This is a genomic window from Pseudomonas sp. TE3786, from assembly GCF_054057335.1.
Map to the genome: position 1 here is coordinate 1 of NZ_JBSRZF010000023.1, position 57295 is coordinate 57295.

Here is a 57295-nt window from a genome sequence, read left to right on the forward strand (position 1 = left end):
TGGGTCCCAGCCTGCGCTGGGACGACGGAGTTTTTTCGGCATCCCCGTCATTCCGGCGTAGGCCGGAATCCAGAATGGTTCAGGGGCGCGGTGATTGTTACGGAATTCTGGGTCCCAGCCTGCGCTGGGACGACGGAGGTTTTGCAGCATCCCCCGTCATTCCGGCGTAGGCCGGAATGCAGAATGGTTCAGGGGCGCGGTGATCGTTCCGGAATTCTGGGTCCCAGCCTGCGCTGGGACGACGGAGTTTTTTCGGCATCCCCGTCATTCCGGCGTAGGCCGGAATCCAGAATGGTTCAGGGGCGCGGTGATCGTTCCGGAGTTCTGGGTTCCAGCCTGCGCTGGGACGACGGAGTTTTTTCGGCATCCCCCGTCATTCCGGCGTAGGCCGGAATCCAGAATGGTTCAGGGGCGCAGTGATCGTTCCGGAATTCTGGGTCCCAGCCTGCGCTGGGACGACGGAGTTTTTGCAGCATCCCCCGTCATTCCGGCGTAGACCGGAATGCAGAATGGTTCATGGGCGCGGTGATCGCTCCGGAATTCTGGGTTCCAGCCTGCGCTGGGACGACGGGGTTAACGTTGAATCATTCGGCCCATAAAAAAACGCCGCAACGTGAAGGTTGGCGGCGTTTTTTTATTCAGCGACTCAAGCGGTCTGCGCTAAAGGCGCATCAAACTCATCCCGCGTGCTGTGCAGCAAATCAATATTGTTGTGCTGCCAGGGATGAAAACCGTCCTTGAAAAAGTCCAGGTAGGTTTTGATCAGCGGGCGAAACACGCCGTTCTTGCCCCACATCCAGGTGACACCGTCGCGCCACACCCGCCAGTTCCACAGCAGGCCGTCCTGCTTGAGCATATGGGTCATGCCGCGGAAGGTGTCGAGGACGAAAAAGAAGGTGCCCATCAGCATCGCCCGGCGCAGCAGTTTGCGGCTGCCGCACACCTGGTTGTAAACATCGAACGCCACCGCTTTATGTTCGGTTTCTTCCAGCGCATGCCAGCGCCACAGGCGGATCAGTTCGGGGTGCGCGCCTTGAAGATGGCGCGGCTCACGCAGCAGGCCGTCGGCCATGATCGCGGTGATATGTTCCAAAGCGGCAGTGGCCGCCAGTTGCCGCTGTGGCGAAAACTTCTTCTGCGTGTAGCGGATGCGCGCCTGGGCGCGTTTTTCGATGCGGGTGATGTTGTAGCCCAGCTCGCGCAAGCGGTTGCTGTATTCCAGATGCTCGCGGCTGTGGTGTCCTTCCTGGCCGATAAAACCGCGGATCTGCTCCTTCAGCGCCGGGTCGCTGATCTGGTCACGGAAATAGCGCACCGAGTCGATAAAAAAGCGCTCGCCATCGGGAAACAACACCGACATGGCATCGAACAGATGGGTCTTGAACGCATCGCCGCTGTGCCAGTGCCGTGGTAGTGGATTGGGTAAGTCGAAATCCAGATGGCGCGGGCGAATCTGCAGTCCTTCGGGTGTGGTGCTGACCATGCTGACTCCCTGAGTCGTTGCTTAACCATGGTTGCCACTATGGGCGGGGTGGGCAAGGGCGCACAGGTTGATAGCTGCCAATGTGCGAGTCATATCTGGCCAACGGTGTCGCCGGTAACGCGTGTGCGCGGCTAAATCCCGTTCTACAGGGTGAATTTCCAAACCTTTAGGCGGGGTGCTGAGCATTGGAACGCCAGACTATCCATGGGCCGTGCCGTCATTTATGGCCACCGATAACAACAACGATGAAGTTTAGTCACGATGAAGCAGTCCATGAATTTCGCTGCCGAGCTGGTACCCATCGCCTATGCCGGCGCCTTGATCGAGCTGGCAACCGAGCTGGGCGTACCCCGCGATGAGCTGCTGCAAGCTGCCCGGGTAAAACCCCAGGTATTGGAAAGCCCGAACGGCAGGCTGTCGTTTATCGACTTCAACCTGCTGGCCAGCGCGGCCCTGACCCGTTGCAATGAGCCGGCCCTGGGCCTGGTGCTGGGACAGCGGCTGAATGTGTCGACCCACGGCATCCTCGGCTACGCGGTGCTCTCCAGCGCTACCCTCGACAAAGCCATCCAGTTCGCCCTCAAGTACTACCGCGTGCTGGGGCTGGCTTATGAACTGGAGCGCCGCGAAGATGGCGAGCGGGTCGAGCTGCGCGCCAGCGAGGCAATGCCCCTGGGTGCGCTGAACCGGTTTGCCGCAGAAGGGCTGTTGTGCAGCCTGCACAGCATTGCGCAATTTCTGCTCGGGGAAAAAATGCACGGCATCGAAGTCGGCTTCGCCTACCCGGCACCACTGTATGCCGAGCGCTACCACGAAGTGTTCGGTCCCCGTGTGCAGTTCGACCAGCCGTACCACCGCATCAGCATCCCCCAACACTACCTGCAACGCCCCATGGCCCTGGCCAACCCGGCCACCGTGCAGATGTGCGAACAACAATGCGAAGCCCTGCTGGCCAGCCTGGATGTGCAAGACGCTTTGCTCACCCGGGTGCGCCGCCTGCTGCTGGCGCGTCCCGGCGACTTCCCCGACTTAGGCAGCGCCGCCAAAGCGTTGCACACCAGTGGGCGCAGCCTGCGTCGGCACCTGTCGGCGATGGGCACTACTTATCAACAGGTGCTGGATGACGTACGCAAACGTTTGGCCCTGCAATACCTCAACACCACGCAGCTGCCCTTGTATGAGATCGCCTACTTGCTCGGCTTTAGCGACGCCTCGAATTTTCGTCGGGCGTTCAAGAAGTGGACGGGGAAATTGCCGAGTGATTACCGGGGGGAGGGGTAAGTGATTTCCAGCTGTCCTCGGTCCATGGACAGTGGACAAGCGGGGTGATCAATTTCTTGCGGGCGATGCGCTGATTTCGCTGAGTAACTCGGGATGGCGATCCAGCAGTTGCAGGAGCTTTATCAGCGCCAATGGTGGTTTGGTTTTGCCGGTTTCATAGCGGGAGAATGCGTTGACGCCACCGCCGAAAATCTCGGCTGCTTCCCGTTGGTCGAGGGCCAGCTTCTTACGCACATTGGCGATAAAGGTTGGATCGACCAACGACGCGTTCACCTGTTGGGAAAAGGCGCGCATGGCGGTCATCACCCGGTGCGACTCTCCGAGTTTAGTGAGTGATTCACCGCACGCAGGACAGTAGTCGGCTGTCACGGCGGGGATGATGGTGGTTTCGCCTTTGTAGGTGTAGGTCTGGTCCCGGGTGTCATGCACCAGTTCAGCGGCACCGCATACAGGGCATTTCATGCTTATAGCTCCCTTGAAGGCCACGATCAACAAGTCATCAATGACCGTCAGCTTCAGATACACCGCTCCCTTGCAGGTGCTGGGGCGGTAGACGTCTTGCCACACTGTGTGGTCGGCATAGGTGGTCATGCTTTTGTGAAAGTCCGTCGGCGTAAGGGCCAATACCACGGCGACAATGTCGAATGTGTCGAGCCCTAATTCGGTCGCTCCAATCTTTGCACTGTTGGTAATTCGAACTTCGCCCCCGCCTGAGTAGTGCCTTCACCTGGGTGAGCGAGGTATGGGGTGTTCTCTTTTCCATGAGAAAGTAACCTTCTTGGTTAAATTTGGCAAGTAGGTTAATTTTGGTGTTACCTACTGCTAAGCGGCATCATGTGCCTTGATGGGCAAGGCATAGTTAACCCTTGAAGCCCCTGAGTCCGGAACCGAGAATGGGCCCGATTATTTGAAGGAGTTTTCATGAAGCCCGCCCTGATCCGCGAAACCTTCCCCGTCGGCCCGTTGCAGTGCAACTGCACCATCATCGGCGATCCGGTTACCAAGAAAGCCATAGTGGTTGATCCGGGTGGCAATCCGGATCTGATCATGGCGCGCCTGGAGGCCCATGGCCTGAAGGTGGTGAGCATCATCCACACCCATGCGCATCTGGATCATTTCCTCGCTTCCGGGCAAATGAAGGAAAAGACGGGTGCAACCCTTCATCTGCACGAGGAAGATGCCTTTCTCTGGGACAACCTGGAGATGCAGTGCCAGATGTTCGGTGTGCCCTATACGCCCGTGCCGGCACCGGATCAGTGGCTGCGTGATGACGAAGAGCTGGCCTGTGGCTGCGGGGTGGCGTTGCACACGCCGGGGCATACCCCGGGCTCGATGAGTTTCTGGTTTCCTGAGGCCAAGTTGTTGATCGCTGGCGATACCCTGTTTCGCCGCGGCATCGGTCGCACGGATTTGTGGGGTGGTGATTTCCCCACCATCGAGCGCTCGATCAAGCAGCGCCTGTATAGCCTGGATGAAGATGCCACGGTGGTCACCGGCCACGGTCCCGATACCCGCCTGGGCGATGAAATGCGCGAAAACCCGTATATCCGCGCTTAAAACTTTCTTTCCAATTTACCTTCGCTGAAAACCCGCGCCTTCGAGTGCGGGTTTTGCCGTTGGTCCTTAGCGATGAAAACGCTGCTTGCAGCAGTCTTGTAACAAGTTATATGTTGTCTGTAATTTAAAGCCTGATACCAGGATTACAGCCATGAACAGCCTGACCACCGCCGAACTGCCCAGCGCCGCGCTGCTGCCGAGCAAACCCAGGCACCGCCTGGGCAAGCGCCTGCTGTTGCCGGTTATTGCGATTGGTGCCGTACTGGCGTTGGGTTTTTATGGCAATCACTGGTGGACTGCCGGGCGGTTTATCGAGGAAACCGACGATGCATATGTAGGCGGCGATGTAACGGTGATCGGCCCCAGGGTCGGCGGTTATATCGCCGAGCTGCTGGTGACCGACAACCAGTGGGTGCATGCCGGTGACCTGTTGGCGCGCATCGATGATCGCGACTATCGGGTAAACCTGTTGAAGACCGAAGGTGCCGTGGCCGCCGAGCAAGCCTTGCTAGCCAATTTGGACGCCACCGCGCAGCTGCAACAGGCGCTGATCGCCCAGGCACGCGCCAGCATCGATGCCACCCAGGCGGAGATGACCCGTGCCCAGGCCGAGCATCTGCGTTACCAGCGTCTGGTGCAAACCTCGGCCGTGTCGGTGGAAAGTGCGCAGCGTGCTGAAGCTGGTTTCAAGACGGCCCAGGCCGAACACGCCCGCGCCCAGGCCACGTTGCTGGCCACCCAGCGTCAACTCGATGTAATCGCTACCCAGAAACAACAGGCCCGTGCCGCGCTCACCCAGGCCCAGGCCGACCATCAAAGTGCCCAGCTCAACCTCAGCTATACCGAACTGCGAGCGCCGGTGGACGGGGTAATCGGCAACCGCAAGGCGCGTGTCGGTGCCTATGCCGCGGCGGGTGCGCAGTTACTGGTGGTGGTGCCGGCTCGTGGCCTGTGGGTGGACGCCAATTTCAAGGAGGACCAACTGGCCGATATGCTGCCCGGGCAGGCCGTGAGTATCCGCGCCGATGTCCTGCCGGGGCGTGAGTTCCATGGCCACCTGGGCAGCCTGGCACCGGCTACCGGCGCGCAATTCAGTGTGTTGCCGGCGGAAAATGCCACTGGCAATTTCACCAAGATTGTCCAGCGGGTGCCGGTGCGTATTCACCTGGATGACGCCGATGGCGTGCTCGGTCAATTGCGTCCCGGGCTATCGGTGCTCGTTGAAGTGGATACCCATAGTCAGCTGGCCGATCCCGTCGCCCAGGCGCGTGCCCGGTGAGTAGCGCCGCGGTGCCCTTCAATCCGGCATCAATGAGCACGGTGCAAAAGACCCTGGCCTTCGCCAGCATGTGCGTCGGCATGTTTATCGCCTTGCTGGATATCCAGATCGTGTCGGCGTCCCTGCGCGACATCGGCGGTGGTTTGTCCGCCGGAGCGGATGAAACCGCCTGGGTACAAACCAGTTACCTGATCGCCGAGATCATCGTGATTCCGCTATCGGGTTGGCTGTCGCGGGTGATGTCCACGCGCTGGTTGTTCTGTGCGTCCGCAGTGGGTTTTACCCTGGCCAGTCTGCTGTGCGGCGCGGCCTGGAATATCCAGAGCATGATCGCCTTTCGCGCCCTGCAAGGTTTTCTCGGCGGCTCGATGATCCCGCTGGTATTCACCAGCGTATTTCTGTTTTTCGATGGCAAGCAGCGGGTGCTGGCGGCTTCCACCATCGGTGCGCTGGCCTCGCTGGCACCGACCCTGGGGCCGACCATCGGCGGCTGGATCACCGACAACTATTCCTGGCATTGGCTGTTTTTTATCAACCTGGTGCCGGGCATTTTTGTTGCCGTGGCGGTGCCCTTGCTGGTACGGATCGACGAGCACGATTTTTCTCTGCTGCGCGGCGCGGACTACCTGGGCATTGCCCTGATGACGCTGTTTCTCGGGTGCTTGCAGTACACCCTGGAAGAGGGGCCGCGCTGGAACTGGTTCAGCGATACGACCATTCTTACCACCGCCTGGATTTGCGGCTTGAGCGGTATCGCCTTTCTCTGGCGCAGCCTGACCTTTGCCAACCCGGTGGTGGATCTGCGCGCCCTGAAGGAGCGCAACTTTGCCCTCGGCTGCTTCTTTTCGTTTGTCACGGGCATTGGCCTGTTCGCCACTATTTATCTGACCCCGCTATTTCTCGGTCATGTGCGTGGCTACAGCGCCTTGCAGATTGGCCTGGCGGTGTTTTCCACCGGGGTGTTCCAGATTCTGGCGATTCCGCTTTACGCCATTCTCGCGGCGCGTCTGGATATGCGCTGGATCATGATGATCGGCCTGTCGCTGTTCGCCATCTCCATGTGGGACTTCAGTGCGATCACCCATGACTGGGGTGCCGGCGAATTGCTCCTGCCCCAGGCATTGCGCGGTATGGCTCAGCAACTGACGGTGCCGCCCACGGTGACCCTGGCCCTGGGCAGCCTGGCACCCGCGCGGCTCAAGCATGCTTCCGGGCTGTTCAACCTGATGCGCAACCTCGGTGGTGCCATGGGTATTGCCGCCTGTGCGACCATTCTCAACGACCGCACCAACCTGCATTACCAGCGGCTGGCCGAGCACCTGAATGCCGGCAACGAAGCGCTCAATCACTGGTTGGCGCAAGTCGGCGGCAATCTCCAGGCCCTGGGTATGGGCGCGGAGGAGGCGCAAACCGGCAGCCTGCAGCAGTTGGCGCGTCTGACCTTGCGCGAGGCGCAAACCCAGACCTATGCCGATGCCTTTCTGAGCATCATGGTCTGCTTTGTGATTGCCACCGCGCTGGTGCCGCTGATGCGCAAAATGGCGCTGCCGGCGGCACCATCGGCGGATGCACACTGAAGCCCGAGGGCAGGGAATTTTCAGCTAACTTTAAGCTCCAAGAGCTGTCCGCCCAGCGGGGCGGACCACGCTTTAGGAGTACGCCTTCCATGTTGACCTTCAGTCGCCTGATCATTGCCGCTACCGCCGTTGCGCTGTTGGCTGGCTGTGCCTCGCAGAACCCTTATGACAACCAGCCGCCCAGCTCGAACAAAACCGCCAAATACGGTGGTATCGGTGCACTGGCCGGTGCCGCCGCTGGTGCGCTGATCAACCATGACAACCGCGGCAAGGGCGCGCTGATCGGTGCCGCTGTCGCCGGTGCCGCTGGTGCCGGTTACGGCTATTACGCCGACAAGCAGGAAGCCGAACTGCGCCGCAGCATGCAAGGCACCGGGGTGCAGGTGCAGCGCGATGGCGACCAGATCAAATTGATCATGCCGGGCAATATCACCTTCGCCACCGATTCCTCGGACATCGCCAGCAACTTCTATACCCCGCTGAACAACCTGGCGACCTCGTTCAAGCAGTACAACCAGAACAGCATTGAAATCGTTGGTTACACCGACAGCACCGGCAGCCGCCAGCACAACATGGACCTGTCCCAGCGCCGGGCTGCGAGCGTGGCCAGCTACCTGACTTCACAGGGCGTGGATGGCTCGCGGTTATCGACCCGCGGCAATGGCCCGGATCAACCTATTGCCACCAACGATACCGCCGATGGCCGTGCGCAGAACCGGCGGGTAGAGGTGAATCTCAAGCCGTTGCCACAGGCGCAGCAGGCACCCCAGCAATAGCAGCAATGACTTAGTGTGATTCGAAATGAGGCCTCCCTTGCGGAGGCCTTTTTTATTTAAGAGCGATCGCGGCTGATGCCGCTCCTACGGGTTTTGCGGCCATGCAGTCGCGATGCTTTTGCAATATTTGAGAACCGGAGACCTAACCAATTGCTCAACTTCGGGTGGCAAAGCGCCCAGCGGCAAATTCCTGTCTAGACTTCAGCGCAATGGCCCCAGCGGGCCATTGCTGGCCGGGTTCCATGCTTTCAAGGCGCAGAGCCGAGGGGTAGGGGCGCTGGCGGAGGATCAGGAGCTTACATGGACGAAAACCCCGGGTTTCATTCCCCCCGGCCCTGGCTGCCTTTTCTGGTGGCACTCGGTTTGATGGCGGGGCTGGGCGCGCTGGTGGTATGGCAGTGGCAGGAGCTCGAAGCCAACAGCCGGCGGGAACAGGAGCAGCGCTTCAGCATCGGCGTGGATGATGTGCAGCAAAGCATCACCGAGCGTATGCGTGCCTATGAAATGGTGCTGCGCGGTATGGCCGGATTGCTGGCGGGTAGCGATCAGGTCAGCGCCGAGGAATGGATGCGCGCCACCGATCAATTGCAGCTTCAGGATCGTTATCCGGGCATCCAGGCGGTGTCCTGGGTGCGTTATCTGCGCGGCCCGGAGCTGGCGGCGTTTGTTGACGGCGAGCACCGTGAGGGGCGCAAGGATTTCCGCATATACCCGTCCGGGCAGCGTGAGGAATACCTGATCGTCGCCTACACCAGCCCGCTGGACTGGCGTAACCGTCGCGGCCTGGGCTTCGATGTGCTGTCCGAAGCACTGCGGCGCAAGGCGGTGTACCAGGCGCGCAATGGCGGTGAGGCGGTGTTGTCGGCACCGCTGAAACTCAAATCGGAAACCGATCAGGACGCCCAGGTCGGTGCCGTGCTGTATATGCCGGTGTTTACCAACGCGGCCCCGGTCACCAGCGAACAGGAGCGTCAACAGGGCTTTCTCGGCGCGGTGTCCGGCTCCTTTCGCATGCAGGATCTGCTTAACGGCATCCTCGGCGGTCGCGCCGAGTTGTACCAGGTCGAGCTGGTGGATAACTCGGATGACGGTGGCTCGCTGCTCAGCGGTGGTTATCGCGGCAACTCGGCGTTTCAGTTGACCCGCACGCTCAACGTGTTTGGCCGTGAATGGCAGCTGACGGTGAGCAGCACCCAGGAATACGAGCGGCGTCTGGAAAACCCGCGGCTGCAGTTCAACCTGTGGGTGGGGCTGCTGGCCTCGGTGCTGTTGGGCTTGATGGTGGGCGGCTACTTGCTGTTGCGGGAACGCACGCTGGCCAATAGCGAACTGCTGAGTGCCGGCCTGCGCGAGCGGGAAGAGCGCTTCCGCCTGGTGGTGGAGGCCTCGCCCAATGCCATTGTGCTGGTGGACAGCAGCGGCCATATCGCCATGGTCAACCGGCAGGCCGAGCTGATGTTCGGCTACCCCCGCGACGAGCTGGTCGGGGCCGCCGTGGAAAAACTCTTGCCCGAATCTCTGCGTCACGCCCACGTCGGCATGCGCAAGGAATTTCAGAAAGCCCCTGAGCCCCGGCAAATGGGTGGTAACCGGGAACTGTTCGGCCAGCACAAGGACGGCCATTCGATTCCGGTTGAAGTCGGCTTATCGCCGCTGCGCAGTGGTGCCGATGTGCTGGTGCAGGCGGTGATCATCGATATCAGCGCGCGCAAGGCCGCCGAAGAACGTTTCCGCCTGGTGGTGGAAGCTTCGCCGAACGCCATTGTGCTGGTCGACAGCAAGGGCCATATCGCCATGGCCAACCGACAGACCGAGCAACTGTTCGGCTACCCGCGCAGCGAGCTGCTGGGGCAGGCCGTGGAAAAACTCTTGCCCGAGTCGCTGCGCGAGCTGCATGTGGGGATGCGCCGCAGCTTCCTGCGCTCCCCGGAGCCCCGGCAGATGGGCAACAACCGCGAGCTGTTCGGGCGTCATCAGGATGGCCGGCTGATTCCGCTGGAGGTCGGTCTGTCGCCGCTGCGCAGTGGCGAAGATGTGCTGGTGCAGGCAGTGATCATCGATATCAGTGAGCGCAAGGCAGCGGAAACCAGGCTGCGCGAGCAGGCCGAACAGCTGGCCCTGGCCAACCGCTACAAGTCGGAATTCCTCGCCAATATGTCCCATGAGCTGCGTACGCCGCTCAACAGCATCCTGATCCTCAGTGAGCAGCTGAAGCAGAACAGCGCCGGCAACCTCAACGACAAGCAGGTGAAACACTCCGACATCATTCACCGCGCCGGCCGCGACCTGCTGCAACTGATCAACGACGTGCTCGATCTGGCGCGTATCGAGGCTGGCCGGGTGCAACTGAAAATGGAGCAGATGAACGTCCACGACCTGATCCAGGAGCTGGACGCCAGCCTGCGGCCGATGGCCGAGCTCAAGGGCCTGCGCCTGATCAGTACCCTGGAGCCGCAAGTGCCACGGGTGATCTACAGCGACCGTGGGCGCTTGCAGCAGATTCTGCGCAATCTGCTTTCCAACGCGCTGAAATTCACCGAGCGCGGCGAGGTGGAGCTGGCCGTCAGCTGCGCGCCGACGCCGCTGGAAGGTGGCCGCGAGATGCTCAAGATTGTGGTCCGCGACACCGGTATCGGCATTGCCGCCGAGCAGCATCAACGGGTGTTCCAGGCCTTCCAGCAGATCGATGGCTCGACCAGCCGCGCCTTTGGCGGCACCGGTTTGGGCCTGGCCATTACCCGCCAACTGGTTGAGGTACTGGAAGGCACCGTGCGCCTGCACAGTGCGCCGGGGCAGGGCTCGAGCTTTACCGTGCAACTGCCGGTACTGGTGGTGCAGAGCACGCAGGAGGCCGCACCGTCCAGCACGCCGGCACCCACCCGCACAGGCCAGGGACCGGTGTTGCTGGTGGTCGAGGACGACCCGAACTTTGCCGGTCTGATTGCCGAAGAAGCCCAGGCCCATGGCTTTGCCTGCGTGCATTGTCGCAGTGGCAACCAGGCCATCGAGTTGCTGCAGCGCGAGCAATTTGCCGCGGTGATCCTCGATATCCTGCTGCCGGATGTCAGCGGCTGGCAGATCTACCGCACCCTGCGGGGCCAGCCGCAGCATCGGGGTATGCCGGTGCATATCATTTCCTGCGTGCCGCAACCGGATGACTGGCACGACAGCGGCACCCGTTACCTGGTCAAGCCGATTGCCCGTGCCGACCTCGAACAGGTGTTCACCGACCTGGCGCGCCACGAGCACGACCAGCATCGTCTGCTGCTGGTGGAGGATATCGATCCCGAGCGCGAGTTCTACCGCGAGCACCTGAGCCAGCTGGGCTTTAACGTGACCGCCGTGGCCACCGCCGAACAGGCCCGCACCGCCTACCAGAACGACGAGTTCGCGGCCCTGGTGGTGGACCTCGATTTGCCGGATCAGGACGGCTTCGATTTGATTGAACTCATGGCGCGCCAGCGTCCTCTGAGCAATACGCGGGTGGTCGTGAATACCGGTGTGGATGTCACCCAACAGAGCCTGCAGCGTCTGCGCCGCTACTCGGCGGTGGTGGTGCAGAAAAACGGTCAGGACCTGCAAGCGCTGAGCCTGGCCGTGCAGGGTTTTCTTTCCAGCGTGCGTGAGCCGCAAGCGCAACCACAACCGCAGCCAGCGGTGCTCGAAAGCAACCCGTTGCAGGGGCGCCGGGTGCTGTTGGTGGACGATGACGTGCGCAATATCTATGCGATGAGCGCGGTGCTCGACGAGCTCGGGCTGGAAGTCAGTACCGCCAGAGACGGCTTCGAAGCCCTGGCGGCGTATGCCGAACAGACGTTTGACGTAATCCTGATGGACATGGCGATGCCCAACATGGATGGCTACACGGCCACTCGTCTGCTCAAGCAGGAGAAAGGCTGCACGGTGCCGATCATTGCCTTGACGGCCCATGCGATGAAGGGCGACCGCGAAAAATGTTTGGCCGCGGGCACGGATGATTATCTGGCCAAACCGGTAGCGCGCCAGGACCTGTTGGTTCTGCTGCAACGCTGGTTGGCGAAATCGGAGGGACGAAATGGCTCAAGCGCAGATTAAACCGCAGTCCAGCGAACAGATTCTGCTGGTGGTCGATGATCGCGAAGAAAACCTCGTGGCCATGGAAGCCCTGCTCGGCGATAGCCCCTGGGAAGTCCGCACGGTCAACTCGGGCGAAGCCGCCCTGCAGTGCCTGCTCGACAATAATGTCGGGCTGGTACTGCTGGATGTGCAGATGCCGCATATGGATGGCTTCGAGGTGGCGCGTCTGATGCGCGGCAACCCCGCCACCCGTTACACCCCCATCATCTTTCTGTCCGCCATCGCTCATACCGAGGACTCGGTGTTGCGCGGCTACGCCACTGGCGCGGTGGACTTTATTCTCAAACCCTTCGACCCGCAGGTGCTGCGGCACAAGATCAATGTGCTGCTGGAGCACGAGCGCAACCGCCATGAACTGCAGCTGCTTTCCAAGCAGCTGGACAGCGCGCGGGCGTTCAACGCCTCGGTGTTGGAGAACGCCGCCGAAGGCATAGTGGTGGTGAGCGAGGAGGGCAAAATCAATTTCGTCAACCCGGCCATGGCGCGCATGCTCAACGGCACGGTGACGGGCATCGAAGGCACGCCCATTCTCGATTACCTGGAAACCTCCGGCATTCCCACGGCATGGAAGGATTCCGAATTTTATAAACATTGGCTGCGCGGTGAGGCCTATCGTCTGCACGACGCTGGTCTGCGGGCAGTGAGTGGTCAGGTGCTGCCAGTGGCGCTGTCCAGTTCGCCGCTGCCGCGCTTGCAGCGCTCGATGGTGATTCTGGCCCTGGATATGTCGGTGGTGCGCAACCTGTACGCCCAGCTCGAATCCCAGGCGGCCACCGATGCCCTCACGGGGCTGCTCAACCGCCGAGGGTTTCATCAGGCGCTGGAAACGAATCTGGCGCGCCTGGACCGCAGTGGCAAACGCATGGCGATTCTGTATCTCGACCTCGATGGTTTTAAACGCATCAACGATTCCCTGGGCCATGCGGCGGGCGATCAGGTGCTGCGCCAGGTGGGCGAGCTGCTGCGCTCCAGCCTGCGCCCCTACGATGTGTTGGCGCGAATGGGGGGCGATGAATTCACCGCCTTGCTCGACGGCCTGGAACACCCGGAAGATGCGGCACGGATTGCGGAAAAACTGATCGAGCTGGTGTCGGTGCGTCATCGCGTCGACGGCATGGACGTGACCCTGGGTGCCAGTATCGGCATTGCCAGCTACCCCGAATGCGGGCGTAGTGTCGATGGCCTGATGCGTGCCGCCGATATGGCCATGTACGAAGCCAAACGCGCCGGGCGTCAACAATACCGCTTCTTCTCGCCGGAAATGAACGGCCGTGCGCGCTCGCGGCTGATGCTGGAAGAAAGCCTGCGCAATGCCATCGAGCAGGACGATTTCGTGCTCGTCTACCAACCGCAGGTGTATCTGGAAACCGGCAAGCTGCGTGGCTTCGAAGCGCTGCTGCGCTGGGAACATCCGGTGTCCGGCACCATCGCGCCCAATGTGTTTATTCCGCTACTGGAAGAAACCCGTCTGATCAATCGCCTGGGCGACTGGATCTTCCACCGTGGCGTGCAGCAGTGCTGCGATTGGCGCCCAGCGTTCGGTGATCAGGTGGTGGTCAGCCTTAACGTCAGCCCGGTGCAGTTCGGTATGCCGCAGTTGGTCGAAGACCTGCGCCGGGTGTTGCTGGAATTGGGCTTGCAGCCCCGGCAACTGGAAGTGGAGGTGACCGAAAGCGCGCTGATGCAAGACCTCGACACCACCCGCGAACAGCTCAGCCAGTTGCGCGCACTGGGGGTGAAGATCGCCATCGACGACTTTGGCACCGGCTATTCATCCCTGGCTTACCTGCGTCATTTCGAACTGGACACCCTGAAGATCGACCGGCTGTTTATCTCCAATATGCTCAGCTCACCCAAGGACGCGGCGGTGGTCAGTACCATCATCGACCTGGGCCGCAATCTGGGCCTGGAGGTGATTGCCGAAGGGGTGGAAACCATCGAGCAGCGCGACTGGCTGCTGGAACACCGCTGCCACATCATGCAGGGCTTTCTGGTCGCCAAGGGTTTGCCAGTGGCGGAGACCCTGCACTTCCCGGCGCAGATTGATTGGGATGTGTACCGCAAACCCTAGGATGGGTGGGGGCGCCTGCGGTCATTCCGGCGCAGGCCGGAATCCAGAGTTGTTCAGAAGAGTGGTGATGGCTCCGCAATTCTGGGTCCCAGCCTGCGCTGGGACGACGATGGTTTTTTGAAGGGGCGTCGTTACTTCGAAGGCGGAAACTCTTGGTGCAGCCGCTCCAACTCCGCATCTTTCTCTTCCCACAGCTTATTCACCCACTGCTGGAATCCCAGGCGGTAGGTTTCGTCGCTGTTGTAATCCTTGCCGAGAAACTCGCGCGGGATTTCCAGGGTGTGGTAACGCACCACCACCTTGGGCACTTCACCGCAGAGAAAGGCCCAGAAACTCGGATTACCTTCGGGGTAGTGGATGGTGATGTTGACCATCGATTTCAGTCGCGCGCCCATCGCGTCCAGCACAAAGGCGATGCCGCCGGCTTTGGGTTTGAGCAGGTAGCGGAACGGTGAGTTCTGCTGATCATGCTTGGCCTGGGTAAAGCGCGTGCCTTCCAGAAAGTTGAAAATGGCCACTGGTACATCGCTGAATTTTTCGCAGGCGCGGCGGGTGGCGGCGGTGTCCTGGCCTTTCTTTTCCGGGTGTTTTTCCAGATAGGCCTTGGTGTAGCGCTTCATAAAGGGGAAGTCCAACGCCCACCAGCACAGGCCAATCACCGGCACCCAGATCAGCTCCTGTTTGAGGAAGAACTTGAAGAAGGGCAGGCGCCGGTTGAGGGTGTGTTGCAGCACCAGAATGTCCACCCAACTCTGGTGGTTGCTGGTCACCAGGTACCAGCCGTCGTACTTGAATTGCTCGCGGCCCTTGAGATCCCAGTCGGTTTTTTGCACCAGCCACATCCACCCGCTGTTGCAGGCGATCCAGGCTTCGGCAGCCCAGTTCAACACCAGGTTGCACAGGGTGCGCACCGGCTTGAATGGCAGCAGCAATTTCACCAGCGCAGCAATAAACAGAAACCAGCACCAGATCAGGGTGTTAGCGAACAGCAGAATGGTGGCGAGCACACCGCGTAGCGGCGCAGGCAGGAAAGACAGCATAGGGGCAGATGCCTCATGAAATTATTGTGCCCGCCTTTTCGAGGAAGTTGGCGGTTGTTAGGCGCAGAGATTAACGATTGCCAAAGGAACTGCAAGTGGCGGCGCTTTTGTAGGAGCGGCTTCAGCCGCGATGCTTTTGATCGCCAAGAGCATCGCGGCTGAAGTTGCTCCTACGACTCGCATTACGGCAGGTTGGCGGCTTGAATCGCCGTCAGTGCAATCGTGTAAATGATGTCGTCCACCATGGCCCCGCGGGACAGGTCGTTCACTGGCTTGCGCAGGCCTTGCAGCATCGGCCCGACGCTGACGCAGTTGGCGCTGCGCTGTACGGCTTTGTAGGTGGTGTTGCCGGTGTTCAGGTCGGGGAATACAAATACCGTGGCATGCCCGGCCACCGCACTGCCTGGCGCTTTCTGCAGGGCCACGCTGGTGATGGCGGCGGCGTCGTATTGCAGCGGACCATCGAGGAGCAGGTCGGGCCGCGCCAGTTTCGCCAGGCGCGTGGCCTCGCGCACTTTATCCACATCCACGCCAGTGCCGGATTCGCCGGTGGAGTAACTGATCATCGCCACCCGTGGTTCGATGCCAAAGGCGGTCGCTGACTCGGCGCTCTGCACGGCAATTTCCGCCAGCTCGCTGGCCGTTGGGTCGGGGTTCACCGCGCAGTCGCCATACACCACCACCTGGTCCGGCAGCAGCATAAAAAACACCGAGGACACCAGCTTGTAGCCGGGGGCGGTCTTGATCAGTTGCAGGGCCGGGCGAATGGTATTGGCGGTGGTGTGGATGGCACCGGAAACCAGGCCGTCCACTTCATCCAGGGCCAGCATCATGGTGCCGAGCATCACCGGGTCTTCCAGTTGCTGGGTGGCCATCGGGGCGTTCAGGCCTTTGCCTTTGCGCAGCTCGACCATAGGGCCGACGTAGCGGCTGCGAATCAGATCCGGGTCGAGAATCTCCAGGCCTGGCGGCAACTCGATGCCATGGGCCTGCGCAACAAGCTGCACCTCTTCGGGCTTGGCCAGCAGCACGCACTGGGCGATGCCCCGCGCCTGGCAGATGGCGGCGGCTTGCACGGTGCGCGGCTCGCTGCCTTCCGGCAGGACGATACGTTTATTGGCCGCTTGGGCGCGCTGCACCAGCTGGAAGCGGAATGCCGGTGGCGACATGCGCTGCTCATGGGGTTCGCCGCAGCGTTGGCTGAGAAACTTATGGTCGATATGGCTGGCGACGAAGTCGGTGACCCGCTCGGCGCGCTCGCGGTCGTCGATGGGGATTTCCTTGTTCAGGCGATTGAGGTTGTTCGCCGTGTCATAGGAACTGGTGGTCACCGACAGCACCGGCAGGCCGCTTTGCAAGGCACCGCGACACAGCTCCATGATCCGCGGGTCCGGGGGGAAATCGCTGCACAGCAGCAGGCCGGCCAGGGGCATGCCATTGGTGGCGGCCAGGCAGGCGGCCAGGATGATGTCGTCACGGTCCCCCGGGGTCACCACCAGCACGCCCGGCTTGAGCAGTTGCACAGTGTTGGCCACGGCGCGGGCACACAGCACGATGCGCTGCATGCGCCGCTGTTCGTAGTCACCGGCATTGATCACGCGGGCGCCGAGCAGGTCGGCGATATCGCGGGTGCGCGGGGCGTTCAACTGGTCAAGCCAGGGGATGGTGCCGAGCAGACGAAAGTCGTTGCGGCGAAACAGCGGCGAGTGATCGTGCAGGGTGGCGGCAATCTGCTCATCGCGGACCTTGTTGAGGATCACCCCGAGCACCGAGCTGTCCTGCGGGCCGCCGAACATCTGAGTCTGGATTTCCAGGCGGTCGGACAGCTCGCTGATGCTTTCCTCTTCCGGCGCGGTAACCAGAATCACCTCGGCATCCAGGCTCTTGGCCAGGTGCAGGTTGATACGTGCCGCGTAGCTGGTGTGGGCGGTGGGCACCATGCCCTCGACTATCACCACATCCTTGTCGCGGGCCGCGTCCTGGAACAGGCCGATGAATTCTTCCAGCAGGTCATTGAGCTGGCCTTCGCCGAGCATCCGTTCGACATGGCCGAGGCTGACCGGGGTAGGGGAGTGCAGGCCGTGGGTGCGGGCGATCAGTTCGCTGGAGCGTTCCGGGCCTAGGTCGCCGGGCTGTGGTTGCGCCACCGGTTTGAAAAAACCGACGCGCAGACCTACGCGCTCAAGCGCGCCGACCATGCCGAGACTGATGGAGGTAAGGCCAACGCCAAAACCGCTGGGGGCAAGAAAATAGGTTTGCATGCACATTCCTGAACGGCGCGTGGTTCGCGCTTTTTATTAGAGACCCGCCGGGTGGGCGGGCCTCACAGTTATTTAGCTTTCCTGGGATTAGCCGTGATGCTCTGAAGGTTCAAAGAGCATCGCGGCTGAAGCCGCTCCTACCGGGAGCCCGAGCGCTGCTAGTGCAGTAGCTGCAAGGTATCGAGGGCGATCTGCCGCTCTTCGTTGGTCGGTATCACCAGCACCCGTGGGTGGCCGTAGGCGTGGATCGTACCGGAAAGCCCACGGATATAGCGCTGGTTGGCTTCGTCATCCAACTGCAAATTGAGCAGGCGCAGATGGGCGACGGTTTTGCTGCGGATCAGCGGCGAGTTTTCGCCGATGCCGCCGGTGAAAATCAGCCCGTCCAAACGCGGCAGGGCACAGCTCATGGCCGCCAGCGATTTGGCCAGGCGGTAGCAGAACACCTCGATGGCCAACGTCGCGCCTTCATGGCCGTCATGCTGGGCCTGCTCCAGGCTGCGCATATCGTTGGACAGCCCGGACAAACCGAGCAGGCCGGCGTCGTGGTTGAGCATGTAGTCGATTTTTTCGATATCCCAGCCCAGGGCCAAGGCCAGGTGGCTGTGCAGGTTCGGGTCGACATCGCCGCTGCGGGTGCCCATCACCACGCCTTCCAGTGGGGTCAGGCCCATGCTGGTGTCGCGGCTCTGGCCATTCACCACCGCGCAGGTGGAGCAACCGTTGCCCAAGTGTGCGGAGAGCCAGCAGCTGTCGTCCACCGACAGGTTGCTCATCTCGGCCGCGCGGGCGCTGACGTAACGGTGGCTGGTGCCATGAAAGCCATAACGGCGAATGCCATGCTCGCGGTAGAGAAACTCTGGCACGGCGTAGCGAAAGGCGTACTCGGGCAGGCTGTGGTGGAAGGCGGTGTCGAACACGGCCACCTGGGGCAAATTGGGATACAGCTTGAGGGTGGCTTCGATGCCCATCAGGTTGGCCGGGTTGTGCAGTGGTGCCAGATGGGCGGTGGCGCTGATTTCGGCGAGCACCTGGGGGTCGATGCGCCGCGCTGCGCTGAAGCGTTCGCCGCCATGCACCACGCGGTGACCGATGCCGTGCAACTTGCCGCCGCAGGCGCTTTGCACGATCGGTAGCAGCTGTGACAGGGCGGCGCGGTGGTCGGCGTTGGGAATCATCAGGCTGTCGTGTTCGGGGCCACGCCGCCAATGCAGCTCGGCATCGTAGGTGCCGAGGTTTTGCGCTTCACCACTGAGAAACGTCTGCGAATGGGCCTCGTGGATCAGGGCGAATTTGATCGATGAACTGCCGCAATTGATCACCAGAATATGCCGTGCTTGCATCACTGCTCCTCGTCTTGCTGATCATCTTCAACCGGGGGCTCCTGCCCCTGGGCGCACCAACCGCAGCTAAAGGGTTGGCCGATTTTTTCTTGCCGTTGCACGGGGTCTTGCACCCAGTCGCGGTTCTGCCAGGGCGGTTGGTGGCGCAGGTGTTGAGTATGGCCGCAAGACAGCACCGCCACCCAATGGCCTTCTTCATCCTGGCGAAAGCCCAGAATCTGTACGTGGGGCGGCGTCCGTCCGTCTGCGCTCGGGTCGCTTTCGGCCGAACCCTTGGTTAAACTTGCCCGTTCTCCACTCTTTCGCAAAGGTTCCGCCCCATGCTGATCGCTGCCAATACGGCTGTCTCCATCGACTATACCCTGACCAACGATGCTGGTGAGGTGATCGACAGCTCTGCCGGCGGCGCCCCGCTGGTTTACCTGCAAGGTGCAGGCAACATTATCGTCGGTCTGGAAAAAGCCCTGGTTGGCAAGCAGGCTGGCGATGAACTGACCGTGGCCGTTGAGCCTGAAGAAGCTTACGGCGAATACAGCGCCGAACTGGTCAGCACCCTGAGCCGCAGCATGTTCGAAGGCGTTGATGAACTGGAAGTGGGTATGCAGTTTCACGCTTCCGCGCCGGACGGCAGCATGCAGATCGTCACCATCCGCGATCTGGACGGCGACGACGTCACCGTCGACGGCAACCACCCGCTGGCTGGCCAGCGTCTGAACTTCCAGATCAAGGTCGTTGCCGTACGTGCGGCCAGCGAAGAAGAAATCGCCCATGGTCATATCCATGGCGAAGGTGGTCACCACCATTGATTCAGCTAAGCTGCTGTAGCGGCTAACTGGATTACCAAAAAGGCGCTCAACAGGGCGCCTTTTTTGTCCGTAAGGGCTTCGTTTGTAATGACTGATCGGGAGTTCGTCATGAGTGCTTTTCACGACATCAATTTACGTGCCTTGGATGGCCAGGAATTGTCGCTCGCGCCCCTCAAGGGCAAGGTTGTGCTGGTGGTCAATGTCGCCTCGAAATGCGGCCTGACGCCCCAATACGCGGGTTTGGAAAGTCTGTACCAGCAGTACAAGGACCAGGGTTTCAGCGTGCTGGGCCTGCCTTGCAACCAATTCGCCGGCCAGGAACCTGGCAGCGAAGATGAGATCAAGGAATTCTGCAGCCTCAACTATGGCGTCAGCTTTCCGCTGAGCAGCAAGCTCGAAGTGAATGGCCCGGGCCGTCACTCACTGTACCGTCTGCTGGCGGGCGAGGGTGCGGAGTTTCCGGGGGATATCACCTGGAATTTCGAGAAGTTTCTGGTGGGGCAGGATGGCCGGGTGTTGGCGCGCTTTTCACCGCGTACCACACCGGATGATCCGGCGCTTATCCAGGCAATCGAAAAAGCCTTGGCCTAATACCGCCTCGCTGTTCTCCTAGGAGCGGCTTTAGCCGCGATGCCTTTGATCTTGAAAAGCATCGCGGCTAAAGCTGCTCCTACGAGTCGAGTTTTTCCTCAACCCTGATGAGCCTCGCGGTTGCCGTTGCCGCGGCCTGCATTCAGCTCATCTTGCCCGTCAAAGTCGAAATCACGCACCGGCTGGCCCTGCAATTGGGCGCGTTTGAGCTGGTATTCGTCGAACGACAAGCCCTGACGGCTCAAGTCTTCCAACGCTTTCTGGCGCAGCTCCAGGGCGGTGTAGGGTTTGAGTTCCAACATCGAGTGGCCTTGGCCAGCACAACCAGTCAGAACGGTAGCAATCAGTAGCAGGGCGATAGTTGCGAAGCGGTTCATTGGAGCCTCCTATCGGCCCGGTGAGTGAGAGTGAGGCCAGACTATTCCTCGCTCCGCTTCGGTTGAAATCGACCGTTTCAATAGCTGGTATCGATAAGGTCGAGTCCGCTGTGTTGGCTTCGCAGAGCTCAACCCAACCTACGTCAGGGCCATCGCGATATCGCGATTTACCGATTCGTCTGTAGGGCTTTATCACTGCTATCAATGATGCTGGGCGAAGCGAGACGACCGGTCATATGATCGCCGCCATGACTACAGCCAACCCCACTATCCGGCTCGACAAGCGCGATCTGATCCTGACCAAAGGCTCGGAAGTGATGCTGCGTCGCGGCTACCACGGCACCGGCGTGCAAGAGATCGTGCAGGCCGCCGGTATTCCCAAAGGCTCGTTCTATCACTACTTCGCCAGCAAGGAAGACTTCGCCGTCCACGCACTGGAACACCTCTATGCCCCGCGCCTGCAGCGTTACGCCAGTGCGCTGGGTAATTCGGCGCTGAGCCCCTGTCAGCGCATCCTGAGTTTCTATGGCGAGCTGTTGAACCACTTCCGTCGCCAGGAAAAACCGCAGTACCACTGCTTTATCGGCAGCCTGAGTTTTGAAATGGCCGAGCCCTCGCAACCAATTGGCCTGCAGGTGGAAAGCATTCTGCAGCGCTCGGTGGACATCCTTGCCGGGTGTTTGATCGAAGCCCGCGAGGCAGGCGAGTTGAGCGCCGAAACCGATTGTGTGGAGTTGGCGGAATTTATCGCCAATGCCTGGGAAGGCACCTTGATGCGGATGAAGGCCGGCGCCAACGCCGCCCCGCTCAGCGTCTTTCTGCACCAACTGGAGCGTCTGCTGACGCCCGCTTATTGATGACCCAATGGCCCCTGAGGCCCGTTAGGAGATTTGCATGACCGCTCTTGTGAAAGCTCTGTTCGAACCCTTCCGCCTTGGCGAGCTGGAACTGCCAACCCGCGTCGTCATGGCACCGATGACCCGTTCGTTCTCCCCGGGCGGTGTGCCTAACGCCAAAGTGATCGAGTACTACCGTCGCCGCGCCGCCGCAGGTGTGGGCCTGATCGTGACCGAGGGCACCACCGTCGGCCACCAGGCTTCCAACGGCTACCCGCATGTGCCGCGTTTCTTTGGTGAGGACGCGCTGGCCGGGTGGAAACAAGTGGTCGACGCGGTACACGCCGAAGGCGGCAAGATCGTTCCGCAACTCTGGCACGTCGGCAGCGTGCGCCGCATCGGCACCGAGCCGGACGCCAGCGTGCCCGGCTACGGCCCGACCGGCAAAACCAAGGATGGCGTTGAAGTCGTCCATGGCATGACCAAGCAGGATATCGACGACGTCATCGCTGCTTTCGCCCAGGCCGCCAAAGACGCCCAGGCCATCGGCATGGACGGCGTGGAAATCCACGGTGCCCATGGCTACCTGATCGACCAGTTTTTCTGGGAAGGCTCCAACCAGCGCGACGACGAATACGGTGGCAGCCTGGCCAACCGTTCGCGTTTTGCCATCGAGCTGATCAAGGCCGTGCGTGCTGCCACCAGCCCCACTTTCCCGATCATCTTTCGCTTCTCGCAATGGAAGCAGCAGGACTACACCGCCCGCCTGGTGACAACGCCAGAAGCCTTGGGTGAATTCCTGCAGCCACTGGCCGACGCTGGCGTGGATATTTTCCACTGTTCCACCCGCCGTTTCTGGGAGCCGGAGTTCGAAGGTTCCGACCTCAATCTGGCCGGCTGGACCCGCAAACTCACCGGCAAGCCGACCATCACCGTCGGCAGCGTGGGTCTGGATGGCGAGTTCATGCAGTTTATGGTCAAGACCGACAAGGTCGCTCAGCCAGAGAAACTCGATGCCCTGCTGGAGCGTTTGAACAAGCAGGAATTCGATCTGGTGGCCGTGGGCCGTGCGTTGTTGGTTGACCCGGATTGGGCCGTGAAGGTACGCGATGGCCGTGAAGACGAGATTCTCGCCTTCAGCCGTGAAGCGCTGACTACACTGGTTTAAGACATGCTTTTCCCTTTGTTGCGCTGTATTCAGCGCAGCACTTTCAGGCCTCACTTCGGTGGGGCTTTTTTTGTCCGCATAAAAGCATCGCGGCTAAAGCCGCTCCTACGAAATGTGCGATCTCGTAGGAGCGGCTTTAGCCGCGATGCTTTTGTATAGGCATAAAAAAACGGCGCACCAGGCGCCGTTTTTTTACTCATTTGCCATCACACGGTAGCAACAGTCTCTACCTTGCGCGGCGTCAACCCCAGCAGCTCATTGCTGCGGGCGTTGACTTCGCGGTATAGCGTTGCATCGTTTTCCAGGGCTTTTTCCCGTGCCGGGAAAATCGTCTTGAGCTTCTCGGCCCAGGCGGCGTTCACCTGCTCAGGGAAGCAGCGCTCGATCAGTTCCAGCATGATCGACACGGTAACCGATGCACCCGGCGATGCACCCAGCAGGGCGGCGATGGTGCCGTCCTGGGCTGCAACCAGTTCGGTACCGAACTGCAGGATGCCGCCTTTTTTCGGGTCTTTCTTGATGATCTGCACGCGCTGACCGGCAATTTCCAAACGCCAGTCCGCCGACTTGGCGTTCGGGAAGAAACGCTTCAGCGATTCCATGCGTTGTTCGCTGGACTGCAGTACTTCGCTGATCAGGTATTTGGTCAGGTCGAAGTTGTCGCGGGCTACTGCCAGCATCGGGCCGAGGTTGCTCGGGCGAACCGACAGCGGCAGGTCGAGGAACGAGCCGTGCTTGAGGAACTTGGTGCTGAAGCCGGCGTATGGCCCGAACAGCAGGGATTTCTTGCCGTCGACCACACGGGTATCCAGGTGCGGTACCGACATCGGTGGCGAACCTACCGCGGCCTGGCTGTACACCTTGGCTTCGTGCTGTTTGACGATTTCCGGGTCATCGCAACGCAGCCACTGGCCACTCACCGGGAAACCACCAAAACCTTTGCCTTCCGGAATGCCGGACATTTGCAGCAGCGGCAGGGCCGCGCCACCCGCGCCGAGAAAGACGAACTTGGTGTCGACTTCGCGGCTGGCACCGGACTGGGTGTCCTTGATGGTGACACGCCAACCTTTGTCGGTGCGCTTGAGGCCGACAACCTTCTGGTTGTAGGTCGCGCGGCAGTCGCTTTGCTCGCCGAGGAATTTCAGCAGCTGATTGGTCAGGGCACCGAAGTTGACGTCGGTACCGGACTCCACGCGGGTGGCGGCGATGGCTTCATCGGCGGCGCGGCCCGGCATCATCAGCGGCATCCACTCGGCCATGGTGGCCTTGTCTTCGGTGTACAACATGTCATCGAAGGCATGGTGCTTGACCAGAGCGGCATGACGGGTCTTGAGGAACTGGATGCCCCTTTCGCCCTGCACGAAGCTCAGGTGCGGAATCGGGTTGATAAAGGTTTTCGGTGAACCGAAATTGCCTTGCTGCATCAAGTGCGCCCAGAACTGTTTCGACACCTCGAACTGGGTGTTGATGTTCACGGCTTTCTTGATGTCCACCGAGCCATCAGCGGCCTCGGGGGTGTAGTTGAGTTCGCACAGGCCGGCGTGACCGGTACCGGCGTTGTTCCAGGGGTTGGAGCTTTCGATGGCTCCGGACGCCTGCATTTCAGCGACTTCCAGCTTGATGCCGGGGTCGAGCTCTTTCAACAGCACGGCCAGTGTCGCGCTCATGATGCCGGCACCAACCAGCAGCACATCGACAGCCTCGTAATCGTTTTGCGCCATTTGCTCGCCACACTCTTGTGAAGTTGTGAAACCGTTTTTTCACGCTCTTTTGGAAACGTGAACCTCAAAAGTTCGGGTGCCAAGGGTACGTTCTGCGCGCTTTTACCCCCGTATATAGCAGGTGTGGAAGCAAAGCAGAGGTGCCGGAAGGTCACGCGAAGTGGGCGACTCTCTGGGGCGGTGCGGGCTGATGCTGAGTTCATCAGGGTAGCTGCGAGGCCCGAGCAGGAGACGTCCTTATAATCGGGGCGCGATTATAACGGTGAAATGACAAAAGTTGGTTTTTTAGCGTGACTTTTCTTTCCCCGCCGGTCAGCCCGCCAACGCCAGACGCCGGTTTGCACCGATGACGACCGCTGTTTACAGGGCGCTGCGCCGGCCGGGCCGGAACCTCACCAGGCCTGCTGGGTCAGAGATTTCAGCGCTGTCAGGCCGCCGTTGCGCTGGGTATACTGCGGCCACTTCAAGCAGCCCAACCGGGCGTTCTAATCCTTGTGGAGAGATGAGCATGCTGCACCGTCTGTTGTTTGGTCTGATCGCTGTTACCAGCCTGACGCTGGTTGGCTGTGCAAACAGCCCGCAACAACTCAGCCCGACGCCGAAACTCACCAGCAATCTCACCCCGGTCGGCCAAGGTCAGCCTGTGGTGGTGCGTGTGGTTGATGGTCGTCCATCGCCGGTGCTCGGTACCCGTGGCGGTCTGTACCCGGAAACCAGCGCTGTCACCGTGCAAGGTGCCGACATCCTGCCAAAGCTGCAGCAACAGGCTGAAGCTGCTGTACGTTTGCTGGGCTTCACCCCGTCGCCCGGCGCGCTGAACGCTCCGCAAATCACCATTACCCTGGCCGATCTGAAATACCAGTCGCCCAAGGAAGGCATGTACGTGACCGAAGCCAGCATCGGTGCCACTTTCCGTGCTGATGTACAGAACGCCACCCGCCGTTACAGCGGCCGTTACGGTGCCACCCTGGAGCAGAAATTCGGCATGGCACCGAACCAGGAAACCAACACCAAGCTGGTCAGCGACGTGTTGAGCGATGCCCTGACCCGCACCTTCAAAGACCCGACCATTGGCCAGATCCTGGCGCAGTAAGGATCTCGCAGGCACAAAAAAGCCCGGTTCGATTCCGGGCTTTTTTGTGCCTGCGAGATCCTTTGTAGCAGCGGTTTCAGCCGCGATGCTCTGGAAGATCAAGAGCATCGCGGCTGAAACCACTCCTACGAGGTAGTGGTTAGCCGCAAAGGCAGTTTCTTCCCTGCTGCTTGGCCTGATACAGCGCGCTATCCGCGCGGGCAATCAAAGTCTGCAAGGTATCGTTCGGGCGAATCTCGGCCAAGCCGATGGACATGGTCACCCCCGGCAATACCCCCACCGGCGAGTAGAACGAGCTCACCTGTTCCAGCGCCAGGCGCAGACGTTCGCCGATGGCGCGGCCTTCGTCGGCGTTCATTCCCGGCAGGAGAATGACAAACTCTTCGCCACCGTAGCGCGTCAGGCTGTCTTTCGGCCGCAGCTGGTTGCGCAGGGTATGCGCCACCAGGCACAAGGCGTAATCGCCGGCCAGATGGCCATGGTTGTCGTTGTAGGCCTTGAAGTGATCGACATCCAGCATCAACAGGCACATCGGCTGGCCATTAAAGGCGCAGCGAGTGTTTTCCCGTTCGAAGATATGTTCCAGCCAGCGCCGGTTGAAGGCACCGGTCAGGGTGTCGACATTGGCGTTCTGCTCGCTGTCGATAATGATCTGGTTGCCCTGGCGCACCCGTTCGCACAGCAGTTCGAGCAGGTTCTGCATCAGCTCCGGCGATTGCGCGAACAGACTGAACAGCGATTCGCGGTGCAGACGCAAGACCAGGCAACGCGTGGCGGCTACCACGTAGGCAGAAGGGTGGTCGTTGTCGATAAAGCTGATTTCGCCCACGCACTCGCCGGCCTGCAGGGTTTTCACTGCCGGGTTGTCCAGGGAGGCGAGGAATACCTTCAATTCGCCTTCCAGCAATACATACAGGTGCTGGTTACGGTCGAACGGCGAGAGCAGTACTTCCTCGGCGTCCAGTTCAAAGGCGTGAAATTGCTCCAGCAGGCGCCCCAGGTTATGGGCGGCGACATTCTGAAACAGACGCATGTCATGGATGGAATGCAGGTCGGCCTGCCACTGCGCGTTTTTCATCGCAATTGAAGCGTTCCATGTGGATAAACAATAGGGAATGGCATCGCGACGCATCCTTTCGTAAGTGCGAAAACCCGGTTTAGCTGAACAGGGTCCTGGCCGTGGTAACCCATGGCGAAAAGCGTCGGTCGGGTTGGCGATCATCATGTTCGCCGCGCCGCCTGATGGCACTTCGCCGGTTAGGGCAGGTTGGAAAAAGACCCAGGTGAACCATAGCTGGCAAGGCAGCAATCTGCTGCTCAGCGGTTCACAGCCCGGCAACAATTCTGAGCCTGCTACCGGATCGTTCGTTCCCTGTTTATTTCGGTAGTGTCAGACGTCAGCCACTACCTGGTAGCGCACGGCATAGCCGGACAGGCACGCATCAATAGCTGCATGGCGCGCCGCGTCTAGCTTCTGGAAGTACAGGCGTGCCAATTGACCATGGCTGTCGTCGGCGCTGACCTCCACGCGCACCTGCGGGTCGATATGCCGTAGGTCGGCCTCGAAAACCCGACGGATGGCGTCATGGCGCAGGCTCGGTTTGAAGGTTTTACCCACGGCGGTGAGCGGAATGGCGTCGATGATCCACACATCCTTGGGCACTGCCGCCCGCTCTGGAATATGGGCGGCGGCGTGGCTGAGCAGTTCCTCGGCGCTGACGCTGGCCCCCGGCACCAACTGCACGTACACCACCGGCAGTTCGCCCGCTTTTACACAGGGTTTGCCCACTGCGGCGGCCATGGCCACGGCCGGATGCTTGTGCAGTGCTTCTTCGATCATCTGCGGGTCGATATTGTGCCCGCCGCGAATGATCAGGTCCTTGCTGCGCCCGGTTAGCCAAATAAAACCGTCGGCGTCGATGCGGCCCAGGTCGCCGGTATTGAACCAATCGCCATCGACCCAGATGCCCGTGTTCTTGTCTGTTTGCAGGTAGCCGTTGAACACCGTGATGCCGCGCAGCACCAGGTTGCCGATTTCGTTTTCGGCGGCGTCACGCAGATAGTTGCCTTGTTCATCGAGCACGGCGATTTTCACTTCGCAGTACGGCATGCGGATGCCGATGGAGCCAGGGCGGCTTTCGCCCGCCGGCGGGTTGCCACAGCTGCCGCAGGTGCCTTCGGTAAGGCCGTAGCCTTCGATCAGCTTGAGGCCGGTTTTGCTCTCGAACTGGCGGATCAACTCCACCGGCATCGGTGCCGCACCACACAGGGCGTAGCGCAGGCTAGACAGGTCGTGGCCGGCGCTCGGCACCTGTAACAAACCGGCGTAGATGGTCGGTACGCCGCTGAAAAAGCTCACCCGGTAACGTTCGATGATCTTCCAGAAATTCTGGATCAGGCTCTGGCTGCGATAGCCCTGGGGCGTGGCCAGCAGCACCTCGGCACCGACATAGAAGGGCGCGAGGCCGGTGACCATCACGCCGTTGACGTGGAACAGCGGCAGGCCGCAGAGGGTTACGTCGCTGGCATGCAGGTCGATGGCAAAGGCCAGGATCATGGCCATCGCCACTTCATTGCGATGGGTGTGCGGCGCTAGCTTTGGCGTGCCGGTGGTGCCGCCGGTGTGGAAGTACGAGGCGATGTCGTCGGCCGCGATGACCCGGCCGCTTTCCAGGTGGTCAGCGGGGGTAACGGCGATCAGTTCGTCGAAGTCCAGCACCCCCGCAGGCAAACCACCGCGCTGGGCTTTGAGCCCGCTGCGCTGCGGCTCGGGCAAGTAGTTGGCCATGTCCACCGTGATGATGTGCTTGAGCTCGGGCAAGTGCTCGCGCAGCGCGGCGACCTTGTCCCACAGGTCGGTGCCAGGGAAGGGGGCCAGCGTTACCAGTACCTCGGAATCGGAGGCGCGGATCAACTCGGCAATATGCTCACTGTCCAGCAGCGGGTTGATCGCATTGACCACCCCGGCCGCTTCACCGCCCCACAACGTGAAGTGGGTGTGCGGTAGATTGGGCAGCAGAAACGACACCGCCTTGCCCGGCCCTACACCGAGGCGATGCAGGGCGTTGGCAGTTTGCGTGACCTTGCCGAACAGCTCGCCATAGCTCAGCTGGTAGGGCTGCTCTTCACTATTGCCGTGCAGCAGAAAGGTCAGGGCCGTAGCGTCGGGATTGCGCTCCGCACTGCGTTGCAGCAGCTCGTAGGTGCTGGCCGGCATATCGCGGTCTTGCAGGGCGATCTGCTCAATCGCCAGGGTGTCGCGCAGTGACGCAATGGCGGGTACTTGAGCGGGGTGGTGAACGACGGCTTGGCTCATTTGCTGACCTTTTCTGATTCGCGGGTTTCAGCCCAATCGCGCCGCCAGCCAGGTGCCGATATCTCGGATTTCCTGGGGCAGCACTTCATGGCCCATAGGGTATTCCTGCCAGGTCACTGGTACGCCCTGTGCCTCCAGGCAGTCATGGGCAGCGCGACCCATGGCGCGCTGCACGATGTCGTCAAACGTGCCATGCAAACAGTAAACCGGCAGTTGTTTTTTTGTAGCCGGCAGTTCTACGTCAGTGCTGAGGGTTGGGGAGTAGGTGGAAAGCGCCAGCACGCCGCCCAGCGGCCCATGCCAGCGTAGGAAGCCGGCGTGGTACACCACCGCTCCGCCTTGGGAGAAGCCGGCGAGGAAGATCCGTGCCGGGTCGATGCCGCTGTCGCGCTGCCCTTCGATCAGCTCGATCACGCGCTGCGCCGAGTCTTCCAGTTGCTGGCTGTTGATCGCCCGCGCCGGACTCATGGCCAGAATGTCGTACCAGCTGGGCATGGCGTAGCCGCCATTGATGGTTACCGCTTGGGTTGGTGCCTGGGGCAGCACAAAGCGTGTGCTGGTCAGCTGTTGCTGCAGCGCTTCGGCCACCGGCAGGAAGTCGAAGCGGTCGGCACCCAGGCCATGCAGCCAGATAACGCAGGCGTCGGCAGTAAGTGTGGGCTCAAGTATCAGATTTTCGTGCATGTCAGGCTCCAGTTCGGTGCGCACGCTCCGCGATGGGGCGTCGGCTGATTGAGGGTTTGGCTGATCCGTTAAGAACTTGTCGCAAGGCTACAAGTTTTGCTCTTGACCTGCCTAAATCGCCCTTTTCCGGGGCGTATGGTACGGGCTTTGCTATAAGTGATTTAACCGATTGCATGCCCCAATTTGGGTAACACTCCACCGTTTGCCAGCGCCGATTCAGGCAAGGTGTTCGGGCAATCGCGTTACGCAGGAAACAAGCTATAGAAAAATAAGCCAAGGGAAATTCCCAACAGATTCGCCACGGGTTGCCAGGCAGGCAGCTAAGCGAACGGGAAAATCCCCAACCCGTGTGTTCGTGCAAACCAATGCAACGCGTATACGGGGGGTGAGTTTTGGCCGGTGGGAGCATCGCCAACTAGACTCGCTCTCAGGTCAGCACCCCGTATTAGCCATCCTCGATGGCTGAGCGTGCCTCAAAAGGGTACGGCGGTGGGGCCAAGACTCCAAACACAACAACAGCAACTGGAGGTTTTAATGAAGATGGTGAAATCCACCCTGGCTATCCTGACCGCAGCGACCATTCTTGGCGCCAGCGGCTTCGCTCAAGCGGGCGCGACTCTGGATAAAGTGAAGAAACAAGGCTTTGTTCAGTGCGGTGTAAGTGACGGTCTGCCGGGCTTCTCGGTTCCAGATGCCAAAGGTAACTACCAGGGTATCGACGTTGATATCTGCCGTGGTGTTGCTGCTGCCGTGTTGGGCGATGCCTCGAAAGTCAAATACAGCCCGCTGACCGCCAAGGAACGCTTCACCGCGATCCAATCCGGCGAAGTCGACATGCTGTCGCGTAACACCACCTGGACCAGCTCCCGCGATGCGGGCATGGGCCTGGTATTCACCGGCGTAACTTACTACGACGGTATCGGCTTCCTGGTTAACAAGAAGCTCGGCGTTTCCAGCGCCAAGGAACTCGACGGCGCGACCATCTGCATCCAGGCCGGTACCACTACCGAACTGAACGTGTCGGACTACTTCCGCTCCAACGGCCTGAAATACACCCCGATCACCTTCGACACCTCCGACGAAAGCGCCAAGTCGCTGGAGTCCGGCCGTTGCGACGTGCTGACCTCCGACCAGTCGCAGCTCTACGCACAGCGCATCAAGCTGGCTGCACCGACTGAGTACGTGGTTCTGCCGGAAGTGATTTCCAAAGAGCCGCTGGGCCCAGTCGTACGTAAAGGCGACGAAGAGTGGTTCAGCATCGTTCGCTGGACACTGTTCGCCATGCTCAACGCTGAAGAGGCCGGTATCACCTCCAAAAACGTTGAAGCTGAAGCCAAGTCCACCAAGAACCCGGACGTTGCTCGTCTGCTGGGTGCTGACGGTGAATACGGCAAAGACCTGAAACTGCCGAAAGACTGGGCAGTGCAGATCATCAAGCAAGTGGGTAACTACGGCGAAGTGTTCGACCGCAACGTCGGTGCGAGCAGCGAGCTGAAGATCGAGCGTGGCCTTAACGCTCTGTGGAACAAAGGTGGTCTGCAATACGCACCACCAGTGCGTTAATAGAAAAGCCCGGTCGCCGTCAGGCGGTGTGAGAACGCGTTCTCCCATCGTCTGATCGGCGATTTTTTTGTTTCAACGTACCTGGGGCATTCCATGCAAAATAAAATCGGCACAGCGGGGAGCTTTTCGTTAAGCGATCCGCGCTTGCGTGCCTGGCTCTTTCAGATCATTACGATCGTCGCGGTGGTGGGCACTGGCTGGTTTCTGTTCGATAACGTGCAGACCAACATGCAACACCGCGGCATCACCTCCGGCTTTGGCTTCCTGCAAAACAGTGCAGGCTTCGGCATCGCCCAGCACCTGATCGACTACACGGAAGCGGACACCTACGCACGCGTGTTTGTCATCGGCTTGCTTAATACCTTGCTCGTTTCGGCCATCGGTATCGTGCTGGCCACCATCCTGGGGTTCATCATCGGTGTGGCGCGGTTGTCGTCCAACTGGGTGATCAACAAGCTGGCCATGGTCTATATCGAGACCTTCCGTAATATCCCGCCGCTGCTGCAAATCCTGTTCTGGAACTTTGCGGTGCTGCAGCCCCTGCCAGGGCCGCGCAACAGCATCAACGTGGGCGACACCTTCTTTCTCAGCAACCGCGGTTTGAACATGCCCCAGGGCACGGCAGCCGACGGCTTTGCCGCGTTCGCCGTGGCCGTGGTGCTGGCGATTGCGGCCACTGTGTTGATGGTTCGTTGGGCCAACAAGCGCTTTGAGGCCACCGGCGTTCCGTTCCACAAGGGCTGGGTCGGCGTTGCCATCATGGTGGTTATTCCTGCGCTGAGCGTGATCATCTTCGGCGCCCCGTTCCACTGGGAAACGCCAGTGCTCAAGGGTTTCAACTTCGTCGGCGGCTGGGTAATGATTCCCGAGCTGTTGGCGCTGACCATCGCCCTGACCGTGTACACCGCCGCGTTTATCGCCGAGAACGTACGTTCGGGCATCAAGTCGGTTACCCACGGGCAGACCGAAGCGGCGCACTCGCTGGGCCTGCGCAATGGGCCAACCCTGCGCAAAGTGATCATCCCGCAAGCCATGCGCGTGATCATTCCGCCGCTCACCAGCCAATACCTCAACCTGGCGAAAAACTCCTCCCTGGCCGCCGGTATCGGCTACCCGGATATGGTGTCGTTGTTTGCCGGTACGGTGCTCAACCAGACCGGGCAAGCGATTGAAGTAATTGCCATCACCATGAGTGTGTACCTGGCCATCAGTATCAGCATTTCGATGTTGATGAACTGGTACAACAAGCGCATTGCGCTGATCGAACGGTGAGGAAGGGCGCATGACGACTCATACATTCAAACCCGACATGCCACCACCGCGCACCAGCGTCGGCGTGGTGGCGTGGATGCGGGCCAATCTGTTCTCCAGTTGGCTCAATACACTCCTGACCCTGTTCGCCATCTACCTGATCTGGCTGATCGTGCCGCCGCTGTTGAGCTGGACGATCTTCGACGCCAACTGGGTCGGCACCACTCGCGCCGACTGCACCAAGGAAGGCGCGTGCTGGGTGTTTATTCAGCAACGCTTCGGCCAGTTCATGTACGGCTTCTACCCCACCGAACTGCGCTGGCGTGTCGATGCCACCGTGTGGCTGGCAATCATTGGTGCGGCGCCGCTGTTTATCAGCAAGTTCCCGCGCAAGGCCTATTACGCCATCGGTTTTCTGGTCATCTACCCGTTGGTAGCGTTCTGGCTGCTGCACGGCGGCCTGGGCCTGGAAAACGTCGCCACCAGCAAATGGGGCGGCTTGATGCTGACCCTGGTGATTGCCGCGGTCGGTATTGCCGGTGCGTTGCCGCTGGGCATTTTGCTGGCGCTGGGCCGTCGCTCGAAGATGCCCACCATTCGCGTGGTGTGCGTCACCTTCATCGAGTTCTGGCGCGGCGTACCGTTGATCACCGTGCTGTTTATGTCCTCGGTAATGCTGCCGCTGTTCCTGCCTGAAGGCATGAGCTTCGACAAGCTGCTGCGCGCCCTGATCGGCGTCATCCTGTTCCAGTCGGCCTATGTGGCCGAGGTGGTGCGCGGTGGCATGCAAGCCATTCCCAAGGGCCAGTACGAGGCGGCTGCCGCCATGGGCCTGGGTTACTGGCGCAGCATGGGCCTGGTGATTTTGCCGCAAGCCCTGAAGCTGGTTATTCCCGGCATCGTTAACACCTTTATTGCCCTGTTCAAGGACACCAGCCTGGTGATCATCATCGGTCTGTTCGACCTGCTCAACAGCGTCAAACAAGCCTCCGCCGACCCGGCCTGGCTGGGCATGGCCAGCGAAGGTTATGTATTCGCGGCCCTGGTGTTCTGGATTTTCTGTTTTGGTATGTCCCGCTACTCCCAGCATCTGGAGCGTAAGCTGGACACAGGCCACAAGCGTTAGGAGTCGACTAAATGAGCGAAGCGAACAAACAGCCTGTGAGCCCTGAAGGCATTATTCAAATGCAGGGCGTAAACAAGTGGTACGGCCAGTTTCACGTACTCAAAGACATCAACCTGAACGTGAAACAGGGCGAGCGGATCGTGCTGTGCGGGCCGTCTGGCTCGGGCAAATCGACCACCATCCGCTGCCTTAACCGCCTGGAAGAACACCAGCAGGGCCGCATCGTCGTAGACGGCGTGGAACTGACCAGCGACCTCAAGCAGATCGAAGCGATCCGCCGTGAAGTCGGCATGGTGTTCCAGCACTTCAACCTGTTCCCCCATCTGACCATTCTGCAGAACTGCACCTTGGCTCCGATGTGGGTGCGCAAGATGCCCAAGCGCAAAGCCGAAGAAATCGCCATGCACTACCTGGAGCGCGTACGCATTCCAGAACAAGCGCATAAATACCCAGGCCAGCTCTCCGGTGGTCAGCAACAGCGTGTGGCCATCGCTCGTGCCCTGTGCATGAAACCGAAAATCATGCTGTTCGACGAACCCACTTCCGCCCTCGACCCCGAGATGGTGAAAGAGGTGCTCGACACCATGATCGGCCTGGCCGAAGACGGCATGACCATGCTTTGCGTAACCCACGAAATGGGTTTTGCGCGCACCGTGGCGAACCGCGTGATCTTTATGGACAAAGGCGAAATCGTTGAACAGGCACCGCCAAACGACTTCTTCGACAACCCGCAAAGCGACCGCACCAAGCTGTTCCTGAGCCAGATCCTGCACTAGTAGCGCCGGTAGGTTGGGTTGAGCCAAAAGCGAAGCCCAACGAGCCTTGCGCAGAGTCGTAGGTGATGAATGATTAATGAAGGAGCCGAAAGGCTCCTTTTTTATTGGGGCCGACGTCGCTGCTAGTGGATATAGATGCCGGGCACATAACGCTCCATAAACGCCTGCGGATTAGCCGGTGCAGTAAAGCCGAACTGCGCATACAGGCTATGGGCATCCGAGGTGGCCAGCATAAAGCGACGCAGGCCTTGCAGTTCCGGGTGGGCGAAGACGGCGGCCATCAATGCCTTGCTGTAGCCCTTGCCGCGCTCGACGGGTAGCACGAATACGTCCACCAGATTGGCGAAGGTGGCGTAGTCGGACACCACGCGGGCAAAGGCCACTTGCCGGCCATTGATATAGCCACCAAAGCACAGCGAGTGGGCGATGGATTTGTCCACGGTGGCGCGCGGGATGCCCTTGGCCCAATACGACTGCTCGCTGAGAAATTGATGAATCAGCGGCACATCCAGTTCGTTGTTGTCGGTGCTGATACGCAAGGCGCTACTCCTCGGCTTTGCTGGCGGCGAGTGGGCCGCGCTGGGGCAGTGCGAGGGTAGCATTCGGCGATGGAACGGTGCTGGCAGGAATCGAGGCGGAATCGGATGGCCGCCTCGAGCTGTTTGTTTTCTAGTGCAAATGATCCAGCAATCGCTTGGCCGCTTCCTGGCCACTCAGCCATGCCCCCTCGACCCGCCCGGACAAACACCAATCCCCGCAGGCATACAGGCCCAGGTCGGCATCCAGTAGCGAGCCCCATTCATGGTTGCTGGCCGGCCGCGCATACAGCCAGCGGTGCGCCAGGCTGAATACCGGGGCGGGCAGGGCGCAGCCGATCAGTTCGGCAAAGGCACCGTGCAGTTGTTCGATCACCGCTTCCTTGCTCAGGTCCAGGTGCTGGCGACTCCAGGTGCTACTGGCGTGCAACACCCAGGTGTCCATGCTGCTGTCGCGCCCGGGTTTGCTGCGGTTGCGGGCCAACCAATCGAGCGGGCCCTCGCGGACGAAACAGCCTTCTACCGGGGTATCCAGGGGCTCGGCAAAGGCCAGGGCAACGGCCCAGGTCGGGTCCATGGCCACGCTGGCGGCGGTGCCGGCCAGTTTTGGTGCGGCCGCCAGCAAGCCGCTGGCCTGGGCGGCGGGGGTAGCGATGATGACGTGGCTGAACGGGCCGTGGGTCTGGCCCTCGGCATCTTGCAGGCTCCAGTGTTGCGGCCCGCGAAACACCTCAGTGATGCGGCAGGAAAACTTCACCGACAACGCCCCGAGCATGGCCCGGGTTATTGCACTCATGCGCGGCGTGCCAACCCAGCGCACCTGCTCATCCGGCGATGCACCGAGCAGGCCGTTGCTGAAGGTGTACAGGCTGGGCGACCATTCGGCGACCCAGCCACGGGCCTGCCATTGGTGCACGGTTTCCAGAAAACGCCGGTCGCGGGCGGTGAAATATTGCGCGCCCATGTCCAGCGCGCCGGCATCGCTGCGCTTGCTGGCCATGCGGCCGCCACTTCCGCGGCTCTTATCGAACAGTTGTACGGGCAGTCCTGCGTCGTGCAGGGTTTTTGCGGCAGAAAGACCGGCAATGCCGGTGCCAATGATGGCGACGGGAAAACTCATATCTGACCTCTGATCTGGCAGGCTGGGCTGACAATCTCCTGGTACTGGCCAAGGGCGGGGAAAGCCGTGCGACGGTAGTCGGGCGGGCGGCTACCGGGCGTGCTGGCGCGAGGACCCTCCCTCGCTCTGATTCGCGGATTGGCCACAGGTTCTGGCGGCCTGTGTGCTGTTGTTAGGTATAGAACGCTTAGCCCGGGTGCGCCTGCTTTGTTTGTTGATCTGCTCTGCCCGCGCGTTCCTCCTTATAATGCCCGGCCAGTCGGGCTGGTTTTGTCTTTCACCGGCTTTTTTCCGCTTCATTTGGCTTCGCTAGGGAGTTTGCATGACCGATCACGCTCTGCTTCTGGTCAACCTCGGTTCACCGGCCTCGCCGCAAGTAGCCGACGTACGCAGCTACCTCAACCAGTTTCTGATGGACCCCTACGTTATCGACCTGCCTTGGCCGATCCGCCGCCTGCTGGTGTCGCTGATTCTGATCAAGCGCCCGGAGGCCTCGGCAGAGGCCTATGGCTCGATCTGGTGGGAGGGCGGTTCGCCGCTGATCGTGCTCAGTCAGCGCCTGCAGACGGCCATGGCTGATACCTGGAAGCACGGCCCGGTGGAGCTGGCTATGCGCTACGGCGAGCCTTCGCTGCAAACCGTGCTGACCCGCCTGGCCAAGCAGGGGATCAAAAAAGTCACCCTGGCACCGCTTTATCCACAGTTTGCCGATAGCACCGTGACCACGGGGATCGAAGAGGCCAAACGGGTGGTGCGCGAGCAGAACCTGGCGCTGGAATTTTTCACCCTGCGACCGTTCTTTGCCGAGCCAGCCTATATCGACGCGCTGGTGGCCAGTGCCCAGCCGTATCTGCAGCAAGGCTTCGACCACCTGCTGCTGAGCTTCCACGGCTTGCCGGAAAGCCATATCCGCAAACTGGTGCGCGACCCCAAACACGACCTGCGCGCGCCCGACAGCAAAGGCGTCAGCGACGAGATCATGGCCTTCTGTTACCGCAGCCAATGCCAACGCAGCGCCGAGGCCTTTGCCGAGCGTTTGGGGCTGAAGCCTGAGCAATGGTCGGTGTCGTTCCAGTCGCGCCTGGGCCGCAATAAATGGATTGAGCCCTACACCGAAGCGCGTCTGGATGAGCTGGGCAAGCAGGGGGTGAAAAAGCTGTTGGTGATGTGCCCGGCCTTTGTTGCCGACTGCATCGAGACCCTGGAGGAAATCGGTATTCGTGGCCAGGAGCAATTCCACGAAGCCGGTGGGCAGGAGCTGGTGTTGGTGCCGTGCCTGAACGATCACCCGCAGTGGGTGCAAACCCTGACCGCGCTCTGTGAACAGGCACCGGCAGGGCTGGGCAACCCGCTGAATTCGTAACAGGTTTTTGCCAGGCGCTGAAAAGCCCCGCCTCGGCGGGGCTTTTTTATGCGTTTTAACAGCATCGCGGCTGAAGCCACTCCTACAAAAGCACCTCGTTTGCTCTCGTAGTAGCGGCTTCAGCCGCGATTGGCACCCGGTAAATCACCCGTCAATCAACCCTAAGAGGTATTCCAGGAAGTAAAAAACAGGTGCTGACCAGCAAGTCATTCGCCAAAGGCCCGTACCTCCATTCGCTCGGCTGATAACGGCCAAACGGCGGTCTGTATGGCGCTACTCTGCGAGCACTTTCAACGGCCGCGCGTTGCACTGGCAGCGCCGAAGGAGACCATGGTGCATAACAACAATAATGCCGGTTATCCCTCCAGCCTCCGTGCTTGGGGCACTGTCACCATTCTGATGGTGGCGTACATCCTGTCGTTTATCGACCGGCAGATCCTCAACCTGCTGGTGGGCCCGATCCGCCGCGATCTGGAAATCAGCGACACGCAGATGAGCCTGCTGATGGGCTTGTCCTTTGCGCTGTTCTACACCGTCTGCGGCATTCCCCTCGGACGCCTGGCCGACACCAAGAGCCGCCGTGGCCTGATCGCCATTGGTGTGCTGTTCTGGAGTGCGATGACCGCTGCCTGCGGCATGGCCCGTCTGTACTGGCAATTTCTGCTCTGCCGTATCGGTGTGGGTGTAGGTGAAGCCGCGCTGTCGCCGGCGGCCTATTCGCTGATTGCCGACAGTTTTCCCAGCGACCGCCGCGCCACGGCCATCAGCGTCTATTCGATGGGCGTGTACCTGGGCTCGGGCCTGGCGTTTCTGCTCGGTGGCCTGGTGATCAAGTTCGCCTCGGCCCAGGGCGATGTGGTGTTGCCGGTGCTCGGTGAAGTACGCCCCTGGCAGTTGATCTTCCTCCTGCTGGGCGCTGCCGGCGTGCTGTTCACCCTGTTGATGCTCGCGGTGCGTGAGCCGACGCGGCGTGGCGTGGGGGCCGGGGTTGCGGTGCCGCTGAGCGAAGTGGGGCGTTATATCCGCGCCAACCGCAGCACCGTGCTCTGCCACAACTTCGGCTTTGCCGGTCTGGCCTTTGCCGGCTACGGCAGCGCCGCCTGGATTCCGACCTTCTATATCCGCACCTATGGCTGGGATGCCGGCCATGTCGGGGTGGTGTACGGCAGCATCGTCGCCGTGTTCGGTTGCCTGGGCATCGTCTTTGGTGGCCGCCTGGCCGACTGGATGAACAAGCGCGGGCGTACCGACGGCAATATGCGCGTCGGCCTGATCGCCGCCATCGGCGCCTTGCCGTGCGTGTTGGCGTTCCCGCTGGCCAGCGATGGCAATATCGCCTCGATCTTTATGTGCCCGGCGGTGTTCTTCCTCAGCATGCCGTTCGGCGTGGCCCCAGCGGCCATCCAGGACATCATGCCCAACTCGATGCGCGGCCAGGCCTCGGCCATTTACCTGTTTGTGATCACCCTGATCGGCCTGGGCATTGGCCCGACGGCGGTGGCCCTGGTGACGGATTACGGGTTTGCTGACGACAACGCGCTGAAGTACTCATTGCTGATCGTCACCACAGTGGCCGTGTTGCTCTCGGTGGTACTGCTGGCGAAAGGCTTGAAGCCCTATCGGGCCAGTGTGGAGCGGCTGAAGGGGTGGAGTGCGGAGCCTGCGGTTGAGGCGATGGGCGTGCCGGCCAAAGCCTGAGGTTGAGGTTTGCAGGTCTGACAATCGCGGCTGAAGCCGCTCCTACAGGGGATGGTATTTTCCTCCGCAGGAGCGGCTTCAGCCGCGATGCTTTTAAGCGGTCAAACCCAGGTATTGAGCTCCAACGCCAGTCTGGAGGTCAGGCGCAGGTACTGCTCGCTGGACTTGTGCAGAAACGCCTGGCTATCCACCGTCAGCTCGCGGCTCTGTTTACCCGCGGTTTCGTAGCGATACAGGGTGTGTTCATCCTGCTGACGCAGGCACAGGTAGCGCTGAATTCTGGGTTGTACGGTGAACGTCAGCAGATCCACATGGGCCACTGACACCTCTTCGCTTTGCCCCACGGCCAATGCGCTGCGCTGCAGGATCGCCGTGTGGGTAAAGGGTGTGGCCGAGAGCATTACATGCTGGCACTCATTGAGGTCGTGGCGCGGCTCGCCATTGAGCTGCCAATGGCCGCGAATATCGCGCTCCAGGGTCAGGCTGCGCTGGCCGAGGTTATCCACCTTCAGCCACAGGCGGCGGAAGTGCCAGTGCGGATCGTAGTTGAGCATATAGGTGGCGGCGATGCTGTTGCCGCGCACGCTCTGAATCAGATGGCTGCTGGCGTGAATGCCGCTGTCGTCCTGGCGCAGGCGCAGGTTTTCCACGCCGGGGTTGAGCCAGGGCTTCCACACAAGGGTTTGTTGCTGCATCAAGGTAGGCTGCATCCGTGCAACTCCAGGGAGCGGACGGCGGGGCCCATTGCTGCAGCCGCAGGGCACCGTCCATGGTGTGTTCCGGCGGGAAGAATAAGCGCTGATTTCTGTGATGTATGTAGGATTTAAGCTACAAGATATTATTTTTTTGCGACGCTAAGCCTTGCGCTTGAGCGGTTGCTGCTGAAAGTTCACCCCGCTCAAACCGGTTTCCATCAGTGCGCGGATATTGCCGTGATCGCTGTCGGTCGGGGTGGCCAACACACTGCGGTAATGCTCGCCAAAGGCGCGCAGGGTTTCTTCCAGGCTCAGGCCTTCGAGCAGGGCCAGGCCGAGGGTTTTGCACGAGCCTTCGTTCTGCCCGCTGGCGTTGTTCTGGTTGCCATTCACAAAGGCGCTGGGCTGGTAGTCGTAGTGCTCGGCAATAAATGCCAGGGTGCTGGCGAACAGGTGTTGGTCGCTGCGCAGGGCGGCGCGGAAATCGTTGAGTGCAGTCATTACTTGTGACCCTTGTTGAACGCCGCTTGCTGGTCGCTGCTGGCTTCTTTCTGGTATTTGCTCTTCCACTCGCTGTACGGCATGCCGTAGATCTCTTCGCGCGCCTGGTCGATGCTTACCGGCAGGCCGACATCATCGGCGGCGGCTTTGTACCACTTGGACAGGCAGTTGCGGCAGAAGCCGGCGAGGTTCATCAGTTCGATGTTCTGCACGTCGGTGCGGTCGCGCAAGTGTTGCACCAGCTGGCGAAAGGCGGCGGCTTCGAGTTCGATCTGTTCTTGCTCGGTCATGGCGAGGTACTCCGAGAACGTGCGGGGGGAATAATGGGCTAGTGAATGGGCGCGATGATAGAAGCGCCGGGCCCGCAGGGCAATGCGGGCGCTCGGGCAAAAACGGCGGTCAGCGATGCCCGGCGAGGGTGATCGACACCGACTCGGCAAAGCGCAATGCATGCAGCTTGTCGACTTCCACCTCGGCGTAACGCACCGCCGGATGGGCCATCACCAGGTCGAGCAGTTCCTGGGTCAGGCGCTCGAGCAGGGCGAAGCGGTTGTTCTCGACGTGGGCAATGATCGCCTTGGTGATGGTGCGGTAATTCAGCGCGTGCTCGATGTCATTGACCTGCACGGCATCCACGGCGGGATAGAGGATGGTCAGGTTGATCAGCACGTCCTGCTTGTTGTCGATCTCTTCCTGTTTGATTCCGATGAAGGTGCGCAGGCGCAGGTCTTTGACCCGAATGCGCGCCATTCCAGGCTCCAGTCTCGGCATAGCGGTGTACTCCATCCAATCGGTTTTATTCGGGTTGTTTATTTCAAGTGCCGGCCGCCGTTGACGCTCAGGGTGCTGCCGGTGACATAGGGGTTGTCGAGCAGGTAACGCAGGCTCTGGTAGATCACCTGGGCACCAGGTTCGATAGCCAGCGCCGACTTGGCCAGGGTCTTGGCGCGGTATTGGGCGTCGTCGCCGTCGTTGAACAGAATCAGCGCCGGGGCGATGCCGTTGACCTTGATGGCCGGTGCGTACTTGGCGGCAAAGGACAGGGTCAGGCTTTCCAGTCCGGCCTTGCTGGCGCAATAGGCCAGGTGTTTGGCGCTGCCCTTGTGCACCACATCGTCGCTGATATGCACGATATCCGCCGGGCTCGAGCGGCGCAGCAAATCGGCGCAATGCAGGTTGATCAGGTAGGGCGCGAGCATATGCACGCTGAACATCTGCTGAAAGATCGCGGCTTCGTTGCCGGGGGTTTCCGCCAGCCAGGCCGAGGCGTTATGCACAATCGCGCGCAGGCTGTCGGTGTGCCGTTTCAGCTCGGCGACCAGGGCCAGAATGCCGGCCTCACTGGAAAAATCGGCCTGAATGGTGATCGCCCCGCGCTCGCGCAGCTGTTGCAAGCTGTCGCGTTCCTGGCGGTAGGTGACAATCAGCGGGTGACCGTCATCCAGCAAGCGCTCGGCGCAGAACAGGCCGACACGTTGGCCGGCACCGGTGAGCAGAATGGGGGCAGAAACAGGCATGGGCGACTCGTAGGCAAAGTGAAAGGCCCGTTTCCCTCTTCGATGAAAACGGGCCTGGCAACGTTACCCCAGTCTGCCGCTCGGCACAAAAGGCCGCGCGTTACCTGGCGGCTTACTTGGCTCCTGCTGCCAAGGACGAACCTTGCACCACCGGCAACGCCTTGCGCTTGTGTAGCCAGGGTGCCAGCAGGCGGGTGGAGAGGGGGATAAACCAGTAGGTCATCAGCGGCGTCAGGGCCAGGGTGCTGAGCAGAATGCGCACGGCCAGCGGCAGTTCGCTGAGCAGCCCGCCGAACAGCAGATTGAATGCCAGGGATACCGGGAAAAACGCCAGCCAGATCGCCACGCTCTGTTTCCAGCGTGGCACATTGCGGCTGGCGCTGCCGAACCAGGCATCGATGCCTTGCACGCGATGCTCCAGGGGCTGGGCGAACAGGCCCTGGCCACGTTGCAGCCAGGCGCGGCGCGAGGCGGAGTGTTCCCAGCTGGCGAGTAGCTCGGCATCGGCGAAGCGGAATACGATCTGGAATTCGTCATCATCGGGCGGCGGGGCGAGTACGCCGGAGCCGAGATAACCTTGGAAGTCGGTCGCCAGTTGTTCGCCTTCGCGCAGCCAGAGCATAAAGTCCTGGTAACGCTCGCGGGGCACGCGACGGGCCACCATCAGGGTGACGGGGGAAGCAGACATTTTGTATCTCCTCAGATCTTGCCGCCGCTCGGGTAGAGCTTTGGCAAAAAAGCGCCCCGGGGTGGTGGGGCTTCAGGGGGCGAAGCCTAGTGCTTTTACCCCTCTGAAGGCCAGCAAAAGGCGCGCCAGACAGCCCGGTTGGCAGTCAGAACGCGGGCTCCAGCTGATTGAGCAGGCGGTGCTGCTGATAGATGTACTGGCGCAGGCGTTCGCTGTGCACCGTTTTGCGCCCACTCAGGCGGTAGGCGACCAGGCGTTGTTCGGTGCGGCGGGCGAGGATGCCCTGCAGGCGAATCGGCTCGGCACCGGACTGCGGCAGCCACAGGGTGAAGTTGTTCGGCACCAGGCGATGACGGATTTCCACCAGCAGCCCGGTGGTCGACAGGCTGTGCAGCCATACGCCGCTGGGTTTGCCATGTTCGTCCAGCAGGGCAATGGCGGGCTTCAGGTGCAGCCGCCACGACCGCTCGGACTCGCCTGGCTCGACCACCTGGGGCAGGCCGATTTCCAGGCTCAGGCTATGGAATTCGTCTTCGACCAATTGCAGCGGGAAGGTCACGCGCTCGCCGTTGAAGTGGGCTTCGATGGTCAGTTGATCACTGGCTGCCAGGCGGGTGAGCAGGGCTTTGATCTGGGCACCACCATCCACCCGCAAGCTCGGCGTTTGCGCCGGGCCCGGTAGGCGCGCAGACGTTTGCAGGTCCTGGATAAAGTCCAGTTCCTCGCTGGTGAGAATGGGCACGTCTTGCATGGTGTAGATGCTCCAGTACTGCAGGCGGGGAACCAAGGCTGTGACGGTCGTGGGACAACCCCGCGCTGGCTTTATTAGAATTTTGTAAGGGTTTTCCGATAAACGGATCGGCAACCCGCGCGTTAGAGCCTTTGCCAGGCGTTCAAAGGCGATAGTTACAGGGCTCAGGCATAATGGCCGCCGTTTTTCACTCAGCTAGCGGAGCGTTTTGATGAAAGTTGCGATCTTGTCCGGTTCGGTGTTCGGTACCGCTGAGGAAGTGGCCCGCCACGCTGAGAAGCTGCTCAAGGCCGCCGGGCTTGAAGCCTGGCACAACCCGCGGGCGACCCTCGATGAGCTCAAAGCCTTCGCCCCGCAAGCCTTTCTGGCGGTCACCTCGACCACGGGCATGGGCGAACTGCCGGACAACCTGCAGCCGCTGTTCCATGCTATCCGCGACGTGCTGCCCAGCGAATGGCGTGGCCTGCCGGGCGCGGTGATCGGCCTGGGCGATGCCAGTTATGGCGACACCTTCTGCGGCGGCGGCGAGCAACTGCGCGAACTGTTTGCCGAACTAGGCCTGCGTGAAGTGCTGCCGATGCTGCGTCTGGATGCCAGCGAAAGCGTGACCCCGGAGACGGATGCCGAGCCGTGGCTGGCGGAGTTTGGCCAAGCCCTGCGCGCTTAAAAGCTCGAGCCTTAAGCCTAGGAACGCGTTTTACCTGTAGGAGCGGCTTCAGCCGCGATGCTGTTGATCGGCAATGCGGGCGAATGCGCGGGTTTCAGGTTCGGCCAATCGCGGCTGAAGCCGCTACTACAGGGTCCCTCGACCCGCACTGACTCGCACGGCCACCACGCTGGCCGCCAGGGCGACTACCGCCACCGCCATCCCTCGCTAGACTCACCTGCACTAAAAAACAAAAACAAACCGAGGTGATTGCCGTGACTGCTGCGCAAATCAAATCCGTACCGAACGTCAAAGATCAGGTATCCGCTGCCGAGTGGCAGGCCCGTGTCGACCTCGCTGCCTGCTATCGGCTGATTGCCCTGCATGGTTGGGACGATCTGATCTTCACCCACATTTCGGCCAAGGTGCCGGGCACCGAAGACTTCCTGATCAACCCCTTCGGCTTGATGTTCCATGAGATCACCGCCTCCAGCCTGGTGAAGGTCGACCTTAGCGGCGTCAAGCAAATGGACAGCCCCTACGAAATCAACCCCGCCGGCTACACCATCCACAGTGCCGTGCACGAAGTGCGGCACGATGTGGGTTGCGTGATCCACACCCACACCGCAGCCGGCATTGCTGTGTCGGCGCAGAAACAGGGCCTGCTGCCGCTGTCGCAGCAATCGCTGTTCGTGCTCTCCAGTTTGTCCTACCACGGCTATGAAGGCGTGGCGTTGAACCACGAAGAGAAGGCTCGTCTGCAGGCCGACCTGGGCGAGAGCAATTTCATGATTCTGCCCAACCACGGCCTGATGACCTGCTCGGCGAGCATCGCCGATGCCTTTCTGATGATGTTCACCCTGCAGCGTGCCTGCGAAGTGCAGGTGATGGCGCAGAGCGGCGGTGCCGAGCTGATCCATATCCCGCAGCAGATCCTCGACGGTGCCAAAGCCATGGTCCAGGGCGTGATGAAAACCGCCCAGGGCATGGGCGGCAACCTGGCCTGGCCGGCGCTGCTGCGCAAGCTCGATCAACAGAACCCCGGTTACAACGCCTGATGGCACCGGCCAGCGCCGGCATTCCCCTGCGTGACTGGCGCGCGCAGGGCAAGCGCCTGAGTTTTCAGGGCCAGCAGATTGCCTACTGGACAGCCGGGCAGGGCGAGCCACTGCTGTTGATCCATGGCTTTCCCACCGCCAGCTGGGATTGGCATTACCTCTGGCATACCTTGGCCGAGCGTTACCAGGTGATCGCCTGCGACATGCTCGGGTTTGGCGATTCGGCCAAGCCTCGCGGTCACGACTACAGATTGCTGGAACAGGCCGATATCCAGCAGGCGCTGTTGCGCCATCTGGATATCGACGCCCCGGTGCATGTGCTGGCCCATGACTATGGCGACAGCGTTGCCCAGGAGCTGCTCGCTCGCCATCACGAAGGGCGTATTCGTCTGGCCTCCTGCGTGTTCCTCAACGGTGGCCTGTTCCCGGAAACCCACCGGCCGGTGCTGGTGCAAAAACTCTTGCTCAGTCCCCTGGGGCCTTTGGTAGGTAGGCTGTTCAGCCGCAAGAAGCTGGCTGCCAGTTTTGCTCAGGTGTTCGGCCCACATACTCGGCCGGGGGAGCAGGAGCTGGATGATTTCTGGAGCCTGATCGCCCGTGACCATGGCCCGGCGGTGATGCATCGGCTGATTTATTACATCCCCGAGCGCCGGCAGCAACGTGATCGCTGGGTGGCGGCGATGCAGAAGGGTGGGGTGCCGCTACGGGTGATTGACGGTGCGGTGGATCCGATTTCCGGGGCGCATATGGTGGAGCGCTACCGCGAGCTGATTCCTCAGCCGGATACCGTGTTGCTGGAAGGCATCGGCCATTACCCGCAAACCGAAGCGCCATGCCAGGTGTTGCAGCATTACCAGGCATTCCGTGCCGCCCTGGGGAGCGTTGCTGTAGCCTAGCCGCAGTCTTTTTCGGCGAGGGGCGATATGCGCAAGGTGGCGGTTCTTTCCGTGGCTCTGTTAATGGGCGGTTGCGTCAGCGACGCGCCCATTCCTTCCCCCGTGTTCGACGCGTGGTACGCGCAAACCCCGGTGGGCAATGCGGGTTCCGCGCCCGGCCTGTGGCCGCTGCTGGCCAGTCGCGCCAATTTCCCGGTGCTGGATGCACCCGGTACCGCCGGGCTGGTGCATCTGCAGATCGAGGCGGACCAGCAACTTACCGTGCAGCTGCAGCGTGACGGCGGCTGTGTCGGCCAATTGAGCATCGCCGGCACGCTCGACGGCCAGCGCTATCAATTTTCCGACAGCGATTTCAACGGCATTCCGGTTCTCGCCTGGGGGCATAACAATCGCCAGGTCAGCCTCGACCTCAGTAGCCCGCAGGCGCTGGCGGCGACGGTGCATACCAGCAGTTTCGGCATGTTTCTGATCATCGCCGGCGGTGCGCCGGATCGCGATGTCACTTATCGCTACAACGCTGTTGCGCAGCCCGCTGTGCGCGGGCTGCGATGCCCGGCACCAACGCCAGGGCGGTAGTCCGCTGGGGCGGCGAATCATGCCCTAACCTTATTGCGCGCCATTCAGGTCCGGCCGTCTTCGTTGTGGCCGCCGCCACGCTCCCGGAAACTCGGCGCCATCGCATGTTCTGCTATCTGCCAGAGGAGTTTGATATGAGCGAGTCCGTTCGTTTTGAAGACAAGGTGGTAATCGTCACCGGTGCCGGTGGTGGCATTGGTCGCGCCCACGCCCTGGCTTTCGCCAAAGCCGGTGCCAAGGTGGTGGTCAACGACCTGGGCGGCAGCACCCACGGTGAAGGTGCCAACGCTTCGGCGGCAGATCGCGTGGTAGCTGAAATCCAGGAAGCCGGCGGCACCGCCGTGGCCAACCACGACTCGGTAACCGACGGCGAAAAGATTGTGCAGAACGCCCTCGACGCCTTTGGCCGTATCGATGTGGTGGTCAACAACGCCGGTATCCTGCGCGACAAAACCTTCCACAAAATGGACGACGCCGACTGGGATCTGGTTTACCAGGTGCACGTTGCCGGTGCCTACAAAGTCACCCGCGCCGCCTGGCCGCATATGCGTGAGCAGAACTATGGCCGGGTGATCTTCACCTCGTCCACCTCCGGTATCTACGGCAACTTCGGCCAGTCCAACTACGGCATGGCCAAGCTCGGCCTGTACGGCTTGACCCGCACCCTGGCCATCGAAGGCCGCAAGAACAATATCTTCGTCAACGCCATCGCCCCTACCGGCGGCACGCGCATGACCGAAGGCCTGATTCCGCAGCAAGTGTTCGAGCAGCTCAAGCCGGAACTGGTCAGCCCGCTGGTGGTGTACCTGGGCAGCGAAAACTGCCAGGACACCGCCGGCCTCTACGAAGTGGGCGGTGGCTGGATCGGCAAGGTACGTTGGGAGCGCAGCAACGGCGCGGGCTTCGACCCGAAAGTCGGCTTCGACGCGGATGACGTGGCCGCTGCCTGGAAACAGATCGGCGACTTCGAAGGTGCCAGCCACCCCGAAGACAGCCTGCAGGCGCTGCAAGCGATGATGGCCAATCTGCAGAAATACGCCGGCAAGTAATTCCGCCAGCAAGGCCAAAATGGCCGCTCCCTGTTAAAGGGAGCGGCCATTTTTTTGGCATCGGAAGATCCTACGGGTATTTGTGGCTGCAACGTCTTGTAGCGGTTCTCCTACAAAAGGCAAAGTTCCGGTACTTTCGAATAAGGCCTTATTCACCCCAGTGTTGGTGCCCTGTGATGACCGCATGGTGCGGGCATTCATCCTTTCGGGCGACATGCAGAATCAATCCTTCGTGCGCTTATCCGTCTGTCATCCGCTGAGTACGGTGCATCCAGTTTCACCAACTAGGAGAGCCGCATGACAACAACAAAAAGGCCCGGACTGTTCCAGCCAAAGACTCTGGCTATCGCGATCGCACTGGGCACCTGCACCCACGCCAACGCGGTAAGTTTCAACATCGGCGAGATCGAAGGGCAATTCGACTCCTCGCTATCCCTGGGGGCCAGCTGGTCCACCGCCAAGGCGGACCAGGATTACATCGGCGTCGCCAACGGCGGCAACGCATTCACCCAGACCAACGATGACGGCCGGATGAATTTCAGAAGGGACAAAACCTTCTCGAAAATCTTCAAAGGCATTCATGACCTTGAACTCAAATATGGCGACACCGGTATCTTCCTGCGCGGCAAATACTGGTACGACTTCGAGCTGAAAGACGAAAGCCGCGAGTACGCCGACATCGACGACGACCACGCCAAGATGGGTGCCAAGTCTTCTGGCTACCAACTGCTCGATGCCTTCGCCTATCACAACTACGCCATCGCCGAGCAGCCAGGCAGCGTGCGTCTGGGTAAGCAGGTAGTGAGCTGGGGTGAAAGTACCTTTATCCAGAACGGCATCAACTCGATCAACCCGGTCGACGTGTCCGCCTTCCGCCGTCCAGGCGCGGAGGTCAAGGAAGGTCTGATTCCGGTCAACATGTTCTACCTGTCCCAGAGCTTTACCGAGAACCTCTCGGCCGAGGCCTTCTACCAGCTGGAATGGGACCAGACGGTTGTGGATAACTGCGGCACCTTCTTCTCCAGCACCGACGTGCTGCAGGAAGGTTGCGATACCAACTACCGTATTCTCGATGCGGCTACCGTTCGTACCCTGAACTCGCCAAGCACCAAGGCGCTGTTGTCGAGTATCGGTGTGGACGTCAACTCCCAGGGCCTGGCGGTACCGCGTGGAGGTGATCGTGATGCTCGCGACGGCGGCCAATGGGGCACGGCACTGCGTTGGCAAGGTGACGAGACCGAGTACGGTGCGTACTTCATGAACTACCACTCGCGTACACCGTTCCTGGGTATTCAGAACGGCAGCGCCGCCGATATCCAGCGCGCATTCACTACCGCCGGTGGTGCCTTGGCACAACCGATTTTGCTAGGGCGCGGCAAGTACTACTTCGAGTATCCGGAAGACATTCAGCTGTACGGTTTGAGCTTCTCCACCACGCTGCCTACCGGTACCGCCTGGTCGGGTGAAATCAGCTACCGGCCGAACATGCCGCTGCAGATCAACACCAACGATATGACACCGTTGGCAGCTACCAGCCCGGCTGGTGCCTATGGTGCTGCGGGTGGCGGTTTGGGGGGCGTTCTGGCTGCTCGTGGCACGGCTTTGGAAGATCACCGCGGCTACAACCGCAAAGAAGTCACCCAAGTGCAAACCACCTTCACCCACTTCTTCGACCAGGTAATGGGCGCGGATCGGGTAACCATCGTTGGTGAGGTAGGTGCCAACTCCATCGGTGGCCTGGAGCACATCGACGACCTGCGTTATGGCCGCGACTCCACCTTCGGCAACATGGCCCAGGGCGGTCCTCACGGTTACTACACCAATACCTCGTGGGGCTACCGTGCTCGCGCCATCTGGGATTACAGCGATGCGTTCGCCGGTGTGAACCTCAAGCCGAACCTGTCCTGGTCGCACGATGTCGATGGGTATGGCCCAGTGTTCAACGAAGGTGCCAAGGCCGCGAGCATCGGTCTGGACGCCGAGTACCGCAACACCTACACCGCGAGCCTGTCTTACACCAACTTCTTCGGCGGCGATTACAACGTGCTCACCGACCGTGACTTCCTGGCCCTCAGCGTTGGCGTGAACTTCTAAGAACTGCTTGCGGAAATAACAGAGGACTACAAGAACAATGAAAACAACGAAAAATCTGTTTGGTGCCCTGGCCCTCTCGCTGCTAGCCAGCAGCGTATTGGCCGCTGTACCGGCTGCGGAAGTGGCCAAACTCGGCACCACCCTCACGCCACTGGGCGGTGAGAAAGCCGGCAACACCGATGGCAGCATTCCCGCCTGGACCGGTGGCCTGCCGAAGAACGCAGCCTCGGTCAGCGATGGCGGCTTCCTCGGCAATCCGTTTGCCAACGAAAAACCACTGTTCACCATCACCGCGGCCAACGCCGACCAATACAAGGCCAAGCTCTCGGCTGGCCAGCTGGCAATGCTCAAGCGTTACCCCGACACCTACAAGCTGCCGGTGTACACCAGCCACCGTACGGTGTCGGTACCGGATGCAGTGAACGAAGCAGCTAAAGTCAGCGCGGCCAAAACCACCACGGTGGAAGGCGGCAACGGCCTGCAGAATTTCACTGACAGCCGTTACTACGCATTCCCGATTCCGCAGAACGGCCTGGAAGTGATCTGGAACCACATCACCCGTTACCGCGGTGGCAACCTGCGCCGCAGCTATACCCAGGCCACGCCGCAAACCAACGGTAGCTACACCCTGGTGAACTTCACCGATGAGGTGTCCTTCCCGCAACACATGTCAGGTGTGGACAGTGACAAGGCTGCCAACGCCCTGCTGTTCTTCAAACAGCAAGTGACCGCGCCGGCACGTCTGGCCGGTAACGTGTTGCTGGTGCACGAGTCGCTCGACCAGGTTAAAGAGCCGCGCATGGCGTGGATCTACAACGCCGGTCAGCGTCGTGTACGTCGTGCGCCGCAGGTTTCCTACGACGGCCCAGGCACTGCCTCGGACGGTCTGCGCACTTCGGACAACTTCGACATGTTCAACGGTGCACCTGACCGTTACGACTGGAAGTTGATCGGCAAGAAAGAAATGTACATCCCGTACAACAACTACAAGCTGGAATCGTCAGACGTTAAATACGCCGACATCCTCAAGACTGGCCACACCAACCAGGACCTCGCACGTTACGAGCTGCACCGCGTGTGGGAAGTGGAAGCCAACCTGAAATCCGGCGAGCGCAACATCTACGCCAAACGTAAGTTCTACGTCGACGAAGACTCCTGGACCATCGTGGCTTCGGAAATGTATGACGGTCGTGGCCAGCTGTGGCGCGTGGGTGAAGCCATGCTCTATCAGCAGTACGTGGCTCAGGCTCCGGCCTACGCCTTCGAAGCGCTCTACGACATCATCGCTGGCCGCTACCTGGCCATCGGCATGATGAACGAAGAGAAGAAGTCGTATGAGTTCGGCATCAAAACCTCGGCGACCGACTACACCCCGGCAGCTCTGCGTAACGCTGGTGTTCGTTAAACCGTGATGAGGTGGGGCGTGTCTGGCGCGCTCCACCATCAAACAGCTTGATGATCACCGCTAAGGTGTATGAATAAGGCGGCCCGCGGGTCGCCTTTTTCGTCTGGCACGCTCTTTTCGGCACCGATCATGGTTAAGATCGGTCGCAGCTGGACCCCTGATAAAAACAAAAAAAGCAGAGGCATCGACCATGCTTAACGTCCACCCGATTGGACCGCGTCCCCTGCGTTTATCCGACAGCCCGCTGCCGCGTCTGCCGGCCGCGCATTTTCCCCGTCCACGCCTGGTTCAGGCGCTGCTGGCCGGCGACAGCCGCCTGGCGCTGATCTGTGCGCCGGCCGGTTTTGGCAAAAGCGTATTGCTCAACGAATGTGTACGGCAGGCACCGGTCGGCACCCAGGTGGTGTGGCTGGACCTGCTCGGTCGTGCCCTGACCCCGGTGGAGTTGCTTACGCGCCTGGCCAAGGCGCTGGGCCGCCCGGTGGAAGAGGGCGACACCTATGACGAGCTGTGCAGCCTGCTCAGCCGTAGCGAAACTCCCCTGTGGATCGTTCTTGATGACTACCCGCGCGATGCCTGCGCGGAACTCGATGACTGCCTGGATCGCTTGCTGGAGCAGGCCCCGCATACCCTACGCTGGTGGATCGGTGGCCGCCGGCGTCCGGCCTGGAACCTGCCGCGGCTGATGCTGCAGGGCGACCTGCTGGAGCTGGATGCCCCGGCCCTGGCCCTGGAGGAGCACGAACTCAACGGCCTGTTGCAGCAGCATCACCTGGAGCTGCCGCCGGAACTGCGCACCCAACTGCTGCACAACAGCGAAGGTTGGGTGGCGGGCGTGTGCCTGCTGCTGATCAAAGGCACCGCGGAAAACCTGCCGGAGCGCTTGAGCTCCGGTACGCCGTTGCTCAATGAATATATCGCCCGCGAAGTGCTCAACGGCCTGTCGCCAAGCCTGTTGCGCGCGCTGTCGCTGTTGTCCCATATGCCACGTTTTTCTGCCGCCTTGTGCGAGCACGTGCTCGACGAGGGTGGTGCCCAGCTGTTCGAAGAGCTGCAGGCGCGGCAACTGTTTTTCCTCGGCCTGGACAGCTGCGGCGAGTGGTTCCGCCTGTCGCGGCCGGTGGCGGCGGTGCTCAAGCGCCAGTGCGCGGCCCCGGCCCCGACCCAGGCGCATGTGCGCGCCTGCCAATGGTTTGCCAGCCATGGCGATGTGCGCGCGGCGGTGGAGCATGCGCTGTTTGCCAACCAACCGGATGTGGCGGCCAACTACCTGCAGCGTTTCGGTCAGGAGCAATTGCTGGTGGGGCAGAGCGTTGCCCAGTTCCTGCAATGGCGTCACGAGCTGCCCGCCAGTCTGTACTCCAGCACGCCCCGGCTGATCACCTTGCAGGCCTGGGCGCTGCTGATTTGTGCACGGCTGGACGAAGTGGACGATTGTCTGGAAGACCTTGGGCGTTTCTTTCCGCAACCCTCGCTGCGCCAACAGCGCCAGCTGCTCGCCCATTACCAGGCGATCCAGGGTGTACTGCAACGCCAGCGTGGTCAGCGCAGTGCTCGCGAGCAGTCGCTGCAGGCCCTGGAAGTGCTGGTGGACGGTGCCTGGTCGCAACGCGCCCTGTGTTACCAGGCACTGGCGCAGCAGGCGTTCTCGGAAAACATGCTTAACGATGCGCGCGACTATATCCAGGAAGGCCTGAAGCTGGCGCGGCTGAATGGCAGCGTGCTGTTCGAAGCGTTGCTCAGCGTCGACCGTGGTCATCAGTTGGCGATTCTCGGCGATACCCGCGGTGCGCTGGAGCTGATTGAACTGTGTCTGCAACACCTGCAGGCGGCCGGGCTGCAAGGGCCGGTACTGGGTCGCCTGTTGCTGCTGCGCGGCAGCCTGCTGGCCAGCCAGGGCCATGTTGAAGCGGCGCAGGCGTCTTATAACAGTGGTCTGCTTGCGGCTGAGGCCTGTGAGGACGCCTATATCATCTTCGGGTACCAGGGCCTGGCAGAACTGGCCGCCCAGGCCAATGACTTCACCCTGGCCTTCCAGCTGTTACGCAAGGCCGAACGCTTGATGCAATGGCAGCACGTCCCCGAAGTGCGTTACCACGGCGTGTTGCAACTGGCGCACGGTGCCTTGTGGTTGCGTCAGGGCGAAGCTCAGCGCGCCCGCACGGTATTGCAGGCAACCCTGGACAACTACCGCGAGCGCGACCTGTTGGCACCATCCGCTTTCTACGACCTGTTGCCACGCCTGCGCTATCACCTGGCCCTGGCCGACTTGCAGCTCGGCGATGTCAGTCAGGCGCTGGAAGGTTTGCAGCAGCTCAGCGCGGACTGCGAGCGCAACGGTTATTTCCACCTGCTCAATCGCTGCCGTTTCAGCCTGGTGCAGGCGCTGCTTGCCAATGGCCAGGAAAAATCCGCGGAAGCCATGCTCCGGGTAGCCCTGGAAACCGCTCAGCAACAAGGCGTAAGCCCCGAGCTGCAGGCGTTGCATGGGCAGTTCGGGGCGTGGCTGGAGCAAGTGCTGCCCCATCTGGCCGAACCGCTGGAGCTGCGCTCGCTGCTTAACCAGGCAGGGGCGGGCAGTCAGGCAAGCGCGGAGAGCTCACCGCTGAGCGCGCGGGAAAAGACCGTGTTGGAACAGATCGCCCAGGGTTACTCCAACCTGCAGATCGCCGACCGCCTGCATATTTCCCTGCACACGGTGAAAACCCATGCGCGGCGAATCAACGTCAAACTCGGGGTGGAGCGCCGCACCCAGGCCGTGGCACGCGCCAAATCCCTGGGTTGGTTGATGTGAGGCGCGAGCGAGGTGGCTCGCCGGGCCGCCTTGCTCACTTCTACTTCGCCAAAGAAGCCAAGCCCCTCCAACTGATCTCACCTGCTTAAATCCGCCAGCCGACATATTTTTCACACTTACCCCCATAAGGTGCTTGACTCAACGAACCGCTGCGCTGGCTCTGCCTTTGTTGCCGCGCGGTGGAAGCCTAGTCAGCGGTGGAGCGAAGCGGCATGCACGTACGGAGCAAGAAAGGGTGGGGCGTCGACTGGGCCGGTATCGGCTGGTTGTTTCTGTTCTTCTGGTATTTCTCCTGCGTTCCGCAATTGCTGATTCAGCTCACGGGCACCTCCGGCTTCACCGGGTTTCGCCAAGCCTTTCTGATGAGTGCGCTGTGGCTGGTGCCGGTGCTGCTGTTCCCGACCAAAACCCGCGCCATTGCTGGCGGCATCGGTTTGCTGCTGTGGGCTGCCTCGCTGGTCAGCCTGGGTTACTTCTTTATTTACGGCCAGGAGTTCTCCCAGAGCGTGATTTTCATCATGTTCGAATCGAACATGGCCGAAAGCAGCGAATACCTGACCCAATACTTCGCCTGGTGGATGTTGCCCGCCTTTGCCTTGCATAGCCTGGTGGCCTACTTGTTGTGGCGGCGGGTGCGCCCGGTGCAGATGAGCGGCCAACCGGCCTTCGCTGCGGCGGCATTTATGTTGCTCTGTTCCCTGGGTTATCCGTTGATCAGCCAGGGTCTGCGGGAGAAAACCTTCGGCGATGCCCTGTTGAAAGTGGAAGCGCGCCTGGAGCCAGCCGTGCCATGGCAGCTGGTGCTGGGTTATCGCCAGTACCGTGAGCAGTTGGGCAATATGCAGGGCATGCTCACTGACGCGGCGAAGATTCCGCCGCTCAAACACCTGAAAAGCAGCCTGGGCGAACAGCCGGCGACCCTGGTGCTGGTCATCGGCGAGTCCACCAACCGCCAGCGCATGAGCCTGTACGGCTACCCGCGCAACACCACCCCGAACCTCGACAAGCTGCGCCAGGACATGCTGGTATTCGACGATGTGGTCACGCCACGCCCCTACACCATTGAAGCCCTGCAGCAGGTGCTGACCTTCGCCGACGAAGAGAATCCGGATCTGTACCTGAAAACTCCGTCGATCGTCAGCGTGATGAAACAGGCCGGCTTCAAGACCTACTGGATCACCAACCAGCAGACCATGACCAAACGCAACACCATGCTCACCACCTTTTCCGAACAGGCGGACGAGCAGGTGTACCTGAACAACAACCGCAACCAGAACGCCCGTCAGTACGACGGCGATGTGTTGGCACCGTTTGCCAAGGTGCTGCAGGAAGACGCGCCGAAGAAGTTTATCGTCGTGCATCTGCTGGGCACCCATATGAGCTACCAGTACCGCTATCCGCCGGAGTTCGAGAAATTCACCGACCGTACCGGGGCGCCAGCGGGCCTGCGTGATGACCAGTTGCCGACCTACAACAGCTACGACAATGCTGTGCTGTACAACGATTTCGTGGTCTCCAGCCTGATCAACGAATACGCCAGGAAGGACGACAACGGCTTCCTGCTGTACCTCTCCGACCACGGCGAAGATGTGTTCGACTCGAGCTCGGGCAATGTGCTGGGGCGTAACGAGGCCAAGCCGACCGCGCCTATGTACACCATTCCCTTTATGGTCTGGGCCTCGCCGAAGTGGCGCAGCGGGCATGAATGGAGTTTTATCGCCGATACCAAACGACCCTACAGCAGCTCGCAGTTGATCCACACCTGGGCCGATCTGGCCGGGCTGACCTTCGATGAGTACGACCCCAGCAAAAGTATCGTCAGCGCCGAGTTCAAGGTACGGCCACGCTTGATTGGCGATCCCTATGGCACCAAGAAATCATTGATCGATTTCAGCCTGATCAAACCGAAAGCGCCGCCAGCGGACATGGAAACCGCGCTGAAGTAACAGCGCAGCCCCCGCCACATGCCGAATACGCCCCGAAAGGGGCGTTGTCATATTTGCGAACGACGATCTGGCAGAAGATAGTGGCTACAAGCCATGCAAGTTGCCGTTGCTGACCTACTCTTTTGCCTGGGCAGGCGTATAACTGGGAAATATCTTACGCATGGTGTCGTCCGTTTTCGGGGTGGTGGGTGTGATGCGGCCGTTTCTTTCCGTTTTGTTGGGGGCACTCATTCTGGGCAGCTCGACACTGGCGCAAGCCTCGCCAGGGGCTTCGTGCAGCCGCACCATGACTTTGGCGTTGCACGACCATGGCCTGCTGTATTCGGCTGACACCGACGCCGGCATCGATAAAGACTTCGCTGAAGAGCTGATCCGCCGCAGTGGCTGCAAGGTCACCGTGACCCTGCTGCCACGCGCGCGCATCTGGCAGCTGATCGAACAGGGCGCGCTGGACTTCAGCCTGTCCGGCATTGCCGACGAGGCGCGCAATCGCTACGCCAGCTTTGCCTGGTACTTCTCCGATCAGTTCTACCTGCTGGTGCGCGAGGATGCCGAGGTGCAGAGTCTGGCCGAATTCGCCGCCAACCCGGCCCTGCAGCTGGGGGTGATCCGCGGTTTTCGCTACAGCCCACGGGCCAATCAGTTGGTCGATGAACTCACCAGTCAGCAGCGTGTGCGCAATGCCAGTCGCCTGGAGCCGCTCTACGAAGTGCTGATGGCCAACCAGATCCAGGGCATGATCATCGAGCCGTTCGACTATCCCCAGGTGCAGAGCGAAGTGCTGCGCCAGCACACCCGGGTGGTGGAAACCGGTGATGCGCCAACGCCCCATGGCCTGATCATGTCGAACAAGGCACTGTCGATCGAAGAGCGCGCGCAGTGGCGGGCGATAGTCGACGGGATGCGTGCCGACGGTACGGTGGAGCGTATTTTCGCCAAGTACCTGCCAGCGGATCTGGCCCATACCCTGGTTGATTTCTGATCATGTCCCGCCTTGGCTTGCGCTATAAGCTGCTCGCCCCGCTGATGCTGCTGGTGTCGCTGGGCATCACTTACTGGCTGTGGCAGCACGAGCAGCGCAATGCCCTGATCGATCGGCTGGAAACCGCCGACTACAACCTGCGTGAAGCCACCAGCAGCATCGATCAGCGCGTGGCCGCCTACGAGCAGGTGCTACGCGGCGTGCAGGGTCTGTTTGCCGCCTCGGATCAGGTGCGCCGTGAGGAATTCAAAACCTACCTCGATTCCCTGCAACTGGGTGCCGACTTTGCCGGGTTGGAAGGAATCGGCTATGTGCAATGGACCGCCCGCAGCGATCTGCCGGCGTTGATCGCCGCACAACAACGGAGCGGTATAACCGACTACCAGGTGCGCCCGGAAGGCGACCGCGAGTTCTATGCACCGGTGGTGCAGATGGAACTGCTGTCGGGCAACAGCCAACTGGTGCTGGGCATCGACCCCTACGCCGATGCCGAGCGGCGCTTGGCCATGGAGCGCGCCCGCGACTCTGGCGATGCGAAGATCACCGGCAAGGTGGACTTGGTTATCCCTGGCGAAACCGACACCCAGACCAACGCCGGCTTTCTGATGTTCCTGCCCGTGTATGCCAAGGGCCATGCCCATCAGACCCAGGCCGAGCGCCGTGCCGCGCTGATCGGCTGGGTAGTGGCTCCGCTGCGCATCAACAAGCTGATGGCCAGCCTGTATGGCGGCCGCGCGGCCTCGGCGTCGATCCGCATCTATGAAGGCGTCAAGATGGCCAAGCAGTCGCTGCTCTACAACTCCAGTCAGGGCAGCGGCAGAGCCTATAACCTACGCAGCGATGCCGTGGAATACCTGGAAGTGGCGGGCCGCACCTGGACCCTGGAAA

General features: G+C 60.9%; 49 protein-coding genes and 1 pseudogene (1 of these 50 cut by a window edge). 29 read left to right on the forward strand and 21 right to left on the reverse strand.

What is annotated here, in order from left to right; translation table 11 throughout:
* Positions 1-646: 646 nt before the first annotated feature.
* Positions 647-1483 carry a metal-dependent hydrolase gene (locus ACVW0Y_RS20560; RefSeq protein WP_457440957.1) on the reverse strand — a complete coding sequence of 279 codons (837 nt, stop codon included), beginning with the start codon at positions 1481-1483 and terminating at the stop codon, positions 647-649.
* Positions 1484-1744: 261 nt separating this feature from the next.
* Here ACVW0Y_RS20560 and ACVW0Y_RS20565 point away from each other — a divergent pair, with 261 nt between their 5' ends.
* Positions 1745-2764 carry an AraC family transcriptional regulator gene (locus ACVW0Y_RS20565; protein ID WP_457440958.1) on the forward strand — a complete coding sequence of 340 codons (1020 nt, stop codon included), beginning with the start codon at positions 1745-1747 and terminating at the stop codon, positions 2762-2764.
* Positions 2765-2812: 48 nt separating this feature from the next.
* On the opposite strand, the gene ACVW0Y_RS20570 is transcribed toward ACVW0Y_RS20565, so the two are convergent.
* Positions 2813-3226: a type II toxin-antitoxin system MqsA family antitoxin gene (locus ACVW0Y_RS20570; RefSeq protein ID WP_457441019.1), complete on the reverse strand. Its 414-nt coding sequence runs from the start codon at positions 3224-3226 to the stop codon at positions 2813-2815.
* A gap of 12 nt (positions 3227-3238) precedes the next feature.
* Positions 3239-3527, reverse strand: a pseudogene (locus ACVW0Y_RS20575) (type II toxin-antitoxin system MqsR family toxin); the annotation flags it as partial.
* Between the two features lie 158 nt (positions 3528-3685).
* Between ACVW0Y_RS20575 and ACVW0Y_RS20580 the strand changes: the two are divergent.
* The 6 genes from ACVW0Y_RS20580 to ACVW0Y_RS20605 all read left to right on the forward strand — a co-directional run bounded on the left by ACVW0Y_RS20580 (position 3686) and on the right by ACVW0Y_RS20605 (position 14140).
* Positions 3686-4321, forward strand: a complete 636-nt coding sequence (locus ACVW0Y_RS20580; protein WP_457440959.1) for an MBL fold metallo-hydrolase — start codon at positions 3686-3688, stop codon at positions 4319-4321.
* Between the two features lie 151 nt (positions 4322-4472).
* A complete protein-coding gene (locus tag ACVW0Y_RS20585) occupies positions 4473-5600 on the forward strand; it encodes an HlyD family secretion protein (RefSeq protein WP_457440960.1) in 1128 nt (375 codons plus the stop codon).
* 32 nt (positions 5601-5632) lie between these two features.
* Positions 5633-7177 (forward strand): DHA2 family efflux MFS transporter permease subunit, encoded by a 1545-nt coding sequence (locus tag ACVW0Y_RS20590; protein WP_457441020.1) that lies wholly within the window; start codon positions 5633-5635, stop codon positions 7175-7177.
* 89 nt (positions 7178-7266) lie between these two features.
* A complete protein-coding gene (locus tag ACVW0Y_RS20595; RefSeq protein WP_457440961.1) occupies positions 7267-7953 on the forward strand; it encodes an OmpA family protein in 687 nt (228 codons plus the stop codon).
* 300 nt (positions 7954-8253) lie between these two features.
* The gene (locus ACVW0Y_RS20600; protein WP_457440962.1) at positions 8254-12027 is read left to right on the forward strand and encodes a PAS domain S-box protein; all 3774 of its coding nucleotides are present in this window, start codon (positions 8254-8256) and stop codon (positions 12025-12027) included.
* Positions 12008-14140 carry an EAL domain-containing response regulator gene (locus ACVW0Y_RS20605; RefSeq protein WP_457440963.1) on the forward strand — a complete coding sequence of 711 codons (2133 nt, stop codon included), beginning with the start codon at positions 12008-12010 and terminating at the stop codon, positions 14138-14140. The genes ACVW0Y_RS20600 and ACVW0Y_RS20605 overlap by 20 nt, the downstream gene beginning before the upstream one ends.
* Positions 14141-14271: 131 nt before the next feature.
* Here the strand turns inward: ACVW0Y_RS20605 and ACVW0Y_RS20610 are convergent, their stop codons facing one another.
* From ACVW0Y_RS20610 to ACVW0Y_RS20625, 4 genes are all read right to left on the reverse strand, one after another.
* Entirely contained in the window at positions 14272-15180 is a 909-nt protein-coding gene (locus ACVW0Y_RS20610) for an acyltransferase (RefSeq protein WP_457440964.1), read from the reverse strand.
* Positions 15181-15362: 182 nt separating this feature from the next.
* Entirely contained in the window at positions 15363-17441 is a 2079-nt protein-coding gene (gene pta, locus ACVW0Y_RS20615; protein ID WP_457440965.1) for a phosphate acetyltransferase, read from the reverse strand.
* Between the two features lie 158 nt (positions 17442-17599).
* Positions 17600-18784, reverse strand: coding sequence for an acetate kinase (locus tag ACVW0Y_RS20620; RefSeq protein ID WP_457440966.1), 1185 nt, complete (start codon positions 18782-18784; stop codon positions 17600-17602).
* Positions 18784-19092, reverse strand: coding sequence for a DUF3565 domain-containing protein (locus ACVW0Y_RS20625; RefSeq protein ID WP_457440967.1), 309 nt, complete (start codon positions 19090-19092; stop codon positions 18784-18786). Before ACVW0Y_RS20625 ends, ACVW0Y_RS20620 begins: the two co-directional genes overlap by 1 nt.
* Before the next feature lie 12 nt (positions 19093-19104).
* On the opposite strand from ACVW0Y_RS20625, the gene ACVW0Y_RS20630 reads away from it, so the two are divergent.
* Positions 19105-19590: an FKBP-type peptidyl-prolyl cis-trans isomerase gene (locus ACVW0Y_RS20630; protein WP_457440968.1), complete on the forward strand. Its 486-nt coding sequence runs from the start codon at positions 19105-19107 to the stop codon at positions 19588-19590.
* A 108-nt stretch (positions 19591-19698) separates the two neighbouring features.
* Entirely contained in the window at positions 19699-20181 is a 483-nt protein-coding gene (locus ACVW0Y_RS20635) for a glutathione peroxidase (RefSeq protein WP_457440969.1), read from the forward strand.
* A 98-nt stretch (positions 20182-20279) separates the two neighbouring features.
* On the opposite strand, the gene ACVW0Y_RS20640 is transcribed toward ACVW0Y_RS20635, so the two are convergent.
* A complete protein-coding gene (locus ACVW0Y_RS20640; RefSeq protein ID WP_457440970.1) occupies positions 20280-20558 on the reverse strand; it encodes a hypothetical protein in 279 nt (92 codons plus the stop codon).
* Positions 20559-20806: 248 nt separating this feature from the next.
* Here ACVW0Y_RS20640 and ACVW0Y_RS20645 point away from each other — a divergent pair, with 248 nt between their 5' ends.
* On the forward strand, positions 20807-21415 hold the full coding sequence (locus ACVW0Y_RS20645) for a TetR/AcrR family transcriptional regulator (RefSeq protein ID WP_457440971.1): 609 nt from the start codon (positions 20807-20809) through the stop codon (positions 21413-21415).
* A 37-nt stretch (positions 21416-21452) separates the two neighbouring features.
* A complete protein-coding gene (locus ACVW0Y_RS20650; protein ID WP_457440972.1) occupies positions 21453-22562 on the forward strand; it encodes an NADH:flavin oxidoreductase in 1110 nt (369 codons plus the stop codon).
* 206 nt (positions 22563-22768) lie between these two features.
* Here the strand turns inward: ACVW0Y_RS20650 and mqo are convergent, their stop codons facing one another.
* Positions 22769-24283, reverse strand: a complete 1515-nt coding sequence (gene mqo / locus ACVW0Y_RS20655) for a malate dehydrogenase (quinone) (protein WP_457440973.1) — start codon at positions 24281-24283, stop codon at positions 22769-22771.
* Between the two features lie 508 nt (positions 24284-24791).
* On the opposite strand from mqo, the gene ACVW0Y_RS20660 reads away from it, so the two are divergent.
* The gene (locus ACVW0Y_RS20660) at positions 24792-25376 is read left to right on the forward strand and encodes a YajG family lipoprotein (protein ID WP_457440974.1); all 585 of its coding nucleotides are present in this window, start codon (positions 24792-24794) and stop codon (positions 25374-25376) included.
* A gap of 139 nt (positions 25377-25515) precedes the next feature.
* Here the strand turns inward: ACVW0Y_RS20660 and ACVW0Y_RS20665 are convergent, their stop codons facing one another.
* The 3 genes from ACVW0Y_RS20665 to ACVW0Y_RS20675 all read right to left on the reverse strand — a co-directional run bounded on the left by ACVW0Y_RS20665 (position 25516) and on the right by ACVW0Y_RS20675 (position 29376).
* The gene (locus tag ACVW0Y_RS20665) at positions 25516-26454 is read right to left on the reverse strand and encodes a GGDEF domain-containing protein (protein ID WP_457440975.1); all 939 of its coding nucleotides are present in this window, start codon (positions 26452-26454) and stop codon (positions 25516-25518) included.
* Positions 26455-26766: 312 nt separating this feature from the next.
* Complete coding sequence (locus tag ACVW0Y_RS20670; RefSeq protein ID WP_457440976.1) at positions 26767-28692, reverse strand: acyl-CoA synthetase; 1926 nt, start codon at positions 28690-28692, stop codon at positions 26767-26769.
* A gap of 27 nt (positions 28693-28719) precedes the next feature.
* Positions 28720-29376, reverse strand: coding sequence for an alpha/beta hydrolase (locus ACVW0Y_RS20675; RefSeq protein WP_457440977.1), 657 nt, complete (start codon positions 29374-29376; stop codon positions 28720-28722).
* Between the two features lie 534 nt (positions 29377-29910).
* On the opposite strand from ACVW0Y_RS20675, the gene ACVW0Y_RS20680 reads away from it, so the two are divergent.
* From ACVW0Y_RS20680 to ACVW0Y_RS20695, 4 genes are all read left to right on the forward strand, one after another.
* Positions 29911-30939: an amino acid ABC transporter substrate-binding protein gene (locus ACVW0Y_RS20680; RefSeq protein WP_457440978.1), complete on the forward strand. Its 1029-nt coding sequence runs from the start codon at positions 29911-29913 to the stop codon at positions 30937-30939.
* A gap of 93 nt (positions 30940-31032) precedes the next feature.
* Entirely contained in the window at positions 31033-32211 is a 1179-nt protein-coding gene (locus ACVW0Y_RS20685) for an amino acid ABC transporter permease (RefSeq protein WP_457440979.1), read from the forward strand.
* Positions 32212-32221: 10 nt separating this feature from the next.
* Positions 32222-33316, forward strand: coding sequence for an amino acid ABC transporter permease (locus tag ACVW0Y_RS20690; protein WP_457440980.1), 1095 nt, complete (start codon positions 32222-32224; stop codon positions 33314-33316).
* 11 nt (positions 33317-33327) lie between these two features.
* On the forward strand, positions 33328-34092 hold the full coding sequence (locus ACVW0Y_RS20695) for an amino acid ABC transporter ATP-binding protein (protein WP_457440981.1): 765 nt from the start codon (positions 33328-33330) through the stop codon (positions 34090-34092).
* A gap of 122 nt (positions 34093-34214) precedes the next feature.
* On the opposite strand, the gene ACVW0Y_RS20700 is transcribed toward ACVW0Y_RS20695, so the two are convergent.
* On the reverse strand, positions 34215-34631 hold the full coding sequence (locus tag ACVW0Y_RS20700) for a GNAT family N-acetyltransferase (RefSeq protein WP_457440982.1): 417 nt from the start codon (positions 34629-34631) through the stop codon (positions 34215-34217).
* Positions 34632-34761: 130 nt separating this feature from the next.
* Positions 34762-35748 carry an NAD(P)/FAD-dependent oxidoreductase gene (locus ACVW0Y_RS20705; protein ID WP_457440983.1) on the reverse strand — a complete coding sequence of 329 codons (987 nt, stop codon included), beginning with the start codon at positions 35746-35748 and terminating at the stop codon, positions 34762-34764.
* 322 nt (positions 35749-36070) lie between these two features.
* Here ACVW0Y_RS20705 and ACVW0Y_RS20710 point away from each other — a divergent pair, with 322 nt between their 5' ends.
* Together ACVW0Y_RS20710 and ACVW0Y_RS20715 are read left to right on the forward strand one after the other, a co-directional pair.
* Complete coding sequence (locus ACVW0Y_RS20710) at positions 36071-37111, forward strand: ferrochelatase (RefSeq protein WP_457440984.1); 1041 nt, start codon at positions 36071-36073, stop codon at positions 37109-37111.
* Between the two features lie 333 nt (positions 37112-37444).
* Positions 37445-38809, forward strand: a complete 1365-nt coding sequence (locus ACVW0Y_RS20715; protein ID WP_457440985.1) for a spinster family MFS transporter — start codon at positions 37445-37447, stop codon at positions 38807-38809.
* 101 nt (positions 38810-38910) lie between these two features.
* On the opposite strand, the gene ACVW0Y_RS20720 is transcribed toward ACVW0Y_RS20715, so the two are convergent.
* The 7 genes from ACVW0Y_RS20720 to ACVW0Y_RS20750 all read right to left on the reverse strand — a co-directional run bounded on the left by ACVW0Y_RS20720 (position 38911) and on the right by ACVW0Y_RS20750 (position 42961).
* Positions 38911-39519, reverse strand: a complete 609-nt coding sequence (locus tag ACVW0Y_RS20720) for a putative glycolipid-binding domain-containing protein (protein WP_457440986.1) — start codon at positions 39517-39519, stop codon at positions 38911-38913.
* Between the two features lie 144 nt (positions 39520-39663).
* Positions 39664-40005, reverse strand: coding sequence for a HopJ type III effector protein (locus tag ACVW0Y_RS20725; RefSeq protein ID WP_457440987.1), 342 nt, complete (start codon positions 40003-40005; stop codon positions 39664-39666).
* A complete protein-coding gene (locus ACVW0Y_RS20730) occupies positions 40005-40295 on the reverse strand; it encodes a DUF1244 domain-containing protein (protein ID WP_457440988.1) in 291 nt (96 codons plus the stop codon). The genes ACVW0Y_RS20725 and ACVW0Y_RS20730 overlap by 1 nt, the downstream gene beginning before the upstream one ends.
* Before the next feature lie 109 nt (positions 40296-40404).
* Positions 40405-40776: a dihydroneopterin triphosphate 2'-epimerase gene (gene folX, locus ACVW0Y_RS20735; protein ID WP_108096067.1), complete on the reverse strand. Its 372-nt coding sequence runs from the start codon at positions 40774-40776 to the stop codon at positions 40405-40407.
* Positions 40777-40814: 38 nt separating this feature from the next.
* Positions 40815-41522, reverse strand: coding sequence for a dihydromonapterin reductase (folM, locus tag ACVW0Y_RS20740; RefSeq protein ID WP_457440989.1), 708 nt, complete (start codon positions 41520-41522; stop codon positions 40815-40817).
* A 112-nt stretch (positions 41523-41634) separates the two neighbouring features.
* Positions 41635-42210 carry an antibiotic biosynthesis monooxygenase gene (locus tag ACVW0Y_RS20745; RefSeq protein ID WP_457440990.1) on the reverse strand — a complete coding sequence of 192 codons (576 nt, stop codon included), beginning with the start codon at positions 42208-42210 and terminating at the stop codon, positions 41635-41637.
* Positions 42211-42355: 145 nt separating this feature from the next.
* A complete protein-coding gene (locus ACVW0Y_RS20750; RefSeq protein ID WP_457440991.1) occupies positions 42356-42961 on the reverse strand; it encodes a hypothetical protein in 606 nt (201 codons plus the stop codon).
* A gap of 211 nt (positions 42962-43172) precedes the next feature.
* On the opposite strand from ACVW0Y_RS20750, the gene ACVW0Y_RS20755 reads away from it, so the two are divergent.
* The 11 genes from ACVW0Y_RS20755 to ACVW0Y_RS20805 all read left to right on the forward strand — a co-directional run.
* The gene (locus ACVW0Y_RS20755) at positions 43173-43628 is read left to right on the forward strand and encodes a flavodoxin (RefSeq protein ID WP_457440992.1); all 456 of its coding nucleotides are present in this window, start codon (positions 43173-43175) and stop codon (positions 43626-43628) included.
* Positions 43629-43897: 269 nt separating this feature from the next.
* Positions 43898-44665, forward strand: coding sequence for a class II aldolase/adducin family protein (locus ACVW0Y_RS20760; RefSeq protein ID WP_457441021.1), 768 nt, complete (start codon positions 43898-43900; stop codon positions 44663-44665).
* A complete protein-coding gene (locus ACVW0Y_RS20765) occupies positions 44665-45561 on the forward strand; it encodes an alpha/beta fold hydrolase (protein ID WP_457440993.1) in 897 nt (298 codons plus the stop codon). Before ACVW0Y_RS20760 ends, ACVW0Y_RS20765 begins: the two co-directional genes overlap by 1 nt.
* 51 nt (positions 45562-45612) lie before the next feature.
* Positions 45613-46137, forward strand: a complete 525-nt coding sequence (locus tag ACVW0Y_RS20770) for a hypothetical protein (protein ID WP_457440994.1) — start codon at positions 45613-45615, stop codon at positions 46135-46137.
* A 134-nt stretch (positions 46138-46271) separates the two neighbouring features.
* A complete protein-coding gene (locus ACVW0Y_RS20775; protein ID WP_457440995.1) occupies positions 46272-47186 on the forward strand; it encodes an SDR family oxidoreductase in 915 nt (304 codons plus the stop codon).
* Positions 47187-47483: 297 nt separating this feature from the next.
* Positions 47484-49280 carry a DUF1302 domain-containing protein gene (locus ACVW0Y_RS20780; RefSeq protein ID WP_457440996.1) on the forward strand — a complete coding sequence of 599 codons (1797 nt, stop codon included), beginning with the start codon at positions 47484-47486 and terminating at the stop codon, positions 49278-49280.
* A 37-nt stretch (positions 49281-49317) separates the two neighbouring features.
* On the forward strand, positions 49318-50685 hold the full coding sequence (locus ACVW0Y_RS20785) for a DUF1329 domain-containing protein (RefSeq protein ID WP_457440997.1): 1368 nt from the start codon (positions 49318-49320) through the stop codon (positions 50683-50685).
* Between the two features lie 190 nt (positions 50686-50875).
* On the forward strand, positions 50876-53479 hold the full coding sequence (locus tag ACVW0Y_RS20790; RefSeq protein ID WP_457440998.1) for a LuxR C-terminal-related transcriptional regulator: 2604 nt from the start codon (positions 50876-50878) through the stop codon (positions 53477-53479).
* Positions 53480-53691: 212 nt separating this feature from the next.
* Positions 53692-55425 carry a phosphoethanolamine transferase CptA gene (gene cptA, locus ACVW0Y_RS20795; protein WP_457440999.1) on the forward strand — a complete coding sequence of 578 codons (1734 nt, stop codon included), beginning with the start codon at positions 53692-53694 and terminating at the stop codon, positions 55423-55425.
* A 286-nt stretch (positions 55426-55711) separates the two neighbouring features.
* The gene (locus ACVW0Y_RS20800) at positions 55712-56407 is read left to right on the forward strand and encodes a substrate-binding periplasmic protein (RefSeq protein ID WP_457441000.1); all 696 of its coding nucleotides are present in this window, start codon (positions 55712-55714) and stop codon (positions 56405-56407) included.
* Between the two features lie 2 nt (positions 56408-56409).
* On the forward strand, positions 56410-57295 hold the 5' portion of the coding sequence (locus tag ACVW0Y_RS20805) for a CHASE domain-containing protein (RefSeq protein WP_457441001.1). 710 nt of this gene lie beyond the right edge of the window; only the first 886 of its 1596 coding nucleotides appear in the window; it begins with the start codon at positions 56410-56412; its stop codon lies off the right edge, out of view.

What these genes read in the sequence shown, in the direction of transcription:
- ACVW0Y_RS20745 (WP_457440990.1), bottom strand. Translation starts at nt 42,210, where the DNA reads ATGTCTGCTTCCCCCGTCACCCTGATGGTGGCCCGTCGCGTGCCCCGC.
- ACVW0Y_RS20565 (WP_457440958.1), top strand. Translation starts at nt 1,745, where the DNA reads ATGAAGCAGTCCATGAATTTCGCTGCCGAGCTGGTACCCATCGCCTAT.
- ACVW0Y_RS20605 (WP_457440963.1), top strand. Translation starts at nt 12,008, where the DNA reads ATGGCTCAAGCGCAGATTAAACCGCAGTCCAGCGAACAGATTCTGCTG.
- ACVW0Y_RS20690 (WP_457440980.1), top strand. Translation starts at nt 32,222, where the DNA reads ATGACGACTCATACATTCAAACCCGACATGCCACCACCGCGCACCAGC.
- ACVW0Y_RS20755 (WP_457440992.1), top strand. Translation starts at nt 43,173, where the DNA reads ATGAAAGTTGCGATCTTGTCCGGTTCGGTGTTCGGTACCGCTGAGGAA.
- ACVW0Y_RS20590 (WP_457441020.1), top strand. Translation starts at nt 5,633, where the DNA reads ATGAGCACGGTGCAAAAGACCCTGGCCTTCGCCAGCATGTGCGTCGGC.
- ACVW0Y_RS20705 (WP_457440983.1), bottom strand. Translation starts at nt 35,748, where the DNA reads ATGAGTTTTCCCGTCGCCATCATTGGCACCGGCATTGCCGGTCTTTCT.
- ACVW0Y_RS20600 (WP_457440962.1), top strand. Translation starts at nt 8,254, where the DNA reads ATGGACGAAAACCCCGGGTTTCATTCCCCCCGGCCCTGGCTGCCTTTT.
- ACVW0Y_RS20685 (WP_457440979.1), top strand. Translation starts at nt 31,033, where the DNA reads ATGCAAAATAAAATCGGCACAGCGGGGAGCTTTTCGTTAAGCGATCCG.
- folM (WP_457440989.1), bottom strand. Translation starts at nt 41,522, where the DNA reads ATGCCTGTTTCTGCCCCCATTCTGCTCACCGGTGCCGGCCAACGTGTC.
- ACVW0Y_RS20610 (WP_457440964.1), bottom strand. Translation starts at nt 15,180, where the DNA reads ATGCTGTCTTTCCTGCCTGCGCCGCTACGCGGTGTGCTCGCCACCATT.
- ACVW0Y_RS20570 (WP_457441019.1), bottom strand. Translation starts at nt 3,226, where the DNA reads ATGAAATGCCCTGTATGCGGTGCCGCTGAACTGGTGCATGACACCCGG.
- ACVW0Y_RS20750 (WP_457440991.1), bottom strand. Translation starts at nt 42,961, where the DNA reads ATGCAAGACGTGCCCATTCTCACCAGCGAGGAACTGGACTTTATCCAG.
- ACVW0Y_RS20660 (WP_457440974.1), top strand. Translation starts at nt 24,792, where the DNA reads ATGCTGCACCGTCTGTTGTTTGGTCTGATCGCTGTTACCAGCCTGACG.
- ACVW0Y_RS20785 (WP_457440997.1), top strand. Translation starts at nt 49,318, where the DNA reads ATGAAAACAACGAAAAATCTGTTTGGTGCCCTGGCCCTCTCGCTGCTA.
- ACVW0Y_RS20710 (WP_457440984.1), top strand. Translation starts at nt 36,071, where the DNA reads ATGACCGATCACGCTCTGCTTCTGGTCAACCTCGGTTCACCGGCCTCG.
- folX (WP_108096067.1), bottom strand. Translation starts at nt 40,776, where the DNA reads ATGCCGAGACTGGAGCCTGGAATGGCGCGCATTCGGGTCAAAGACCTG.
- ACVW0Y_RS20790 (WP_457440998.1), top strand. Translation starts at nt 50,876, where the DNA reads ATGCTTAACGTCCACCCGATTGGACCGCGTCCCCTGCGTTTATCCGAC.
- ACVW0Y_RS20620 (WP_457440966.1), bottom strand. Translation starts at nt 18,784, where the DNA reads ATGCAAGCACGGCATATTCTGGTGATCAATTGCGGCAGTTCATCGATC.
- ACVW0Y_RS20635 (WP_457440969.1), top strand. Translation starts at nt 19,699, where the DNA reads ATGAGTGCTTTTCACGACATCAATTTACGTGCCTTGGATGGCCAGGAA.
- ACVW0Y_RS20680 (WP_457440978.1), top strand. Translation starts at nt 29,911, where the DNA reads ATGAAGATGGTGAAATCCACCCTGGCTATCCTGACCGCAGCGACCATT.
- ACVW0Y_RS20780 (WP_457440996.1), top strand. Translation starts at nt 47,484, where the DNA reads ATGACAACAACAAAAAGGCCCGGACTGTTCCAGCCAAAGACTCTGGCT.
- ACVW0Y_RS20640 (WP_457440970.1), bottom strand. Translation starts at nt 20,558, where the DNA reads ATGAACCGCTTCGCAACTATCGCCCTGCTACTGATTGCTACCGTTCTG.
- ACVW0Y_RS20665 (WP_457440975.1), bottom strand. Translation starts at nt 26,454, where the DNA reads ATGAAAAACGCGCAGTGGCAGGCCGACCTGCATTCCATCCATGACATG.
- ACVW0Y_RS20560 (WP_457440957.1), bottom strand. Translation starts at nt 1,483, where the DNA reads ATGGTCAGCACCACACCCGAAGGACTGCAGATTCGCCCGCGCCATCTG.
- ACVW0Y_RS20730 (WP_457440988.1), bottom strand. Translation starts at nt 40,295, where the DNA reads ATGACCGAGCAAGAACAGATCGAACTCGAAGCCGCCGCCTTTCGCCAG.
- ACVW0Y_RS20645 (WP_457440971.1), top strand. Translation starts at nt 20,807, where the DNA reads ATGACTACAGCCAACCCCACTATCCGGCTCGACAAGCGCGATCTGATC.
- ACVW0Y_RS20725 (WP_457440987.1), bottom strand. Translation starts at nt 40,005, where the DNA reads ATGACTGCACTCAACGATTTCCGCGCCGCCCTGCGCAGCGACCAACAC.
- ACVW0Y_RS20595 (WP_457440961.1), top strand. Translation starts at nt 7,267, where the DNA reads ATGTTGACCTTCAGTCGCCTGATCATTGCCGCTACCGCCGTTGCGCTG.
- ACVW0Y_RS20580 (WP_457440959.1), top strand. Translation starts at nt 3,686, where the DNA reads ATGAAGCCCGCCCTGATCCGCGAAACCTTCCCCGTCGGCCCGTTGCAG.
- ACVW0Y_RS20630 (WP_457440968.1), top strand. Translation starts at nt 19,105, where the DNA reads ATGCTGATCGCTGCCAATACGGCTGTCTCCATCGACTATACCCTGACC.
- ACVW0Y_RS20720 (WP_457440986.1), bottom strand. Translation starts at nt 39,519, where the DNA reads ATGCAGCCTACCTTGATGCAGCAACAAACCCTTGTGTGGAAGCCCTGG.
- ACVW0Y_RS20775 (WP_457440995.1), top strand. Translation starts at nt 46,272, where the DNA reads ATGAGCGAGTCCGTTCGTTTTGAAGACAAGGTGGTAATCGTCACCGGT.
- ACVW0Y_RS20765 (WP_457440993.1), top strand. Translation starts at nt 44,665, where the DNA reads ATGGCACCGGCCAGCGCCGGCATTCCCCTGCGTGACTGGCGCGCGCAG.
- cptA (WP_457440999.1), top strand. Translation starts at nt 53,692, where the DNA reads ATGCACGTACGGAGCAAGAAAGGGTGGGGCGTCGACTGGGCCGGTATC.
- ACVW0Y_RS20695 (WP_457440981.1), top strand. Translation starts at nt 33,328, where the DNA reads ATGAGCGAAGCGAACAAACAGCCTGTGAGCCCTGAAGGCATTATTCAA.
- mqo (WP_457440973.1), bottom strand. Translation starts at nt 24,283, where the DNA reads ATGGCGCAAAACGATTACGAGGCTGTCGATGTGCTGCTGGTTGGTGCC.
- ACVW0Y_RS20585 (WP_457440960.1), top strand. Translation starts at nt 4,473, where the DNA reads ATGAACAGCCTGACCACCGCCGAACTGCCCAGCGCCGCGCTGCTGCCG.
- ACVW0Y_RS20800 (WP_457441000.1), top strand. Translation starts at nt 55,712, where the DNA reads ATGACTTTGGCGTTGCACGACCATGGCCTGCTGTATTCGGCTGACACC.
- ACVW0Y_RS20670 (WP_457440976.1), bottom strand. Translation starts at nt 28,692, where the DNA reads ATGAGCCAAGCCGTCGTTCACCACCCCGCTCAAGTACCCGCCATTGCG.
- ACVW0Y_RS20650 (WP_457440972.1), top strand. Translation starts at nt 21,453, where the DNA reads ATGACCGCTCTTGTGAAAGCTCTGTTCGAACCCTTCCGCCTTGGCGAG.
- ACVW0Y_RS20675 (WP_457440977.1), bottom strand. Translation starts at nt 29,376, where the DNA reads ATGCACGAAAATCTGATACTTGAGCCCACACTTACTGCCGACGCCTGC.
- pta (WP_457440965.1), bottom strand. Translation starts at nt 17,441, where the DNA reads ATGCAAACCTATTTTCTTGCCCCCAGCGGTTTTGGCGTTGGCCTTACC.